51 protein-coding genes and 1 pseudogene are annotated in these 49,766 nt (G+C 73.3%); 33 read left to right on the top strand and 19 right to left on the bottom strand.

Annotated elements, in window-relative coordinates; all coding sequences use genetic code 11:
- Nucleotides 1–89 precede the first annotated feature (89 nt).
- The 4 genes from Dsi01nite_RS36025 (at nucleotide 90) to Dsi01nite_RS36040 (ending at nucleotide 3,243) form a co-directional block, all read left to right on the top strand.
- Nucleotides 90–479 (top strand): BlaI/MecI/CopY family transcriptional regulator, encoded by a 390-nt coding sequence (locus tag Dsi01nite_RS36025; protein ID WP_239136415.1) that lies wholly within the window; start codon nucleotides 90–92, stop codon nucleotides 477–479.
- Between the two features lie 51 nt (nucleotides 480–530).
- A complete protein-coding gene (locus Dsi01nite_RS36030; RefSeq protein WP_203850841.1) occupies nucleotides 531–1,055 on the top strand; it encodes a hypothetical protein in 525 nt (174 codons plus the stop codon).
- Between the two features lie 63 nt (nucleotides 1,056–1,118).
- Nucleotides 1,119–2,342 (top strand): glycoside hydrolase family 3 N-terminal domain-containing protein, encoded by a 1,224-nt coding sequence (locus tag Dsi01nite_RS36035; protein ID WP_203850842.1) that lies wholly within the window; start codon nucleotides 1,119–1,121, stop codon nucleotides 2,340–2,342.
- A gap of 112 nt (nucleotides 2,343–2,454) precedes the next feature.
- The gene (locus tag Dsi01nite_RS36040; RefSeq protein WP_203850843.1) at nucleotides 2,455–3,243 is read left to right on the top strand and encodes a DUF4184 family protein; all 789 of its coding nucleotides are present in this window, start codon (nucleotides 2,455–2,457) and stop codon (nucleotides 3,241–3,243) included.
- On the opposite strand, the gene Dsi01nite_RS36045 is transcribed toward Dsi01nite_RS36040, so the two are convergent.
- Nucleotides 3,216–3,962 (bottom strand): class I SAM-dependent methyltransferase, encoded by a 747-nt coding sequence (locus tag Dsi01nite_RS36045; protein WP_203850844.1) that lies wholly within the window; start codon nucleotides 3,960–3,962, stop codon nucleotides 3,216–3,218. The two genes, Dsi01nite_RS36040 and Dsi01nite_RS36045, sit on opposite strands and share 28 nt — an antisense overlap.
- Before the next feature lie 143 nt (nucleotides 3,963–4,105).
- On the opposite strand from Dsi01nite_RS36045, the gene Dsi01nite_RS36050 reads away from it, so the two are divergent.
- The gene (locus Dsi01nite_RS36050) at nucleotides 4,106–5,497 is read left to right on the top strand and encodes a sensor histidine kinase (protein WP_203850845.1); all 1,392 of its coding nucleotides are present in this window, start codon (nucleotides 4,106–4,108) and stop codon (nucleotides 5,495–5,497) included.
- 6 nt (nucleotides 5,498–5,503) lie between these two features.
- Here the strand turns inward: Dsi01nite_RS36050 and Dsi01nite_RS36055 are convergent, their stop codons facing one another.
- Nucleotides 5,504–6,166 carry a response regulator gene (locus Dsi01nite_RS36055; protein WP_203850846.1) on the bottom strand — a complete coding sequence of 221 codons (663 nt, stop codon included), beginning with the start codon at nucleotides 6,164–6,166 and terminating at the stop codon, nucleotides 5,504–5,506.
- Entirely contained in the window at nucleotides 6,163–7,341 is a 1,179-nt protein-coding gene (locus Dsi01nite_RS36060; RefSeq protein WP_203850847.1) for a sensor histidine kinase, read from the bottom strand. The genes Dsi01nite_RS36055 and Dsi01nite_RS36060 overlap by 4 nt, the downstream gene beginning before the upstream one ends.
- A gap of 172 nt (nucleotides 7,342–7,513) precedes the next feature.
- On the opposite strand from Dsi01nite_RS36060, the gene Dsi01nite_RS36065 reads away from it, so the two are divergent.
- The 12 genes from Dsi01nite_RS36065 (at nucleotide 7,514) to Dsi01nite_RS36120 (ending at nucleotide 20,848) form a co-directional block, all read left to right on the top strand.
- A complete protein-coding gene (locus tag Dsi01nite_RS36065) occupies nucleotides 7,514–8,254 on the top strand; it encodes an ABC transporter ATP-binding protein (protein ID WP_203850848.1) in 741 nt (246 codons plus the stop codon).
- Nucleotides 8,251–9,297, top strand: coding sequence for an ABC-2 membrane transporter-related protein (locus tag Dsi01nite_RS36070; RefSeq protein ID WP_203850849.1), 1,047 nt, complete (start codon nucleotides 8,251–8,253; stop codon nucleotides 9,295–9,297). Before Dsi01nite_RS36065 ends, Dsi01nite_RS36070 begins: the two co-directional genes overlap by 4 nt.
- Before the next feature lie 51 nt (nucleotides 9,298–9,348).
- The gene (locus Dsi01nite_RS36075; protein ID WP_239136416.1) at nucleotides 9,349–9,738 is read left to right on the top strand and encodes a BlaI/MecI/CopY family transcriptional regulator; all 390 of its coding nucleotides are present in this window, start codon (nucleotides 9,349–9,351) and stop codon (nucleotides 9,736–9,738) included.
- A 68-nt stretch (nucleotides 9,739–9,806) separates the two neighbouring features.
- Complete coding sequence (locus Dsi01nite_RS36080; protein ID WP_203850850.1) at nucleotides 9,807–11,318, top strand: hypothetical protein; 1,512 nt, start codon at nucleotides 9,807–9,809, stop codon at nucleotides 11,316–11,318.
- A gap of 21 nt (nucleotides 11,319–11,339) precedes the next feature.
- Nucleotides 11,340–11,777, top strand: coding sequence for a hypothetical protein (locus tag Dsi01nite_RS36085; RefSeq protein WP_203850851.1), 438 nt, complete (start codon nucleotides 11,340–11,342; stop codon nucleotides 11,775–11,777).
- Nucleotides 11,774–12,778: an FHA domain-containing protein gene (locus Dsi01nite_RS36090; protein WP_203850852.1), complete on the top strand. Its 1,005-nt coding sequence runs from the start codon at nucleotides 11,774–11,776 to the stop codon at nucleotides 12,776–12,778. The genes Dsi01nite_RS36085 and Dsi01nite_RS36090 overlap by 4 nt, the downstream gene beginning before the upstream one ends.
- Nucleotides 12,775–13,584, top strand: coding sequence for a protein kinase domain-containing protein (locus Dsi01nite_RS36095; RefSeq protein ID WP_239136417.1), 810 nt, complete (start codon nucleotides 12,775–12,777; stop codon nucleotides 13,582–13,584). Before Dsi01nite_RS36090 ends, Dsi01nite_RS36095 begins: the two co-directional genes overlap by 4 nt.
- A gap of 49 nt (nucleotides 13,585–13,633) precedes the next feature.
- Nucleotides 13,634–15,586, top strand: a complete 1,953-nt coding sequence (locus Dsi01nite_RS36100; RefSeq protein ID WP_203850853.1) for a cation:proton antiporter domain-containing protein — start codon at nucleotides 13,634–13,636, stop codon at nucleotides 15,584–15,586.
- A 46-nt stretch (nucleotides 15,587–15,632) separates the two neighbouring features.
- Nucleotides 15,633–17,411 carry a serine/threonine protein kinase gene (locus Dsi01nite_RS36105; RefSeq protein WP_203850854.1) on the top strand — a complete coding sequence of 593 codons (1,779 nt, stop codon included), beginning with the start codon at nucleotides 15,633–15,635 and terminating at the stop codon, nucleotides 17,409–17,411.
- A 92-nt stretch (nucleotides 17,412–17,503) separates the two neighbouring features.
- The gene (locus Dsi01nite_RS36110) at nucleotides 17,504–18,031 is read left to right on the top strand and encodes a PadR family transcriptional regulator (RefSeq protein ID WP_203850855.1); all 528 of its coding nucleotides are present in this window, start codon (nucleotides 17,504–17,506) and stop codon (nucleotides 18,029–18,031) included.
- Nucleotides 18,024–18,701, top strand: a complete 678-nt coding sequence (locus tag Dsi01nite_RS36115) for an ABC transporter ATP-binding protein (RefSeq protein ID WP_203850856.1) — start codon at nucleotides 18,024–18,026, stop codon at nucleotides 18,699–18,701. Before Dsi01nite_RS36110 ends, Dsi01nite_RS36115 begins: the two co-directional genes overlap by 8 nt.
- Nucleotides 18,698–20,848, top strand: coding sequence for an FtsX-like permease family protein (locus Dsi01nite_RS36120; RefSeq protein ID WP_203850857.1), 2,151 nt, complete (start codon nucleotides 18,698–18,700; stop codon nucleotides 20,846–20,848). The genes Dsi01nite_RS36115 and Dsi01nite_RS36120 overlap by 4 nt, the downstream gene beginning before the upstream one ends.
- Nucleotides 20,849–20,851: 3 nt before the next feature.
- Here Dsi01nite_RS36120 and Dsi01nite_RS36125 read toward each other — a convergent pair whose 3' ends face one another.
- On the bottom strand, nucleotides 20,852–21,376 hold the full coding sequence (locus tag Dsi01nite_RS36125; protein ID WP_203850858.1) for an NUDIX domain-containing protein: 525 nt from the start codon (nucleotides 21,374–21,376) through the stop codon (nucleotides 20,852–20,854).
- 41 nt (nucleotides 21,377–21,417) lie between these two features.
- Here Dsi01nite_RS36125 and Dsi01nite_RS36130 point away from each other — a divergent pair, with 41 nt between their 5' ends.
- From Dsi01nite_RS36130 to Dsi01nite_RS36140, 3 genes are all read left to right on the top strand, one after another.
- Nucleotides 21,418–22,176, top strand: coding sequence for a thioesterase family protein (locus Dsi01nite_RS36130; RefSeq protein ID WP_203850859.1), 759 nt, complete (start codon nucleotides 21,418–21,420; stop codon nucleotides 22,174–22,176).
- A gap of 64 nt (nucleotides 22,177–22,240) precedes the next feature.
- Nucleotides 22,241–22,870 carry a transcriptional repressor LexA gene (lexA, locus tag Dsi01nite_RS36135; protein ID WP_239136418.1) on the top strand — a complete coding sequence of 210 codons (630 nt, stop codon included), beginning with the start codon at nucleotides 22,241–22,243 and terminating at the stop codon, nucleotides 22,868–22,870.
- Nucleotides 22,871–22,990: 120 nt separating this feature from the next.
- Nucleotides 22,991–23,464 (top strand): alpha/beta fold hydrolase, encoded by a 474-nt coding sequence (locus Dsi01nite_RS36140; RefSeq protein WP_275423441.1) that lies wholly within the window; start codon nucleotides 22,991–22,993, stop codon nucleotides 23,462–23,464.
- Between the two features lie 71 nt (nucleotides 23,465–23,535).
- Here the strand turns inward: Dsi01nite_RS36140 and Dsi01nite_RS36145 are convergent, their stop codons facing one another.
- On the bottom strand, nucleotides 23,536–24,219 hold the full coding sequence (locus Dsi01nite_RS36145) for a Crp/Fnr family transcriptional regulator (RefSeq protein ID WP_203850861.1): 684 nt from the start codon (nucleotides 24,217–24,219) through the stop codon (nucleotides 23,536–23,538).
- Between the two features lie 187 nt (nucleotides 24,220–24,406).
- Between Dsi01nite_RS36145 and Dsi01nite_RS36150 the strand changes: the two genes are divergently transcribed.
- Nucleotides 24,407–24,997, top strand: coding sequence for a dihydrofolate reductase family protein (locus tag Dsi01nite_RS36150; RefSeq protein ID WP_239136420.1), 591 nt, complete (start codon nucleotides 24,407–24,409; stop codon nucleotides 24,995–24,997).
- Here Dsi01nite_RS36150 and Dsi01nite_RS36155 read toward each other — a convergent pair.
- The 3 genes from Dsi01nite_RS36155 to Dsi01nite_RS36165 are packed head-to-tail and all read right to left on the bottom strand — an operon-like array spanning nucleotide 24,973 to nucleotide 26,911.
- Nucleotides 24,973–25,785 carry a hypothetical protein gene (locus tag Dsi01nite_RS36155; RefSeq protein ID WP_203850862.1) on the bottom strand — a complete coding sequence of 271 codons (813 nt, stop codon included), beginning with the start codon at nucleotides 25,783–25,785 and terminating at the stop codon, nucleotides 24,973–24,975. The two genes, Dsi01nite_RS36150 and Dsi01nite_RS36155, sit on opposite strands and share 25 nt — an antisense overlap.
- Before the next feature lie 33 nt (nucleotides 25,786–25,818).
- A complete protein-coding gene (locus tag Dsi01nite_RS36160; protein WP_203850863.1) occupies nucleotides 25,819–26,337 on the bottom strand; it encodes a hypothetical protein in 519 nt (172 codons plus the stop codon).
- A gap of 1 nt (nucleotide 26,338) precedes the next feature.
- Complete coding sequence (locus Dsi01nite_RS36165; RefSeq protein WP_203850864.1) at nucleotides 26,339–26,911, bottom strand: hypothetical protein; 573 nt, start codon at nucleotides 26,909–26,911, stop codon at nucleotides 26,339–26,341.
- 179 nt (nucleotides 26,912–27,090) lie between these two features.
- On the opposite strand from Dsi01nite_RS36165, the gene Dsi01nite_RS36170 reads away from it, so the two are divergent.
- Nucleotides 27,091–29,442: an ATP-binding protein gene (locus Dsi01nite_RS36170; RefSeq protein WP_203850865.1), complete on the top strand. Its 2,352-nt coding sequence runs from the start codon at nucleotides 27,091–27,093 to the stop codon at nucleotides 29,440–29,442.
- Nucleotides 29,443–29,460: 18 nt separating this feature from the next.
- Here the strand turns inward: Dsi01nite_RS36170 and Dsi01nite_RS36175 are convergent, their stop codons facing one another.
- Nucleotides 29,461–31,308: a zinc metalloprotease gene (locus Dsi01nite_RS36175; protein WP_203850866.1), complete on the bottom strand. Its 1,848-nt coding sequence runs from the start codon at nucleotides 31,306–31,308 to the stop codon at nucleotides 29,461–29,463.
- Between the two features lie 376 nt (nucleotides 31,309–31,684).
- On the opposite strand from Dsi01nite_RS36175, the gene Dsi01nite_RS36180 reads away from it, so the two are divergent.
- The 3 genes from Dsi01nite_RS36180 to Dsi01nite_RS36190 are packed head-to-tail and all read left to right on the top strand — an operon-like array spanning nucleotide 31,685 to nucleotide 34,983.
- A complete protein-coding gene (locus Dsi01nite_RS36180) occupies nucleotides 31,685–32,563 on the top strand; it encodes a hypothetical protein (RefSeq protein WP_203850867.1) in 879 nt (292 codons plus the stop codon).
- Between the two features lie 22 nt (nucleotides 32,564–32,585).
- A complete protein-coding gene (locus tag Dsi01nite_RS36185) occupies nucleotides 32,586–33,527 on the top strand; it encodes a GIY-YIG nuclease family protein (protein ID WP_203850868.1) in 942 nt (313 codons plus the stop codon).
- The gene (locus Dsi01nite_RS36190; RefSeq protein WP_239136421.1) at nucleotides 33,520–34,983 is read left to right on the top strand and encodes a phenylacetate--CoA ligase family protein; all 1,464 of its coding nucleotides are present in this window, start codon (nucleotides 33,520–33,522) and stop codon (nucleotides 34,981–34,983) included. The genes Dsi01nite_RS36185 and Dsi01nite_RS36190 overlap by 8 nt, the downstream gene beginning before the upstream one ends.
- Here Dsi01nite_RS36190 and Dsi01nite_RS36195 read toward each other — a convergent pair.
- The 4 genes and pseudogenes from Dsi01nite_RS36195 to Dsi01nite_RS36210 form a co-directional block, all read right to left on the bottom strand.
- Nucleotides 34,962–35,477 (bottom strand): hypothetical protein, encoded by a 516-nt coding sequence (locus tag Dsi01nite_RS36195; protein WP_203850870.1) that lies wholly within the window; start codon nucleotides 35,475–35,477, stop codon nucleotides 34,962–34,964. The genes Dsi01nite_RS36190 and Dsi01nite_RS36195 overlap by 22 nt on opposite strands.
- Nucleotides 35,478–35,515: 38 nt before the next feature.
- On the bottom strand, nucleotides 35,516–36,145 hold the full coding sequence (locus Dsi01nite_RS36200; protein WP_203850871.1) for a hypothetical protein: 630 nt from the start codon (nucleotides 36,143–36,145) through the stop codon (nucleotides 35,516–35,518).
- 11 nt (nucleotides 36,146–36,156) lie between these two features.
- Entirely contained in the window at nucleotides 36,157–36,414 is a 258-nt protein-coding gene (locus Dsi01nite_RS36205; RefSeq protein ID WP_203850872.1) for a PspC domain-containing protein, read from the bottom strand.
- Between the two features lie 94 nt (nucleotides 36,415–36,508).
- Nucleotides 36,509–36,840 (bottom strand): annotated as a pseudogene (locus tag Dsi01nite_RS36210) (VOC family protein); the annotation flags it as partial.
- A gap of 35 nt (nucleotides 36,841–36,875) precedes the next feature.
- On the opposite strand from Dsi01nite_RS36210, the gene Dsi01nite_RS36215 reads away from it, so the two are divergent.
- Nucleotides 36,876–37,355 (top strand): molybdenum cofactor biosysynthesis protein, encoded by a 480-nt coding sequence (locus tag Dsi01nite_RS36215; RefSeq protein ID WP_203850873.1) that lies wholly within the window; start codon nucleotides 36,876–36,878, stop codon nucleotides 37,353–37,355.
- Nucleotides 37,356–37,417: 62 nt separating this feature from the next.
- Here the strand turns inward: Dsi01nite_RS36215 and Dsi01nite_RS36220 are convergent, their stop codons facing one another.
- From Dsi01nite_RS36220 to Dsi01nite_RS36235, 4 genes are all read right to left on the bottom strand, one after another.
- Entirely contained in the window at nucleotides 37,418–38,461 is a 1,044-nt protein-coding gene (locus tag Dsi01nite_RS36220; RefSeq protein ID WP_203850874.1) for a PLP-dependent cysteine synthase family protein, read from the bottom strand.
- 79 nt (nucleotides 38,462–38,540) lie between these two features.
- The gene (locus Dsi01nite_RS36225) at nucleotides 38,541–40,157 is read right to left on the bottom strand and encodes a methyl-accepting chemotaxis protein (protein ID WP_203850875.1); all 1,617 of its coding nucleotides are present in this window, start codon (nucleotides 40,155–40,157) and stop codon (nucleotides 38,541–38,543) included.
- 22 nt (nucleotides 40,158–40,179) lie between these two features.
- A complete protein-coding gene (locus Dsi01nite_RS36230) occupies nucleotides 40,180–40,659 on the bottom strand; it encodes a nucleotide triphosphate diphosphatase NUDT15 (RefSeq protein ID WP_203850876.1) in 480 nt (159 codons plus the stop codon).
- A gap of 44 nt (nucleotides 40,660–40,703) precedes the next feature.
- Nucleotides 40,704–41,693, bottom strand: coding sequence for a hypothetical protein (locus tag Dsi01nite_RS36235; protein ID WP_203850877.1), 990 nt, complete (start codon nucleotides 41,691–41,693; stop codon nucleotides 40,704–40,706).
- A gap of 80 nt (nucleotides 41,694–41,773) precedes the next feature.
- Between Dsi01nite_RS36235 and Dsi01nite_RS36240 the strand changes: the two genes are divergently transcribed.
- Genes Dsi01nite_RS36240 through Dsi01nite_RS36260 form a run of 5 tightly spaced genes read left to right on the top strand, consistent with a single transcriptional unit; the run spans nucleotide 41,774 to nucleotide 45,916 of the window.
- Nucleotides 41,774–42,976: a D-alanyl-D-alanine carboxypeptidase family protein gene (locus tag Dsi01nite_RS36240; RefSeq protein ID WP_203850878.1), complete on the top strand. Its 1,203-nt coding sequence runs from the start codon at nucleotides 41,774–41,776 to the stop codon at nucleotides 42,974–42,976.
- Nucleotides 42,977–42,991: 15 nt separating this feature from the next.
- Entirely contained in the window at nucleotides 42,992–43,852 is an 861-nt protein-coding gene (locus tag Dsi01nite_RS36245; protein ID WP_203850879.1) for a DUF4262 domain-containing protein, read from the top strand.
- A 16-nt stretch (nucleotides 43,853–43,868) separates the two neighbouring features.
- The gene (locus Dsi01nite_RS36250) at nucleotides 43,869–44,762 is read left to right on the top strand and encodes an aldo/keto reductase (RefSeq protein WP_203850880.1); all 894 of its coding nucleotides are present in this window, start codon (nucleotides 43,869–43,871) and stop codon (nucleotides 44,760–44,762) included.
- Nucleotides 44,763–44,765: 3 nt separating this feature from the next.
- On the top strand, nucleotides 44,766–45,422 hold the full coding sequence (locus Dsi01nite_RS36255; RefSeq protein WP_203850881.1) for a hypothetical protein: 657 nt from the start codon (nucleotides 44,766–44,768) through the stop codon (nucleotides 45,420–45,422).
- The gene (locus Dsi01nite_RS36260) at nucleotides 45,398–45,916 is read left to right on the top strand and encodes a hypothetical protein (RefSeq protein ID WP_203850882.1); all 519 of its coding nucleotides are present in this window, start codon (nucleotides 45,398–45,400) and stop codon (nucleotides 45,914–45,916) included. Before Dsi01nite_RS36255 ends, Dsi01nite_RS36260 begins: the two co-directional genes overlap by 25 nt.
- 16 nt (nucleotides 45,917–45,932) lie before the next feature.
- On the opposite strand, the gene Dsi01nite_RS36265 is transcribed toward Dsi01nite_RS36260, so the two are convergent.
- Nucleotides 45,933–46,616 carry a response regulator gene (locus tag Dsi01nite_RS36265; RefSeq protein WP_275423440.1) on the bottom strand — a complete coding sequence of 228 codons (684 nt, stop codon included), beginning with the start codon at nucleotides 46,614–46,616 and terminating at the stop codon, nucleotides 45,933–45,935.
- Nucleotides 46,613–47,980 carry a sensor histidine kinase gene (locus tag Dsi01nite_RS36270; RefSeq protein ID WP_203850883.1) on the bottom strand — a complete coding sequence of 456 codons (1,368 nt, stop codon included), beginning with the start codon at nucleotides 47,978–47,980 and terminating at the stop codon, nucleotides 46,613–46,615. The genes Dsi01nite_RS36265 and Dsi01nite_RS36270 overlap by 4 nt, the downstream gene beginning before the upstream one ends.
- Before the next feature lie 144 nt (nucleotides 47,981–48,124).
- Between Dsi01nite_RS36270 and Dsi01nite_RS36275 the strand changes: the two genes are divergently transcribed.
- Nucleotides 48,125–48,673 carry a hypothetical protein gene (locus Dsi01nite_RS36275; RefSeq protein ID WP_203850884.1) on the top strand — a complete coding sequence of 183 codons (549 nt, stop codon included), beginning with the start codon at nucleotides 48,125–48,127 and terminating at the stop codon, nucleotides 48,671–48,673.
- The gene (locus Dsi01nite_RS36280) at nucleotides 48,670–49,749 is read left to right on the top strand and encodes a peptidoglycan-binding protein (protein ID WP_203850885.1); all 1,080 of its coding nucleotides are present in this window, start codon (nucleotides 48,670–48,672) and stop codon (nucleotides 49,747–49,749) included. The genes Dsi01nite_RS36275 and Dsi01nite_RS36280 overlap by 4 nt, the downstream gene beginning before the upstream one ends.
- The last annotated feature ends 17 nt before the right edge of the window (nucleotides 49,750–49,766 follow it).

A 49,766-nucleotide genomic window follows, 5' to 3' on the forward strand; every position in this document is an offset into this window, starting at 1 on the left:
AAGTGAGGACGCATGACCGGTCGAGTCTGCCATGCCTGGAGAGCGGCGGGAGCGGCGACGGCCGCCCGCCGGTCGATAGAGTCATGCCGGTGAGCACAACCCCGCCCGCGGGCGACCGGCGGCGCAGGCCCGGACAGCTCGAGGCTGAGGTGATCACCGTGCTCGGGACCGCCCCGGCGCCGCTGACCCCGGGCGAGGTCCGTGACCTGCTGGACCCCACCGGCGCGCTGTCCTACAGCGCCGTGGTGACGACGCTGACCCGGCTGCACGAGAAGGGTTCCGTCACGCGGCACCGTGACGGCCGGGCGTTCCGCTACGGTGCGCTCAGCGACGCGGCCGGCCTGGTCGCGGAGCGGATGAGCCGGCTGCTCGCCGACGAACCCGACCGGGCCTCGGTGCTGCGCCGGTTCGTCGGCACGCTCGACGACCGCGACGAGGAGATCCTCCGCGCGCTGCTGCGGGAGCACCCGGAGGGCTAAGCTCTGTTACTTCTACGTCGTGTAGAAGGTAGCGGGGGGAGGTGCCTGGCGATGGTGCTGGACGATGTCCTGCTCGCACTGCTGGGCGGCCGCGACAGCAGCGCGTGGGAGCTCATGCAGCGCCACGACGAGATCTTCGGCAGCGCCCACCGGATGGACATCGTCCGGGTGATGGCGGCCGTGACCCGGCTGGAGCGCTCCGGTTTCCTGCGCATCGACGCCGCCGTCCCCGCGCGGATGGCCAGCGGCAACCGGCGCACCTGCTCGCTGACCGCCGCCGGCCGGCAGCGGCAGCGGGCCTGGCTGTGCGACCTGGCCCCGGACATCAGCACCGAGGACGTGTACGTGCGGGGGATGCTGGCCGTCGAGACCGCCGACGAGACCACGTTCGACACGTTCATCCGCAACGGCCTCGCCGTGACCCGGGCCCGCATGCAGGTGCTCGCCGACGACGCGGCCGGCGCGGCGCCGGTGACCCGCGCGAAGGACGCCTTCGAGCGCGAGACCGTCCGGGCCCTCGCCCTGTGGCTGCACCAGCTGCCCGATCACCGTTACCCCCGGTCCGCCGCCGGTTGACGGACGCGGTCCGGGTAACCTCCACCCGGTCAGCACAGCGCAACCCCTTGGACGGAGCGGCCCATGGCTCGCCTGCATGGCCGTTTCGGCCCGTTACCCCGGTGGGTCGTCGCCGTCGGTGCCGTGGTGCTCATCGCCGTGGCGGCGGTCTGGTATGTCACGGCCGGTAGCGGTACACCCGCCGAGAACGCCAGGACGTCCGGCCCTTCGACGGGTGCCAGCGCCGCCGGGTCCCCGTCGCCGAGCGCCGACTGCGCCACGACGCTCGTGGCGAAGCTGACCCTGGAGCAGCAGGTCGGGCAGCTGGTCATGATCGGCACCCCGATCGAGACGCCGCTCAACGCGGTGCCGGCGATCCAGCGGTACCAGCTGGGCGGCATCTTCCTCGCCGGCCGCAGCACGGCATCCGCGGCGTCGCTCAAGGAGGCGATCGGGCAGCTGCAGGCGGCCGCCCCGACCACCGGTCTCGGCCTGCAGATCGGCATCGACCAGGAGGGTGGCCAGGTCCAGACGCTCAAGGGCGCCGACTTCCCGGCCATCCCGACCGCGGTCAACCAGGGCAAACTGGACGACGCGACCCTGGCCGCCAACACCGCGGAATGGGCCGGCCGGCTCAAGGCCATCGGCGTGACCATCGACCTGGCCCCGGTCGCCGACGTGGTCCCGGCCGACGTCGGCAAGGCCAACCCGCCGATCGGCGGCTTCGACCGGCAGTACGGCTCGACCCCGGAGCCGGTGGCCGCCGACGTGGCGACGGTCGTGACGGCGATGCAGGGCGCCGGGGTGCTCACCACGCTGAAGCACTTCCCGGGCCTGGGCCGGGTCCGGGTCAACACCGACAAGGCCACCGGCGCCCGCGACGACGTCACCACCGCCGACGACCCGGCGCTGCAGCCGTTCGTCAAGGGCATCGAGGCCGGGTCGGCAGCGGTCATGATCTCCTCGGCGACGTATCCGAAGCTGGACGCCGCCAACGTCGCCGCCTTCTCCGCGCCGATCGTGACCGGGCTGCTGCGGCAGAAGCTCGGCTTCGACGGGCTGGTGCTGTCCGACGACCTGGGCGCGGCCGTCGCGGTCAACTCGGTGCCCCTCGGCCAGCGTGCGGTGCGGTTCATCACGGCCGGCGGCGACGTCGCGCTGTCGGTGCGACTGTCCGACGCCGGACCGTGGACCGACGCGCTCATCGCGGCCGCGAAGGCCGACCCGGCGTTCGCCGCCCGGGTGGTCGAGTCCGCGACCCGGGTCGTGCGCGCCAAGGTCCGCGCGGGCCTCGCCCGCTGCGCGTGATCCACTAGCGCGTGCCGTAGCGGCGGCGCAGGCCGTCTGGGACGTGCCGTAGCGGCGGCGCAGGCCGTAGGGGGCGTGCCGTAGCGGCGGCGCAGGCCGTAGGGTCGGGATCATGCCGGCCACGTTCCCCTCGCACGCCGCGGCCGTGCTGCCGCTGAAGCTGTGGCAGCCGACCTGGTTCGACGGCGTCGCGCTGGTCATCGGATCCGCGGCGCCCGACCTGCCCTACGCGCTAGGGGTCAGCAGCCGGCCGCCGTACACCTACGGCCACACCTGGTGGGGCGTGCTCGCCTCGGTGCCCGCCACGATGGTCGCGACCCGGCTGGTGCGCCGGGCGGCCCCGGAGGTCGCCGCGCACCTGCCCGGCCTCGGGCCGCTCGCCGCCGGCGACTACGGCGTGCTCGGCGGCGTGCGGCACCCGTGGTGGGTCACCGCGAGCTCGGCGCTCATCGGCGCCGTCAGTCACGTCGCCTGGGACCACGGCACGCACGCCTCGGTGCACGGCACCAAGATAGGTCTGCCCGGCCTGGCCCGGGAGGTGCTGCCCGGGGTGCCGGCGTGGATGCCGCTGCACCTGGCCTCCAGCGCCGCCGGTGCGGCCGGCTGGCTCGCGTTGTCCGCCCGCGTCGGCCGCCGCCGGCGGCTCGTGGCCTGGCACGGACCGGCGCCGGAGATCCGGCGCCGGCCCGTGGTGTTCTGGGGGACGGCCGCGGCGACCGCGGCGGCGGGCGTCGCCGCCGCGGTGCTCACGCCGCAGCCACGGGAGCGGATCGTGCGGTTCCTGCCCCCGCTGCCCCGGCCGGCGGTGCTGTCCGGACGGCTGCTCGGCATCACCGCGGCGGCCATGATCGCCGCCGCGGCGGTCCACCGGCGTCAGGCGGCCCGGCGGCGGGCCACGTAGACGACGTTGACGGCGTAGCGGTCGGCGCCGGGCAGCACGCTCGCCGCCGAGTCGACGCCCCGGGCGATGCGGTCCAGCCCGCGCCGCTCGTACCAACCCTGCGTCAGCATCGAAAACCCGCGCCGTTCGACGATCTCGAAGCCGTGCCGGTCCAGCAGCCGGTCGATGTCGTCGTGGGACAGCTCGGCGAACCAGCGCTGGCCCCGCAGCCGGCGCGCCCGCAGGTGCCGCAACGAGCGGGCGTTGCCGTGGTTCTCGATGACCAGCAGGCCGGCGTCGGGGTCGGGCAGCACCCGCGCGGCGAACGCGAGGGCCCGGTTGCGGACCGCGTCGTCGACGTTGAGCAGCAGCCGGAACATGGTGACCAGGGCCGGCCCGTCCGACGGCGAGGGCGTGGGCACGGGGCCGTCCGCCGCGACCGCGTGCAGCCGGGCCAGCGTGCCGACCTCGGCGGCCTTGGCCAGCATGTCGGCGGAGGTGTCGTAGCCGTGCGCGGTCCGGACCAGGCCGTGCAGGCTGCGGATGGCCCGGCCGGTGCCGCAGGCGAAGTCGTGCTGGACGGGCCGGACGGTCGGGAACGCCCGGCGGACCAGGGCGCGCAGGTAGGCCCGCTGCCGTTCGTTGATCCGGGACGCGTAGCTGCCGGGTGCGTAGGTGACGTGCTCGTACTTGTCGACCGCGCCGGTGTCCTGGAACACCCGCGCGTAGTTCGTGTCCAAAGCTGATCCCCGTTCGTCGTGCCGCCGTCCTTATACCTACAACGGGTAGGTAGTGGTGCGGATACGGTACGTAGTTGTTCCTCGCTGATCGTGTACCGCGGTTCTTCAGCACGGTTTCAGGTCGGCCCGGCTAGGTTTCTGATATGACCAGCTGGCGCCGCCTCCCACGCCGCCTCTCGGCGCGGCTCGGGGTGCGAATGCGCTCAGCGCTCGCCGCGGCGGCGGTCGTCGCGATCGCCGCCCTGGTCAGCGGTGCGGTCCTGGTGGTGGCGTCCCGGCTCATCCTCACCGACAACGTGGACCAGTCGACCGGGCAACGCGCCGCGCAGGTCGCGGCAGCGCTCGGCGACGCCGACGGCGCCGGGCTCGCCGCCACCCTGCGGCCATCGGCCCGCGACCGGACCGTCGTGCAGGTCGTCGACGGCACCGGCAGGGTCGTCTCCGCGTCCGCCGCGGTCGGCGGGGCCGAACCGATCTCGCCGCTGCGACCTGCGGCCGGGCAGACGGCCCGCGAGGAGCGCCGCCTCGAGATCGCCCACAACGAGCGCTTCCGGATCGTCGCCGTCGGCGTCGCGACTCCCGATGGACCGCGCACCGTCCTGGTCGCGCAGTCCCTCGACGAGGTCAACGACGGCACCGAAGCGATCCTCGGTGCGCTCGCCGTCGGGATGCCGCTCCTCACCCTGGTGGTCGGCGCCGCCACGTTCCTGTTCGTCGGGCGGACCCTCCGGCCGGTCGACGCGATGCGCCGGCAGGCCGACACCATCACCGCCCGGAACCTGCACACCCGCCTCCCCGTGCCCGCCACCGCGGATGAGATCGCCGCCCTCGCCACGACGATGAACACCATGCTCGACCGGATCGAGGCGGCCACCGAGGCGCAGCGCCGGTTCGTCGCCGACGCCAGTCACGAGCTGCGCAGCCCGCTGTCGACCATCCACGCCGGCCTCGACCTGCTCGGCTCGACGGACCTGCCGCCGTCGGCGGGCACCCACGTCACGCGCATGCGCCACGAGAGCGCCCGCATGGCCCGGCTCATCGCCGACCTGCTGCTGCTCGCCCGCGTCGACGAGTCCGGCCCGCAGCTGCGCCGCGAGGACGTCGACCTCGACGACATCGTCTACGCCGAACGCGATCGCCTCGTCGCCGGTCACCCCGACCTGCACGTCGAGACGCACATCGTCCCCGTCCGGGTCCACGGCGATCCGCACCACCTGCAGCGGGTCCTGCGCAACCTGCTCGACAACGCGGCCCGGCACTGCCACGGCAACGTCACGATCAGCCTCACCGCCGCCGGCGGCACCGCCGAGCTCACCGTCGCCGACGACGGTCCCGGCATCCCCGCCGCCGACCGGGAACGCGTCTTCGGCCGGTTCGTGCGCCTCGACGACGCCCGCTCCCGCCAGAGCGGCGGCACCGGCCTCGGCCTGCCGATCGCCCGTGACGTCGTCACCGCCCACGGGGGCACCCTCACCGTCGACGACGGCCCGCGCGGCGGCGCGCTCCTGCGCATCCGGTTGCCCGTCTCGGAGTGACGCGGCTCAGCTGGCAGGGCGGACGAGCCCGGCGTCGTAGGCGGCAATGACGAGCTGGGCCCGGTCACGGGCGCCGAGCTTCATCAGCAGCCGCCCGACATGGGTCTTCGCCGTCGACAGCGTGATGTGCAGATCTCCGGCGATCTCCTGGTTGGACCGGCCGCGGCCGACGAGGGTGAGCACCTCCCGCTCCCGTTCGGTCGTGTCGGCCAGCGCGGCGGCCCGTGGCACGCCGGTGCCCGGCCGCCGGGTGAACTCCTCGATGAGCCGGCGGGTCACCCCGGGCGCGAGCAACGACTCCCCGGCGGCCACGACCCGGATTCCGGTCAGCAGGTCGCTCGGCCTGGTGTCCTTGAGCAGGAAACCGCTCGCGCCCGCATGCAGCGCGGCGAACACGTACTCGTCGGCGTCGAACGTGGTCAGGATCAGCACCCGCACGGCCGCAGTCGCGGGGTCGGCGCAGATCTGCCGGGTGGCCTCGATGCCGTCCAGATCCGGCATGCGGATGTCCATGAGCACCACGTCGGGGCGCTCCTGACCGGCGAGCGTGACCGCCTCGGTGCCGGTCGCGGCCTCACCGACCGAGACGAGATCGGCGGCGGTGTCGACGAGGAGCCGGAAGCTGCCGCGGACCAGTGCCTGGTCGTCGGCGACGAGGACCCGGATCATGCGGCCGCCTTGAGCGTGAGCGGGAACGTGGCGCGCACCGTGAAGCCGCGGTCCGGTGCCGGGCCGGCGGTGAACGTCCCGCCGTACATGTCGACGCGTTCACGCATGCCGTCGATGCCGTGCCCGCCGGACGCCGCCGGCGCACCCGGGCCGCCGTCGGCGATCTCGAGGGTGAGCGCGTCGGGCCGGAAGCCGACGGTCACCCGGCAGCGGTCGGTGGCGGCATGCCGCAACACGTTGGTGACGGCCTCCTGGATGATGCGATACGCGACCAGGTCGAGCCCGGTGGGCAGCTCCGGGCGGGCACCGGTCGTCTGCAGGTCCACGACGAGGCCGGCGTCGGCGGTGCGCCGCACCAGCTCGTCCAGGTCGTCGAGGCCCGGGCCCGACGCGGGGAGCGGGCCGGCGCGCAGGACGCCGAGCATCGAGCGCATCTCGCGCAGGGCGTCCCGGCTGGTCTCCTCGATCGACAGCAGGGCTCGACCGGCCTCGTCCGGCCGTTCGGCCGCGACATGGTTGGCGACGCCGGCCTGCACCGCGATCAGGCTCAACGTGTGCGCGACGACGTCGTGCAACTCCCGCGCGATCCGCAACCGTTCCTCACTCATCGCGCGGCGGGCCTCCGCGAGCCGGGCCTGCGCCTCCCGCGCCTCCTGCTCGCGCAACCCGGCGGTGTGCAACGCCTGCTGGCGCACCGCATAGCCGATCGTCCAGGCCACCGTGAGGAGCAGGAGGATCTCGGTGAGCATCGCGACGCGGTTCGGGCCGGGACGGGCCCAGACCGCGTCGAGGAGGCCGGCGAGCCCGACCATGGCCGCGGCCACCGAACCGACGAGGAGCCAGATCGCCTCCCGGCGCGCAATCCGTTGTGGCACTGCATACATCACGAACGCGACCGCGACCCATGGCGCGGGGAACGAACCGGATCCGGTGGCGAGGACCGCCACGGCGACGGTGAGCGCGAGGGCGGTCCGCGGCCTGCCGCGCCGCATCGCGCCACCGGCGACCGCGGCGGCGAACACCACCGCGTCGACCCATCTCGACCCGTGCGGGCCGGCGGACTGCCACGCCACGACCGTGGCCACCGCGACCAGGGCCGCAGCGGTCAGCCCGTCGGCCACGGCCCGCTGCGCCGGCCCGAGGCGACCGGACCACGGTGGTCGGGGCAGCTGCATGGACAAACCGTAGCGGCCCGGCCGGCGTGCCGCGTCAGACCACAGCACGACGCCGGAGGTGTACCTGGGTCTGACAACGCGCCCCGGTGCCGCTGTGCCCAGGCATGACGACACCCGCGCCCGGCGTCGCCAGGATCGTCATCACCGCAACCGACACGAGGAAGGACGAACGATGAGCACTGTCGTGGAGGCCCGTGGCCTGGGCAAACGATATGGGGACAGGTGGGCGCTCGCGCAATGCACGCTGTCGATCCCGGCCGGCCGAGTGGTCGGCCTCGTCGGGCCGAACGGGGCCGGCAAGAGCACCCTGCTGAACCTGGCGGTCGGTCTGCTGGCGCCGACGGCCGGCACCGTCGAGGTCCTCGGTCGCCGGCCCGGGACCGACCGGGCCCACCTGGCGAAGGTCGGCTTCGTCGCGCAGGACGCACCGCTCTACGCGACGCTGACGGTCGCCGAACACCTCAAGCTCGGCGCGCGACTCAACCCCGGCTGGGACGTCGGCTATGCCGAACGGCGGGTCGACCGGCTCGGCCTGGACCGGGGCCTGCGCGCCGGGCGGCTGTCCGGTGGGCAGCGCGCTCAGCTCGCCCTCACCTTGGCCGTCGGCAAGCGTCCCGACCTGCTGGTCCTGGACGAGCCGGCGGCGAGTCTCGACCCCCTCGCCCGGCACGAGTTCCTGCAGGACCTGACCGAAGCGGTCGCGGACCGGGAAATGAGCGTGGTGCTGTCCTCGCACGTCGTGGCGGACCTGGCCCGCACCTGCGACTACCTGATCGTGCTGAGCACCGCCCGGGTGCAGGCGGCCGGCCCGGTCGCGGCGTTGCTCGCCGAGCACGCGCCGCTGAGCCTGGAGGACCTGGTCCTCACCTACCTGAGCCGGGGACGGCACGACGACGCGGAGGCGGCACGATGACCTGGTTGACCTGGCGGCAGATCCGCTCGCAGGTGTGGGCCGCGGCCGTCGTGCTCGCGGTGGTGGCCGTCGCGCTCGCCCTGACCGGCGCGCGGCTTTCCGACCTGTACACGGCCAGTGGACTCGGCACGTGCGCCGCCGACGACTGCGGGCGGGCCCAGGCCCTGTTCGCCGCCGGTGTCCAGGCCGGCGACCTGCGCCCGTTCCTCTATTTCGCCGGCATCGCGCTGATGTACCTCACCCCGGCCGCCATCGGCATGTTCTGGGGTGCCCCGCTGATCGCCCGGGAGTTGGAGGCCGGGACGCTGCGGCTGGCCTGGACGCAGACCGTCACCCGGTCCCGCTGGCTGCTCGTGCGGCTCGGGCTGCCCGCCCTGGCGGCGGTGCTGACGACCGCGTTGCTGAGCCTCGCGGTCACCTGGTGGGCCGGCCCGCTCGACCGGGCCGGCGGCCGGCCCGGTCACGACCAGGGTCTGGACCTGCCGAACCGGTTCGCGCCGCTGCTCTTCGGCGCCCGCGACGCCGTCCCCGCCGGCCATGCCGCCTTCGGCTTCGTCCTCGGCGTCGCGGTGGGCCTGCTGATGCGGCGCGCTGTGGCGGCGATGGCGGTGACCCTCGCCATCCTGGCGGCGGTGCAGGTGCTCGTGCCGGCGGTCGTGCGCGAGCACTATCGCGAACCGCTGTCCACCACGACACCGCTCACGGTGTCCGGCCGGCCGCACCTGGTGCGGGTGGACGACCGGGGCATGGAGGTGTCGATGCCGGTGGACCTCCCCGGAGCGTGGATCACCTCGGTGCGGACGGTCGACTCGGCGGGCCGCCCGTACGCCGGACCGGTGCCGGAGGCCTGCACCTCACCGGCGTTCCCACCGGCGGAGTGTGACGCGGCCGTCGATCGGCTCCGGCTCGGCCAGCTGGTGACGTATCAGCCGGCCGGCAGATACTGGACGTTCCAGTGGGTGGAGACGGTGGGCTATCTGCTCCTGGCCCTGGGTCTGACCATGCTCTGCGCCGCCCGGATCCGTCGGCTGAGATTGTCGTGACCCGCCGCCCGGTCCCCTGACAAGCGGGGGAGCGGCGGATATCGTCTGGCCGTGAATGAACGGCAGCCGCGGCGGGCGTGGGGTTCCCTCGAGTCGGACATCATGGCGTTGCTGTGGGCGGCGACTGAGCCGCTGACACCCGGGCAGGTGCAGACCGCGCTGGCGGAGCGCCACGGCGGTGACCGCACGGTCCTGGCGTACAACACGGTGCTGACGATCCTGACCCGGATGCACGACAAGGGCCTGCTGCAGCGGCAGCCGTCCGGTCGCGCGCACGCCTACCGGCCGACCCACGACGCCGCGACGGCGGCCGCCACGCAGATGCGGGCGGTGCTCGACGGGCCGGGGGACCGGCGGGCGGTGCTGCGGCATTTCGCCGACCGGCTGGACGCCTCCGACGTGGAGGTCCTGCGAGCGCTGCTGGAACGCACCGACGGGTGAGGTGATCTCCGCCCCCACAGGTTTGCGCCGGTGTGCTACCTCTATGGCACACAAATCGGGGGATTGAAATGGATGCTGGCGATCTCACGCCGGAACTGCTGGGCGCGGCCGTCTGGGACGACGCGATGGTGGCCGCGGCCGGGATCCCGGTGCACGATGTGCCGTTCGTGACCGTCGGCGGCGGGATGGGCTCGTTCGTGACCGCCGACTACCTGCGCATCGCGGGTGTCCCGGCGTCCGACATCCGGGTGCTGTCCAACATCGATCACCCCTGGCAGACGTACCAGTACCTGACCCGCGTCTCGCAGATCCCGGAGCCCGAGCGGATCCGGTCGGACTCATCGTCGCGGCCGGACAACATCTGGGGCTTCCCGTCCTACGCGCTGAGCGAGGCGTGGCGGGACCGGACGCTGCGGCCGCTGGTGCACATCCTCGGTGAGCCCATCTTCGCCGACTACTGGACCCCGCAGGCGGGCACGGTCTTCGCGAGCCTGCGCCGGGAGTCCGCGCGCATCGGCTACGACGCGATGCTCGTCAAGGGCGTGGTGCGGATGGTGCGCCGGCGCGCCGCGGGCGGCTACTTCACCGTCCTGACCCCGCCGGCGGGCTCCAGTGCCACGAAGCGGGTGGTGTACCGGTCGCGCTTCGTCCACCTCGCCGTCGGCTACCCGGGCCTGCGGTTCCTGCCCGACCTGCAGGAGTTCCGGACCCGGCACAGCGACTACGAACACGTGGTCAACGCCTACGAGCCGCACGAGCACGTCTACGAGTTCCTCAAGACCAAACCCGGCACGGTGCTGATCCGCGGCGGCGGGATCGTCTCGTCGCGGGTCCTGCAACGCCTGATCGACGACCGGGAGCGGCTCGGGCTGCAGACGCAGATCGTGCACGTGTTCCGCACGTTCGTCACCGGCGCGCACGGGCCGCACTGGTGGGCCCGGCGCAAGGGCGGCGACGGGTTCGCCTACCAGGGCTTCAACTACCCGAAGTCGGTCTGGGGAGGGCAGCTCAAGGCACGCATGCGCCGCCTGGAAGGGCAGGAGCGGGCCAAGCAGTACGCCGAGATGGGCGGCACCAACACCCCGAAGCGGCGGCGCTGGCAGAAGCAGCTGCGCCAGGGCCGGCAGGGCGGCTGGTACCGCGCGATGCAGGGCGTCGCCCAGAAGGTCTGGCCCGACACCGACGGCACGCTGGTCAGCCTCATCAACGGCGACAACGGCACCGTCGAGGTCCGCGCCGACTACATCATCGACTGCACCGGGCTGGAGGCCGACATCGCCGAGCACCGCGTCCTGGCCGACCTGCTGGAGCACGGCGGGGCGGGCCGCAACCCGCTGGGCCGCCTCGAGGTCGAACGGCACTTCGAGGTCAAGGGCACCGCCAGCGGCGACGGGGCGCTGTACGCGTCCGGGGCGACCACGCTCGGCGGCTACTTCCCCGGCGTCGACACGTTCCTCGGCCTGCAGATCGCCGCCCAGGAGATCACCGACGACCTGGCCAGGCGCGGCTTCGGCCGCAGGATCGGCCCGATCCGGTCCACGACGCAGTGGGTCCGCTGGGCGCTCGGCCGTCCGGTCTAGGTCTCGGAAAGGAGACAGACGATGGTGCCCGTGTTGCTGGGTCGCATCCAGACCCGGATATTCCTGCTCGCCGTGGTCGGGTCGGTGATCACCGCCCTGATCACTCCCGTGCTGCCGGGCGGCGGACCGCTCGCCGACCGGTACCGGACCGCGTTCGTCGTGCTCGGCGCCGTCGCCGTCCTCGGCGTCGCCTGGGAGCTGCTGTATCACCTGCTCATGCAGTTCCGCTGGGAGAAGGACTGGCCGTCGCTGTTCGGACTGCTCACCGGCGTGCCCGAGGCGGTCGTGCTGTGGCTGCTGCTGCGCGCCGGGGCGGTGCCGGGGGTCGAGACCGCCCCGCCGGTGGCGGCGTTCGTGCTGCAGTTCGCCGCCGTGTGGACGGCGGTCTGGCTGGCGGCGAACGGCCCGATGCGGGTGCCGTTCCTGCGCTGGCGGTTCCGGGGCGGACGGCTGACATGAGCGAACCCGTCGTGCAACCCCTGCCGGGCGCCGGTCTCGTCATGCGGGCCGGCCGGCTGTTCGCGGTGTGCGAACCGGCCGGGTCGGAGGAACTGCTGGCGCTCGTCGCGCGGGTCGCCGCGGACGGCGGCGACGGCGAGGAACTGACCCGGCACGCGGCCGCGCTGCTGCCCGCCGGCGAGCTCAGCTGCGCCGTCGGTGGCCCGGCGGCCGGCGGCGGCGTCGCGGTGTTCGTCTGCGGGCACGGCGCCGCCGAGGTGGACGGCCGGGTCCGGATGTCCGGCCCGGAGCCGGTGCGGCACGTCGTCGCCGGACCCGTCGGCACGCTGCGGCTGGCGCTGCCCGGTGCCGGGACACCGCACCCCCTGGCCAGCCTCGACGCCGGGGTCGTCGGCGCCGCCGGGCTGACCATCCGCTTCTCCAGGCCCCCGCAAACCCAAGCGCCGAAACCGGCGGCGTTCCAGTCGGTCCTGCTGCTGCCCGGGCACGCGCCGGCACCGCCGCCCGACGCGGCGGCCGCCGCCACCCAGCCGCTGGTCGAGGGCGTGGACTGCAAGAACGGGCACTTCAACGACCCGGCGGTGCGGTTCTGCCAGCTGTGTGGCATCGCCATGCTGCAGGTGACGCACGTGACCCGGCTCGGGCCGCGGCCACCGCTGGGGATCCTGCTGCTCGACAACGGCATGACACTGCGCGCCGACGCCGACTACGTGGTCGGGCGGGAGCCGGAGCGCGACGCCGACGTCGCCGCCGGGCAGGCCCGGCCGCTGCGCATCGCCGACTCGCACGGCGGCATCTCCCGGCGGCACCTGCGGATCCGGCTGACCGGCTGGCACGTCCAGGTGCTGGATCTCGGCTCGGCCAACGGCACCTTCGTGCAGGAGCCGGGCGCGCCGGAGGCCACACCGGTCCCGCCGGCGCAGCCGGTGCCGATCCGACCCGGCGCCAAAGTCATTTTCGGCCGCCGCTGGCTGCGGTACGAGTCGCACCGCAACCCGTGACCACAGAAGGGACCGGCGTGCAGGGTATCGCCGACTACGAATTCGTCAGGCCGCTCGGCTCGGGCAACCACGGGCAGTACTTCCTGGCCCGCCGCCCGCCCCGGCTGCCGGTCGACGTCGAGCACGTGGCCGTCAAGGTGCTGTCCGCCGAGTCGACCGAGGTCGCGTTCCGCCGGGCCGTGCGGGAGCTGACCGCGTTCAGCGCCGTGCAGTCGCCGTACCTGGTGTCCCCGTACGACGCGGGCCAGCAGGACGGCAAATTCTTCTACTCGATGGAGTACCTGCCGGCCGGGTCCCTGGCCAACCCGGCGACCCCGCCGAAACCCGCCGATGCGATCCGCGCCGTCGCCGACGCGGCCCGCGCCGCGGCGGCCCTGCACGAGGCGGGCCTCGTCCACCGCGACATCAAACCCGGCAACGTCCTGCTGAGCTCGGCGGGCGGCAGGCTGTCGGATCTCGGACTGGCGCAGGTGTTCACCGAGGGCGTCACGATCACCGGGATGGGCGCGCTCGACTCGGTGGAGTACGTCGACCCGGCGGTGCTGACGGGCGGCCGGTTCGTCCCCGCCGCCGACGTGTGGTCCCTCGGCGTCATGCTGCACCGGGTGGTGAGCGGCACCGGCGTGCACGGCGACCTGCCCGCCGCCGACGGGCTGCTGGCCCTGCGCCGGGTGCTGTCGGAGGCACCGCGGATCGACCCGTCGCTGCCGGCTCCCGTCGCGGACCTCGTCGGTGACTGCCTCGGCCCCGCCGGGCAGCGCCCCACCGCGGCAACCTTCGCGGCCCGCGCCGACGCCTTCGTATGAGCACGGCCGTGAGCGCGGCCATGTGCGCACCAGACAACCGGGGGTCGGCATGACGGCACATCAGCTCGGTCAGCTCCTGCTCGCGCTCGCGGGTGTCATCACGCTCGCGCGGCTGCTCGGCGCGGCGGCCCGCAGGCTCGGCCAGCCGCCGGTCATCGGCGAGATCCTGGCCGGGGTGCTGGTCGGGCCGACCCTGTTCGGCACACTGATCAGCGACCGGCTGTTCCCCGTCGACATCCGCACCGCCCTCGCCGGGCTCGCCAACGTCGGCCTGGTCCTGTTCATGTTCATCGTCGGCTACGACCTGGACTTCGACTCGGTGAAGGGGCGGCGCAAGGCGGCGGTCTCCGTCTCGATCGGCTCGGTGCTGCTGCCCCTCGGGCTCGGCGTCCTGCTGGCGCTGTGGCTCGCCCGCCACCACGACGTGGCGGACGTGGCGCCGTTCGCGTTGTTCATCGGCGCGGCGATGTCGGTGACCGCGTTCCCGGTCCTGGCCCGCATCCTCACCGACCGGGGCATGCTGCGGACCGAGGTCGGCGGGCTCGCGCTGGCCAGCGGAGCCGTCGACGACGTCATCGCCTGGACGCTGCTCGCCGGGGTCGTCGCGATCGGCGCCGGCGGCGGTGACGTGCCGTGGCAGACGCTGCTCGCCGTGCCGTACGCACTCGTCATGTTCCTGCTCGTCCGGCCGCAGCTGCGGCGGCTCGTCGAGGCCCGGACGCGGGCCGGGCGGCTCACCCCCGGCATCCTCGCGGTCATGCTGGTCGGGCTGCTGCTGTCGTGCTGGTGCACCGAGGCGATCGGCGTCCACGCCATCTTCGGCGCGTTCGTGTTCGGCGCGATCATGCCACGCGCCGGCGGCGAGCTGCTGCGGCACGAGACCCTGGAACGGCTCGAACAGGTCAGTGTCCTGCTCCTGCTGCCGGTCTTCTTCGTCATCGCCGGTCTCCGCGTCGATCTGTCCACGTTGGACAGCACGGGGTTGCTCGACCTCGCCCTGATCCTGGTCGTCGCGATCACCGGGAAGTTCGCCGGCGCGTATCTCGGCGCCCGGCTCAACCGCATCCCGGCGCGCCGGGCGGGGGCCCTCGCGGCGCTGATGAACACCCGGGGGCTCACCGAGATCGTCATCCTCACCGTCGGGGTCCAGCTGGGCATCCTCGACGACACGCTGTTCTCGCTGATGGTCGTGATGGCGCTCGTCACCACCGTGATGGCCGGGCCGCTGCTGTCCCTCATCTACCCCAAGTCCCTCGTGGCACGGGACATCGCGGAGCTGGAACGGGCGGCGCTGGGCGTGCCGGACGCCTACCGGGTGCTGGCCGTCGTCCCGGCCGGGGCGTCGGCGCGGCCGATGGTGGACCTGGCGACCGCGGTGGCGGCGCGGCACGACCCGGCCGAGGTGGTGCTGAGCCGCATCGTGCCGTTTCCGGCGGCCCGCGTCGAGGTCGGCGCCGGGCTCTCCGGCGACCTGCTGGCGATGACGGCGGCGATGAAAGAACTCGCCGACCTCGCCGAGCCCGTCCGGCGGCAGGGGCCGTCGGCGGCGGTGTTCGCCCGGTTCAGCGCCGACCCGGCCGCCGACATCCTGGCCCAGGCCGACACGACCCGCGCCGACGTCGTCTTCGTCGCGGCCGGACAGGAGGGCCTCGCGGCGCTGCGCGCGAGTCTGGTGACCGTGCTCGCGCCGCCACCCGACGGCTGGGACACCGTGCTGGTCAGGGCGGACGGCGACGACGGCGAGGCGGTCCTGCGCCTCGGCGCCGCCATCGCCGCCACCCAGGGCGCCGAACTGATCGTCGACGCCGGGGCACGCCCGGGCCGGCGCCTCGCCGCCGCTGTGCGCGAACTCGGCGGCACCGTCCTCGGCCCGGCCGTCCCGCCGGCGGCCCTGGTCATCGGCACCGTCGCGGCGGCGGACGCGCACCTCGTCGTCCGGGCCGCCCATCCGGCGGTGCGGGACGACCGGGACGCGCGGGTACCGACAACCACGCCCGCATGATGCACAATCTTCCCGGCCGACAGATGCATACGGGGGGACGAAACCGATGACGGGCAACGAGCTGCCAGGATCGCCGCTACGGCCCGGGGACCCGAGGCAGCTCGGCCGGTACACCATGATCAGCCGGCTCGGCGAGGGCGGCATGGGCAGCGTCTACCTGGCGCAGACCCCGGACGGCGGGCTCGTCGCGGTCAAGGTGATCCGCGGCGACCTGGCCCACGACGACCAGTTCCGGCGCCGGTTCCGCAGCGAGGTCAACCGCGCCCGGCAGGTCCCGCCGTTCTGCACCGCCGAGGTCCTCGACGCCGACCCCGATCACGAGCTGCCGTATCTGGTCGTCGAGTTCGTCGACGGGCCGAGCCTGTCGGACGTCGTGCGCCAGCGGGGCCCGTTGACGACGTCGAACCTGCACGGTCTCGCGATCGGCGTCGCGACCGCGCTCACCGCGATCCACGGCGCCGGGGTCATCCACCGTGACCTGAAGCCCAACAACGTCCTGCTCGCGGCCGGCAGCCCGAAGGTCATCGACTTCGGCATCGCCCATTCGCCGTCGGCGACGACCGGGCTCACCCGCACCGACCAGGTGGTCGGCACCGTCGCGTACATGGCACCGGAGCGGTTCGGCCCGGTCGACGGCCCGCCCGTCACCCCGGCGGTGGACATCTTCTCCTGGGGCGCCGTCATCGCCTACGCCGCCACCGGCCGCAACCCGTTCGGGTCGGACGCCGGGCCGATCATCGCCACCCGGATCCTGACCCAGCCGCCGGACCTGACCGGGCTGTCCGGGCTGCTGCGCGAGCTGGTCGAGCAGGCCCTGGCCAAGGACCCCGCGGACCGGCCGACCGCCCGCGGGCTGCTCGACCGGCTGCTGGTCGCCGGGCCTTCCCAGCCCAGCGCGGTGGCGGCCGCGTTCGCCCGCCAACCGGCCCTCCTGGTCGCCGCCGAGGAGGCCGTCCAGGCAACGGACCTGCAGACCTCCCCGTCGCTGGGCACCACGGACGGGCAACCACCCGCGGCGCCGCGCGACCCGGACGCGACGACGAGGTTCGTGGACGACGCGCAGTTCGCGGTGCCTGCGGCGGCGGCCCCGGCGGTCCCGGTGGCCGCATCAGGTGGCGGGCGGTGGGGACGGGCCGTCGTCGCGGTGGTGGCGGTCGCCGCGATCATCACGTCGCTCACCGTCGCCGGTCTCGTCTACGGCGTCATCCCGCTGCCGTCCCGCGGCGCACCGTCGGCGTCGCCCACCACCTCCGCGAGCCCGACCGCCCCAGGCTCGCCGGGCGCGAGCGGCAAGGTGTTCATCGCCGACCCGCTCACCGCCGTCGGTATGTGGCAGGCCCGCGACGACAAGGAGAACCGGGCGACCTGCCGGTTCGACAACGCGCTCGTGGTCACCAAACAGAGCGCCGGGCCCTACCGGTGCCCGGGCGTGCAGGACGAGCTGACCGACTTCAGCGTGACCGTCGACGTTCGGCTGCTGACCGCGGGCAGCTGCGCCGGGATCTGGTTGCGCTTCTCCACCACGGGCTACGTCCTGCGGGTCTGCGCCGACGGCGCCTCCCTGGCGACGCACGACGCTGCGACCATCACGCCGGTGCGCACGTTGCCGTCCGTCGGCCCGGTCGCGCTGAACACCGTGACCAGGATCGGCATCACGGCCCAGGGGACGAACGTGACGTTCACCCGCGACGGCCGGGACGCCGGGACCTGGAACGAGGCACGGTTCCGGAGAGGCCGCGTCGTGCTCGGCATCCTCCAGGCCGACCAGACCAGCGAGCCGCCGCCGTTCGCCGTCTCGTTCGCCAACCTCGAGATCCGCACCTGACAGTTCGGACCGCTCCTTGAGGGGGATCGGTCTCGCTGTATCTACGCTGAGGGTATATACGCGGCGTATACGCTCAGCGTATGGTGGTCTCCATGAGCGTTCCCCTCACGTTGCTCGGGCTCCTGGAACGGGAGCCGAGCCACGGCTATGACCTCAAGCGCGACTACGACACCTTCTTCGGCCGCGGCAAGCCGCTGTCGTTCGGTCAGGTCTATGCGACGCTGAGCCGCCTCGCCCGCGACGGCAAGGTCGTGATCAGCGACGTCGAGCCCGGCGAAGGCCCCGACCGGAAGCGGTATGTCATCACCGACGCCGGCGCGACCGAGGTCGACGCGTGGCTCACCGAACCGGTCGAGCCGGAGCCGCACCTGCAGACCGTCCTGTTCGCCAAGGTCGTGCTGTCGCTGATGCTCGGCCGCTCCGCCGAGGACTACCTCGACCTGCAACGCAACGCGCACCTGCGTCGCATGCAGGCGCTCACCGACATCAAGCGCGCCGGCAACCTCGTCGACGCGATGCTCGCCGACCACGGGCTGTTCCACCTCGAGGCCGACCTGCACTGGATCGAGACGACGGTGGCCCGCCTCGACGCACTCACCAAGGAGGTCCGCGATGCTTGAGGCCCGCGACGTGAAGCTCGCCTTCGGGCAGACCCCGGCGCTGCGCGGCGCCACTCTGGCCGTCGCCGAGGGCGAGATCGTCGCCGTGATGGGGCCCAGCGGCTCCGGCAAGTCGACCCTCCTGCACTGCCTCGCCGGCATCCTCGTGCCGGATGAGGGCGAGATCATGTTCGACGGCACCCGCGTCGACCAGCTCGACGAGACCCGCCGCAGCACCCTGCGCCGCGACCGGTTCGGCTTCGTGTTCCAGTTCGGCCAGCTGGTGCCGGAGCTCACCGCCGAGGACAACGTCGCCCTGCCGCTGCTGCTCGGCGGCGCCCGCCGAGCCGCCGCCGTCGCGGAGGCCCGGCCCTGGTTCGCCAAGCTCGGCCTCGACGGGCTGGAGCAGCGCCGCTCCGGCGAACTGTCCGGCGGTGAGGCGCAGCGCGTCGCTCTCGCCCGCGCGCTCGTCGCCAAGCCCCGCGTCCTGTTCGCCGACGAGCCCACCGGCTCCCTCGACTCGCTCACCGGCGAGCAGGTCATGGACCTCATGGTCGACTCCGCCCGCGCCCAGGGCACCACCGTCGTCCTCGTCACCCACGAGGCAAGGGTCGCCGCGTACGCCGACCGCCAGGTCATCGTCCGCGACGGCCGGGTGCACGCCCTCGCCGCCGCCCGGGGCGCGTCATGATCCGGTTCGGGGTGCGGCTCACCCTCGCCGGCGGCCGCGAGGCGCTCGTGCGGCTCGTGGTCATGGCCGGCGCCGTCGCACTCGGCGTGTGGCTGCTGGTGAGCACCCTGGCCGCCGTCAACGCGGTGGACGGCCAGTTCGGCCGGTTCGCGGCGCTCCGCCCGATGCCCTCCGCCGACGGTCCGCTGTGGTGGGCCGAACGCTACGACTACTTCGACGGCCAGTCCATCGTGCGGATCGAAGTCGCCGCGACCTCGGCCGGCGCACCGGTCCCGGGGGGCCTGCCGCGGCTGCCCGCAGCGGGGGAGTACTACGTCTCGCCGGCCCTCGCGGACCTGATCGCGCAGCACCCGGCGGACCAGCTCGGCGCCCGCTTCCCGGGGCGGCAGGCCGGCCTCATCGGCGACGTGGCGCTGCCCTCACCCGGCAGCCTCACCGTCATCGTCGGCAGCACGCCGGAGTTCGTCTCGCAGCTGTACCACGCCCAACGCGTCTCGGGCTTCCGGACCGAGGCATCCGGCATCCCCCTCGCCGCGCTCGACCTGATCCTGTCCGTCGTCGCCGGCGGGCTGCTCTTCCCGGTGCTCATCTTCATCGGCACCGCGACCCGGCTCACCGCCGCCCGGCGCGAGCAACGCTTCGCCGCGATGCGCCTCATCGGTGGCACCCCGCGGCAGATCTCGGTCGTCGCCGCGGTCGAGTCGACCGTCGCCGCGCTGTTCGGCACCCTCATCGGGTTCGGGCTGTACGTCGCCTTCCGCGTGCAGCTCGCCGGGATCCCGTTCACCGGCATGCCCTTCCACCTTTCCGACGTGACCCTCGGCGCGCCGATGGCCGCCGCGGTCGCGGTCGGCGTGCCCGTCGGCGCGGCCGTCGCGTCCCTGGTGGCGCTGCGCCGGGTCCGCATCTCACCGCTCGGCGTGGTGCGCCGGGTCACGCCGAAACCACCGCGCTGGTATCGGCTGATCCCGCTCCTGCTCGGCATCGCCGAACTCACCTTCTTCATCGGCCGGGTGCCGAGCCACTCCACTGCCCAGGTCGCGGTGTTCCTGCCCGGGATGCTGCTCATCATGGTGGGCCTGGTGTCCGCCGGACCGTGGCTGACGATGATCGGTGCCCGCCTGCTCGCCCGCCGGGCGCAGCGGCCCGCGACCCTCATCGCCGCCCGCCGCCTCGCCGACAACCCCGGCGCCGCCTTCCGCGCGATCAGCGGCGTCGTCGTCGGCCTGTTCGTCACCACGGTGTCCGCCGGCATCATCCAGACGATCGTCGCCGAGCGCGGCGCGTACGTCGACGCGCTCGCCGTCTCGACGATGGTCAACCGGTTCGAACGGTACCCCGACACCATCCCGGCCCCGGTCATCGCGTCGCTGGCCGCCGACCCCGCGGTCCGCACCGTGACGGTCGTCCGGAACAACCCCGTCGCCGACGCCGGCTACGCCGGTGTCGTGTCGTGCGCCGACCTCGCCCGGTCCCCCGAGTTCGGCCGCTGCGCCGACGGGGCCACGGTGGCGTGGGTGGAGGAGGGCTTCATGCAGTACCGCGAGACACACGGCGCCGGCGTCGTCTGGCCGGCCGCGCCGCTGACCGAGGCACAACTCGCCGCCCAGCCGGTCATCTCGATCGTCCTCAGCACCGACGGGTCCACCGCGGGTCTCGAACGCCTCCGCACGGCGCTGCAACTGGCGTTCCCCGACCTGCGGATTCTGCCGGCCACCGAATGGGACCGCGCCAACGACCAGAACTCGCAGCTGGCCGGCTTCGAACAGCTCGCCGCCGTGATCATCTTCGCCAGCCTGCCGATCGCCGGTTGCAGCCTCGCGGTCAGCGTCATCGCCGGTCTCACCGACCGCAAACGGCCCTTCAGCCTGCTGCGGCTCACGGGGGTACAGCTGGGCGTGCTGCGCCGCGTGGTTGCTCTGGAGAGCGCGGTGCCGCTGCTGGCCGCCGCCGTTCTCGCGGTCGCCGCCGGCCTCCTCGGCGCGCAACTGTTCCTCACCGCGCAGATGCAGTACACCCTGCACCCGCCCGGCCTCACCTACGGCGCGATCGTGGTCGGTGGGCTGCTGCTGTCACTGGGCATCATCGCCGCGACGTTCCCGCTGCTGCGCCGCATCACCGGACCGGAGACCGCCCGCAGTGAATGACGGTCAGGCCAGTCGCGCCTCGGCGAGGACGCGGGCCATGATGCGGACCGAACCGTCCGCGTAGTCCCAAACCTCGTCGAGGGCGGCGGCCGCCGGCACGATCCGGCGGTGCGGCACCTCGAACCTCGGCTCCCACGGGTCGACGAGGACCTCCGCCCGCCAGAACGACCGGACCAGGACCAGGCCAAGCTCGGGCCCGGCGACGCACTCGGACCGGGAGAAGCCGAGCAGGCCGGCCGCGGTGACCCGGACACAGGCCTCCTCGCGCAGCTCGCGGCAGAGGGTCTCCAGGTCGGTCTCATCGCCCTCGGGACGGCCGCCGGGCGGGCCGAAGTGGCCTCCGTGGTGGCTGACCAGCACGAGGTCGGCGCCGGCGACACAGACGCCGCTGGCGCCGTGGGCCCTGCCTTCCGGTCGCTCACCCGGCGGGTGCCAGGACAGCAGCCAGTCCTGGTGGTTGCCACGGGCGGCGAGCGGTGTGCCGTCGGGCGCGGGCACGGCCTGCCCGACGGGAATCAGGTCCACCATCACCGCAGGCTATCGGGTGCGCGTCGACCTACGATGTCCCGATGGCGTTCTACCTTCCGCTCGGCGACGGCCGGTTCGAGTCCACCGAACACACCCGCGGGCCGTGGGACGCCGGGTCGCAGCACGCCGGACCGCCGGCGGCGCTGCTCGGGCGGGCCGTGGAGTCGGTGGCGCCACCGGGGATGCGGGTGGTGCGGCTGACGTACGAGATCGCGCGACCGGTGCCGATCGCGACGCTCGAGGTGACCGCCCGGGTGACCCGGCAGGGCCGCAGCGTCGCGCTGGTCGAGGCCGCGATCGACCCGTTCATGCGCTGCTCGGCCCTGCTCATCCGGGCCGGCGAGGACCTGGTGCCGGCCGCCACCCCGCCCGTCACGGTCCACCTGGACGGGGCCACCGCCAAACCCCTGTACCCGACGGCGCACGACGTCGGCTACCACACCGCGATGGAGTTCCGCTTCTCCGAGGGCTCCTTCCTGGAACGCGGACCCGCGACCGCCTGGCTGCGCATGCGGGAGTCCCTTGTGGACGGTGAGGAGCCGGGCCCGCTGAGCCGGGTGCTGGTCGCCGCCGACTCGGGCAACGGCATCAGCAACGAACTGGAGCTCAGCCGGTTCCTGTTCGTCAACGCCGACCTGACCGTGCACCTGCTGCGGCACCCGGTCGGCGAGTGGGTGTGCCTGCGCTCCGCGACGTCCATCGACGCCGCGGGCATCGGCCTGGCCGACACGGCCCTGCACGACCAGCACGGCCCGATCGGCCGCTCCGCACAGAGCCTGTTCGTCGCCCCCCGCCGCTGACCGCGGGGTCAACTGATCGATGGAACTTCGTACAAATGATCGAATCTTGCCGTATGGTGATCACATGGCGGACAGTGATCTCAGCGATCGGCAGCAGCACGTCCTGTCGGTGATCCGCGGCTGGGTCGAGGAGCGCGGATATCCGCCGACGGTGCGCGAGATCGGCGCCGCGGTCGGGCTCGGGTCGACCTCGTCGGTGTCGCATCACCTCAAGTCCTTGGAGCGGCTCGGATATCTGCGCCGCGACGGGCGGTGGCCGAGGGCGATGGACGCCCGCGACGCCGACACCGCGGCCGGGCCCACGGTGGTCCACCGCGACGCCGGGGTCAGCGTGCCGGTGCTCGGCGCGATCGCCGCCGGTCAGCCGATCCTCGCCGAGGAGCAGTCGGACGACGAGCTGACCCTGCCGTCCTCGCTCGTCGGGCACGGCAGCCTGTTCGCCCTGCGCGTCAAGGGTGACTCGATGATCGAGGCGGCCATCTGCGACGGCGACTTCGTCGTGGTGCGCCGCCAGCCGGTCGCCGAAAACGGTGACATCGTCGCCGCGATGATCGACGGCGAGGCGACCGTGAAGGTCTACCGGCGCCGCGACGGCCACGTCGACCTGGTGCCCCGCAACCCGTCCTACGACGTCATCCCCGGTGACGAGGCCGTCATCCTCGGCCGGGTCGTCAGCGTGCTGCGCCGCCTCTGACCGTCGCGGCGCGCGTTTCAGCGTGCTGCGCTGTCTCCGACCGTCGCGGCGAGCGTCTCTCCAGCGTGCTGCGCTGTCTCCGACCGTTGCGGCGGGCGTCTCTCCAGGGAGACGCCGGACCTGCCGGCCTCCGCGACACCGCAACCGGGGCCGTGGCTCACCGCCTACGGCGCCGTGGTCGGCGGCACCGATCCGGCCGACACCGTGCTCGTCGGGCACAGCATCGGCGGCGTCAACGTGTTGCGCCTGCTGGAGACGCACGACCCGGACCGGGACGGCAGGTTCGCCGGTGCCGTGCTGGTGGCCACGCCGGCGCGGGACGTCGGCTACGAGGCGCTGGAGGAGTTCTTCGCCGCACCGCTCGACTGGCCCAGGATCCGGCGCGCCGCCACCTCGATCCGGGTGCTCACGGCGGTCGACGACCCGGTGCTGGCACCGGACCCGATCGAGCACGTCCGGACCTTCGCCACCGAGCTCGGTGCCACGGCGACGGTGACCGCCGGCGGCGCCCACTTCGGCGCCACCCCGGACGACCACATCGAGCTCCCCGAGGTCGTCCACCTGATCCGCGACTGCCTCACCGGACCGCGATAGCGCCGCGCCGGCCGTGGCGGATCCCGGTCCATCCGAGCCCAGCCTTGCGGGCCCGGTGCTGGTCGCGAGCTTCAGGCGGCCTGCGGCATCGAGTCGGAAGAGCCCGCCCGGCGGCGCAGTGCCTCCAGATCCAGGACGGTGACCGACCGGCGGCCGGTGCGGATCCAACCCTGCCGCCGCCACACCGTGAACGTCTTCGCGATGGCCTCGCGCGACGCGCCGACCCAGTGCGCCAGGTCGTCCTGGGACAGCATCGGTCCGATGTGGACGCTGCCCCCGTGCGGCCGGCCGAAGCGGTCCGCGAGCTCGACGATCCGGGCCGCGAGCCGGTCCGCCGCGCTGTGCACGCTCAGCTCGACCCGGGTCCGGTCCGCGTCACGCAGGCGGCGGGTCACCTCCTGCGTCAGCACCAGACCCACCCGCCGGTGCGCGTCGAGGTACCCGTCCAGCGCCGCCATCGGCATCAACGCCGCCGTGACGTCGCCGAGCGCCTCGACGGTGCCGGACCGCGGCCGCCGGTCGATGGCCGACAGGTCGCCGATCAGCGCGCCCGGCCCGCAGATGGCGAGCATCACCGTGTCGCCGTCGGCGGTGTGCAGCGAGACCTTCACGTGCCCGGTGAGCAGCAGCGCCACCCAGTCCGGCGGGTCGCCCTGCCGGCACAGCACCGCACCGCCGCGCCAGGACCGCCGGAAACTCCGCCCGCTGAACGCCTGCCGCTCGGCCACCGTCAGGTGACCCCAGAATCCCGTCACGACCGCATCCCCCTTCCGACGCCGTGTTCGTTGGAACCAGATTCCAACGGCCACCACCCAGCCCCAACCTCGTTGGAAAGATCCGCGGATGCGTTCCAACCTGGGTCGAAGTTCCTCGGGTGTGGTTGTCGATCGGGGGCGGTGCCGTTCGTAGCACTGTTGAGAGCCCGGCACGTACACCGACCGCATGGAGGACAGCATGACCGCCACCTACACGTTCGACGTCTTTTCCAGCCTCGACGGCTACGGCACGGCGACCGGCAACTGGACCGGCTACTGGGGCAAACAGGGTCCCGAGCTGCTCGCGCACCGCCTCGCCCTGTACACCGAGGAGCAGCGCATGGTCTTCGGGGCAGACACGTATCGGGCGTTCTCCCGGATGCTGGCCGAGAGCACCGAGGAGTCCGAGGTCCGCGACCCCTGGGTCACCCGGATGGTCAGCTTCCCGGCCACGGTGGTGTCGAGCACGCTGCACGGGCCGCTCGACTGGCCGGACGCGACGATCGCCGGCGGGGACGGCGCGGACGTCGTCGCCCGGCTGAAGAAGGAGTCCGATGTGCCGTTGCGGTCGCACGGCAGCCTGTCGTTGAACCGGGCGCTGATGGCCGCCGGCCTGGTCGACTTCGTGCAGGTGACGGTGTTTCCGGTGATCACCGGTCAGACCGGCACGGAGCCCATCTTCCAGGGCGCGGCGGACTTCGACCTGGAGCTGATCGAGAGCCGGACCCTCGACGGGCGCACCCAGGAGCTGATCTACCGGCCCACCCTGCACGTCTGAGGTACGCATGACCACTGCGGAGACTGGAAGACCGCATCGGCCCAGCCTCCGAAGCGGAAGGCGGAAGATCCCTGCAGCTGGATGTCGAACCTCAGCTCCAGCTCCACCACGAGCGGCCTGCCCGGCACGACCTCGAAGACGATCTCGGGGAGGTTGAACGTGCCCGGCAGCGTCCGCTCGCCGGACTCGAAGGCGGACTCGAACGACAGCAACGTGTCCCACCAGTGCGCCTGGCCGATCATCGGACCGCCGGCCACGGAGATCTTCTGGTTGGCGTGCAGCAAGCACTTGGACCAGGTGTCACCGAAGCCGAGCGGCCCGTTCGCGCCGGTGGAGCCCCAGACCTGGCCCCACAGGTTCACCGGGGGAGCCGACCGGTACCACCCCGGCCTTGGCAGGCGGTCGCTGCCGATGCCGAACACCGCGGTCACGCCGGTGCTGCCGAACCACAGGTCTCCGTGGTCCCAGTGCAGCTGCCCCCGGAAGTGCAGTCCGTCGGACCGGTCGGAGACGCTCAGCCCGAACAGGTGCCCGGGCCACCACCAGTGGCTCTCGCCCCACCACCACATGCCGATGTCGGCCGCGGCGTCCGCCACCGGCGCGATGTCGAACGAGACAAGGGAGTCGTCCGCCTCCCTTGCGGGGAGCGGCTGATAGCAGCGGTGGTCCCGCATGATCCGTGCCCTGGCCCGGGCGCCGGCCGCGGCGACGCCGGCTCGCGCGTCTCCGAGGGGGGCGAGATCGTCGTTGACGACCGTGTAGCTGTCGGACACCTGGGTCTCTGTCACGGCGGAACCGTCCTGTCGTCCCGTATCAAATGTCTACAACGACGCCCTCGCCTCGGCGGTCATCAGGATCTCCTCGTCGGCCAGGCGCAGCCCGACCATTCCCAGCAGGCTGGCGGGGACGCCGATCAGGGCGAAGACAAACAGCCCGCGCAGGATCGTGCCGCCGCCGTCGGACTCGTCCATCGCGGCGAGGACGAACCGGGTGAGCACGACCATGCCGCTGCCCACGGCCAGGCAGGTGATGATGAGCAGCAGCCGGCCGAGCCGGTCGCGCCAGCCGCGGCGACGTGCGCCGCGCCAGAGGTACCGGCCGATGGTCATCACCGTGGTGCCGACGACGAAGACGGCGAACCCGTCGAGCATGGGTCCGAGGTCCTCGCGGGCGTGCGGCCCGGCGCCCAGGTCGCTGAGCTGCGGTGTCCTGTCGGCGAGGCCGAGGACGGTCAGGACCGCCCAGGCGAAGCCGCCGACCATCACCACGATGCCGACGATGATGAGGAGCAACCCGGCAAGCAGCATGAGCGGGTTCGCCGGGTGTCGGGTGGCGGGCATGTCACTCGGTCGCGGTGACGAGGACGCCGACGAGGGCGCCCACCGCGGTGCCGACGGCCGTCCCGCCGGGACTCCCGGTGAGCAGGGTGCCGATCACGCCCCCGACGGCGGCGTACTCGGCCACCGTGGCCGCCTGGTCGTTCTGGTCGTCTTCGATGAGGTCCTTCCCGATCTTGCCGAACTTGCCAATTTTGCCGATCTTGCCGCCGGCGACGGCTGGCGGCGCCGCGACCACCTGCTGGTCGGCCAGGAGGAAACTGCCGAACGCGTCGCGCAGGGCGTCGAGAATGCCGTTGGCGTCGGGGCCGAACCGGGGCGCGTCGGCGGGCTCGGCGACGAGCAGCTCGCCGGCCTTGATGCAGGTGTCCTGGGCGGGCATCGTGCCGATGCGCACCGCGACCTCCACGGGACCGCCGCCGGTGAAGTCCGCGCCCGGCTGCCAGCCCACCCGCACCGAGTCGTTGGTGGCGGGCACGGCGAACGTGAGGTGCCGCTGATCCGAGGCCTCGTCCGAACCAGCTACGACCTGGAACGCGCCGCCGTCATGCCGTTCGAGGGTGATTGTGGCGTCCATCCGTCACTCCTTCAGGGACTCGACCGGCGGCTCGCCGGTCGGACACCATCGTGGGCAGCGGGCCGGCCGGCTTGACGGTTCCGAACGGAACTGGACACGCGCCGGAATCGGCTTTACACCGTCGGAGGGCGCTGCCACCCTGGAGTGCGGCCCACGCTTCGATGGCGGGAGGTGGCGTGGTGGCAGCGCTTCCGAAGCCGGATGTCGCGGAGGGTCCGGTCAGGGACCTCGTCGACGCGCTGCACGAGCTGCATCACCGCGCCGGCTGGCCCAGTCTGCGGCGGATCGCCAAGGAAGTCGGTTGCAGCCATACCACCGTGTGGGCGGCGTTCGCGGAGCCGAAGGTTCCCCGCTGGGGGCTGCTGGAGCTCATTGTCGAGAGCCTCGACGGCGATACCGCCGCCTTCCACCGATTATGGTTGGCGGCCAGCTCCGCTGACCCACCCCCCGCGACCGCGCCGGCCGTGACGCCACCGGCCGTGACGCCACCGGCCGTGACGCCACCGGCCGTGACCACGCCGGGTGCGACGCCGCCGCGGCAGCTGATCGCCGACGTCTCCGGCTTTGTCTGCCGGCGTGCCGAGATCGCCGCGCTCGACGCGTCGCTTGCCGGAAACGGGTCAGCGGTGACGGTGGTGGCGATCTCCGGCACGGCCGGCGTGGGCAAGACGGCCCTGGCGGTGCACTGGGCGCACCAGGCGGCGGACCGGTTCCCGGACGGGCATCTGTACCTGAACCTGCGTGGGTTCGACCCCACCGGCCAGCCGCTGACGACCAGCCAGGCGGTGCGCGCGCTGCTGGACGCGTTCGACGTGCCACCGCAGCGGATCCCGGCCACCATCGACGGGCAGCTGGCCCTGTACCGGAGCATCCTGTCCGGGCGGCGCATGCTGCTGGTGCTCGACAACGCCCGCAGCGCCGAGCAGGTCCGGCCGCTGCTGCCCGGCACGGCCAGCTGCAGCACGGTCGTGACCAGCCGCAACGACCTGTTCGGCCTGGTCGTCGGGGAGGGCGCGCATCCGCTGGTCCTGGACCTGATGCCGGCCGCGGACGCCCGGGATCTGATCGCCGGGAGGATCGGCGCCGGCCGGGTCGCGGCCGAGCCGGCGGCCGTGGACCTGATCGTCGAGCGATGCGCGCGATTGCCGCTCGCGCTGGCAGTGGTGGCGGCGCGAGCCGCGACGCATCCCCGGTTCGGTCTCGCGGCGGTCGCGGACGAGCTGTCCGTGGCCCGCGGCGGACTGGACTCCTTCGGCAGTGAGGATCTGACCACCGACCTGCGGGCCGTGATCTCCTGGTCGTACGTGCAGCTGAGCCCCGACGGCGCGGGGCTGTTCAGGTTGCTCGGAGGGCATCCGGGGCCGGATCTCACGGTGCCGGCGACGGCGAGCACGGCCGGGTCGGGCGCCGGACCGGCCCGCCGGCTGCTGTCCGAGCTGGCGGCCACGAATCTGGTCACGGAGCACCTGCCGGGCCGGTACCATCTGCACGATCTCCTGCGCTCCTACGCCTCGGAGCTGGCCGAGGCCGGCGACCCGCAGGAGCGGCGCGCCGCCGTCGTGCGGATGCTCGACCACTATCTGCACACGGCGCACCGGGCCGCGCTGATCCTCAACCCGTACCGGCATCCCATCGCGCTGGAGCCGGCCGCGCCCGGCGTCACCCCGGAGTCCCTCGCCGGCTACGCACAGGCGCTCGCGTGGCTCACCGCGGAGCGGCCGGTGCTGCTGGCCGCGGTGCGTCTCGCCGCGGACGCCGGCCTCGACCGCCACGCCTGGCAGCTGGCCTGGACCATGACCACCTTCCTGGACCGGCGCGGACACTGGCACGACTGGCTGGCACTGAGCCGGGCCGCGGTCGAGGCGGCCGACCGGCTGCCGGACCCGCAAGGCCAGGCATACGCGCATCGCGGGCTGGGCCTCGCGCATTTCCGGCTCAACCAGTACGAGCCGGCGCAGGCGGAGCTGTCCACGGCGGCCGGCCTGTTCGCGGCGCGCGGCGACGCAAGCGGCCAGGCGCACGCCGAACTGGACCTGTCCTGGACGTGTGAGCGGGCGGGCCGCCACCGGGACGCGCTCGCGCACGCCCGCCGCTCGCTCGACCTGCACAGCGCCGCCGACGACCTGCCGGGCCAGGCCAGGGCGCTGAACTCGATCGGCTGGTTCGCCGCGCTGCTGCACGACCACACCACGGCGCTCGCCTACTGCCGGCGCGCCCACGCGCTGTTCCAGCAGCTCGGCGACCCCGTGGGCCAGGCGGCCACGCTGGACAGCATCGGCTACGCGAACCACCAGCTGGGCGACCACGCGGAGGCGGCCGGCTGCTACCGGCGCGCGGTCGCGATGTTCCGCGAGGCGGGGGACCGCTACCACGAGGCGCAGTCGCTGGCCAACCTGGGCGACGCGCTGCTCGCCGCGGCGGACACCGGCGGCGCGCACCACGAATGGCGGACCGCCCTGCGGATCCTGGACGAGCTGGGCCACCCCGACGCGCAGCGGGTGCGGCACCGCCTCGCCGTGCCGGTCAGCTGACCGGCACGGCGGACATGGTCATCCGTTGCCCTGGTAGCGGCGGGCCAGGCGGGCCGTGCTCTGCGCCGTCTGGGGATCGAAGTTGCCCAGCGCGGCCGCGTCCAGGCCGCCCAGCAGCGCCGCGGCCCGTCCGGGGTCGGCCGGCCGCTGCGCGAACGCGCCGTTGCGGACCCGGACGAAGTGGCGTCCGGCGTTGATGCCGGCAGCGCGGGCGATGGCGGTGGCCACCGGGTCGGCGGGACCGTTGACGGCGCTGCGGCGTTCGTACACCGCCATCAGGTCGTCCTCGGCCCGGGTGAGGCAGTCGCTGCCGCCGAGGGCGAAGTACGTGCCGACGTCGGGCCGGGACAGGACCAACGCGTCGTGCTCGTCGCCCACGTCCTTCGGGTACCCGATGCGGATCCGCAGCACCTCGCCGACGACGAGCTGGTCCGTGTCCGGCGGCCCCGCCGTCGGCCGGCTCAGCAGCGGCAGCACCTGATACGTGCCGGGCTCGGCGAAGGCGAAGCCGCCGGAGCCGAACGTGAGGTTGACGTTGTTGCTCAGCGTGCCGCCGGGCGCGAGGGTGACCTCCGTCGACTCGTCCTCCAGCTCGCACGCCTGCATCAGCGGCACGAACGGGCTGGCGTCGGCGAAGGACCGGTCATCGGTCGTGCCGGTGACCCGCCGGATCAGCAGCTCCAGTCCGCCGGTCTTCGGATCCAACGGATTGGACGGGAACTGCACCGCGGTGTCGCCGACGTTCTGCAGCGTGACGCCGAGCAGGACCGGCTGGCCGTAGGCGAACAGCGGCCCGTTCTGCGGCGGCACCAGCGCCAGCCGCATCCCCGTCTGCGGCACCTCCGGCAGGTACGGCACGTAGCCGCCGCCGGTGTCCCGCCAGTACCGCACCGAGTGGAACGCGGCGTCGCCGGGGCGGACCGCGCCGCGCGGGCCGTGCCGCAGGAACTCCAGCTCGTCCGCGTCGAACGTGTACGCGAACCTGGTCCAGTAGTCCTCGACGTGCCCGCCCCGCAGGTACCGCTGCGGGTAGTTCATGAACGACGTGGAGTCGGCCCGGCCGACGGCGCGCTCGAACCGGTGCGCCAGGTTCAGCGCGTGACCCAGCTCGTGCACGGCCGTGCGCAGGATCTGCCGGTCCTCGTCGTCGTCCTTGACCAGCTCGCGGATGGTGTCGACGAACACCGCCGAGCCCTGCCGCGGCAGCGGCCAGGTCTGGTCGAACATGATGCCGGCGAGCGACGGCCGGCTGCACCGGGACAGCAGCAGCAGGTGCAGCTTCCAGGCGGGCACCAGCCCGGCCGGCCCGCTGAGGTCGGTCATCAGGTCGTTGAGGACCGAGAAGATGGTCGAGTAGTCCCACGGCTCAGGGGGAGCGGGGACGGGGGACGGCGCCGCGGTGACGGTGGTGGCGAAGCCGGCCGAGCGCAGGCAGCTCCCGAGGTCCATGGGTGCACCCTGGAAGTCCACCGGTGCGGGCGCCCGCACACCCGACTCGAGGTCGACCTCGACGCCGAGGTCGCGCACGTCGTCGCCCTGCCGCGCCACGGTGCCCGGGTAGTCCGCCGGCGGTAGGCCGTTGAGTGAGTGGTCCAGGTGCAGCGTCACCGCCAGCTGCTCCGGGTGCGCCGGCACCGCGGCGACGGCGATCGTCCCGGTCGCGGTGGCGCCCGGCACGTCCTGCCACTGCGCCGGCCAACGCCCGTGCGGCGCGTCGACCTTCACGCCCGGCGCGGTCCGCACCGACGCGAGGTAGGTCAGACCACGCGACACGTCGGCGCTCAGTACACCGCTGCCACCCAGGTCGACCCTCAGCACGATGGAGAGTTCTTCGGTGCCGCCAACGTAGCGGCCATCAGTCTTCATCAGGTGACTGTGCGCCGCGCCGGGACCGGGTTGACGAACTCTGACAGATCCCAACAGCCCTTGTCCGGTGCCCGACATGCGCTGGTGAGGTCGGCGGAAAACCTTCCCGGAGACGCGTGCAAGGTTGTGGGGCCCGTGGGCGTACTGATGGGGGGAGGTTACGTATGGACGGCGGGGCCGCCCGAGCGCGGCGCCCCACCGGCGAGGACACCGCCCTGCGGGTCGCCGTCCAGGTCATCTCCGTCACGACCCGGCGCGACGATCAGCACGCTGCCCGTCAAGGGGTACGTGGCCGGCGCCTGCAGCTGGTCGACCGACAGCCGCTACGTGGTGACCGAGATGCGGCCCCCGATGAGCCATCCTTGATCATTATCCGGTGACGACATTGGCGGAGCGGTATCAGGCCGGGGAGCGCCGGCAGGTCTGGGACGAACTGGTCGCCCTGGGCCCGGCGGCCTACGACGACCGGTGGCACGCGGATGCGACGGCGGTGGCGGAGGCGACCATGCAGCGGGTCGCGGCGAACATCGCCACCGTCGTCGAGCGCCTCAACCGGATGGACTACCGCTTCGCCGTGCAGTACCTGCGGAACCAGCGGGCCGAGGAGGTGCGCTCCGGCGCCTACGAGCGGCGCCGTGCGAGGATGGTCGCCCTCGGCCTCGACCCCTCCCTGATCAAGGAACCGGTGGTGGAGGACGACCTGAACCAGTTCCACTACCGGTGGCAGCCACGCCAGGGCGCCCGCGGTGAGGGGATCGAGCGCGCGGAACGCATCTGCGGCCCGCTGCCGATCTCCCTGCGCGCCATGTGGAGCATCGTCGGCGACGTCGCGCTGCTGGGGTCGTTCCGATCGTGGGTGCCGTCGGCGTTCGTGTTCGAGGACGAGATTCCGTGGCCGGCGCCCGGCCGCCACTCCGCGCCGCTGGATCTCAGCGACGAAGAGGCGATCTTCGCCTACTGCGTCCCCGGCACCGACGAGATCGGCAGCAGGTACCGCGACGCCGCCGGGCGGTTCGGGGTGACCGTCGGCGCCGACGAGATCCACGGCGCCGGATACTCCGGTGGCGTCCACCAGGTCCGGATACCGGACGCCGTCGCCGACCCGGTCGTCGACGGGGTGTGGGGCCACGAGGGCATCCGGCTGGTCGAGTACCTGCGGCTGTGCTTCGAGTGGGGCGGCTTCCCCGGCTTCGCCGAAGAGGACGACGTTCCCGCGGAGATTGCCGTCCTGCGGGAGGGGCTGCTGGCCATCTGACGCGGTCCGTAGAATGCCGCGGGTGAGCACGCCTCGAACGGCGGTGGGCAGCCTGCCGAACCTGCCCGGCGTGTACCGGTTCCGCGACGAGCGCGGACGGGTGCTGTACGTCGGCCGGGCCACCGCGCTGCGGTCCCGGGTCGGCTCCTACTGGACGAACCTGAAGGGCCGGCGGCACCTCAGCCGGATGGTGCCGCAGATCGTGCAGGTCGAGGCGGTCGTGTGCGACTCCGTCCACGAGGCCGCCTGGCTGGAGCGCAACCTGCTGGAACGCGCCAAGCCGCGCTGGAACCGGGTCCGTGGTGGCCTCGAGGTGCCGATCTACCTGCGGATCGACCGCAAGGGCGGGGTGCCGCGGCTGGTGGTCGACTACGGGCCGTTCGGCGCCGACCGGCCCGACGACGTGTTCGGACCGTACCTCGGCGGGACGCAGGCGCGGCTGGCCCTCGCCGGGCTGGGGCGGGTGCTGCCGCTCGGATACACCGATGAGCGGCTGACCGGCGCCGCCCGGGACATGGCCCGCATCCGGGGTGTCGACGCGACCGACCGCGACGCGTTCCTGGCCACCACGATCGCCGCGCTGCGGCGCGAGCCGGACGCGGTCGAGGCCGTGCGCGAGCAGTTGATCCAGCACCGGGACCGGGCGTCGGCCGGCCTCGCGTTCGAGTTCGCCGAGAAGATCCAGCAGGAGATCGAGGCGATCGACTGGCTCGTCGCGGAGCAGAAGGCGACCGTCATCACCGATCCCGACAGCGACGTGTACGGCTGGGCCGACGACCTTCTGGTCCGCTTCGAGATCCGGGGCGGGCGGCTGTCCACCTGGACGCAGCGCACCTGCCGGCAGGCCAACGCGAAGCGGTTCCTGGAGCAGACCCCGGACGGGTGGCGGCCGTTCGCGGACCGCAGCGCCGAACTCGCCAGCCGGTTGCGCGACGCACACGAACGGAGTGTCCACAGTGGATGAAAAGGTACTCGAAGGACTGCGCGACTTCTACGCCGCGCCGCTGCTCGGTGCACCGGGCGACGGTGCCGGGGCGGCGCTGCGGCTCTTCCATGACGTCGCCGCGACCGTGCCCGCGTATCAGGCGTTCCTGCGCGAACACGGGGTCGACCCGGCGGCGGTCGACTTCTCCCGGCTGCCGCTGCTGACGAAGGCCGACTACCACCGCAGATATCCGCTGCCGGAGCTGTGCCGCGGCGGGACCCTCGACGGCGCCGAGACGGTCGCGGTGTCGTCCGGGTCCTCCGGGCAGCCGACCGTGTGGCCGCGGTCGGTGCTGGACGAACTGGTCGTCGCCCGCCGGTTCGAGCAGGCCCTGGTCGGCAGCTTCCACGCCGACCGGCGGCGGACCCTGGTCGTGGTCTGCTTCGCGCTGGGCTCCTGGGTCGGCGGGATGTACACCGCCGCCGCGTGCCGCCACCTGGCCGCGAAGGGCCACCCGATCACCGTGGCGACACCCGGCAACAACGTCGATGAGATCCTGCGGGTCGTGCAGGAGCTCGGGCCGCACTTCGAGCAGGTGGTCCTGGCCGGCTACCCGCCGTTCGTGAAGAACGTCGTGGACGCCGGCCGGCAGCGCGGCGTGGACTGGCCCGGCTACTCGATTCGGCTCCTGCTCGCCGGTGAGGTGTTCAGCGAGGAGTGGCGCACGCTCGTCGGTGCCCGCGCCGGGATGACCGACCCGCTGTCGGACTCCGTCTCGCTCTACGGCACCGCCGACGCCGGGGTCCTCGGCACCGAGACGCCGCTGAGCGTCGCGATCCGGCGCTTCCTCGCCGGCCGCCCCGACGTGGCCCGCGAGCTGTTCGGCGACCCGCGGCTGCCGACGCTCGTGCAGTACGACCCGGAGACCCGGTACTTCGAGACCCACGACGGGACGCTGCTGTTCACCGGCGACGGCGGGATCCCGCTGATCCGCTACCACATCGCGGATGAGGGCGGGCTGATCACGCACGACGCCCTGCTGGCGTTCTGCCGCGACCACGGCTTCGACCCGACCGCCGGTCTCGACGGCCCGGCCGCCCCGCACCTGCCGTTCGTCTGGGTCTTCGGCCGCTCGCTGTTCACGGTCTCCTACTTCGGCGCCAACATCTACCCGGAGAACGTGACGGTGGCGCTGGAACGCGACGGCATCAGCGACTGGGTGACGGGCAAGTTCGTCCTGCAGGTCGTCTCGGACAGCGACGAGGAACGCCACCTGTCCATCGTGGCCGAGCTCGCGCCCGGCGTCACCGAGGAACCCGCCCACGCACCGCTGCTGGCCGGCGCGATCCGGGCGGAGCTGGTGCGGCTCAACAGCGAGTTCGCCAACTACGTGCCGGCCGGATATCAGACACCACGGGTGCGGCTGCGGGCCACCGGCGACCCCGACTGGTTCCCGCCGCAGGCCAAGCACCGCTACACGCGGCCCGGCCCCTGAACGCGGTGCTGGATGCTCCACAGCAGCAGATCGGCGTCGCCGGCCAGGGAGTTGAACCGGATGTTGCGGCCCTTGCGGACCACCACGACGGCCCGCAGCCCGGAGCCCAGCCACACGGCCAGGTCGCCGCTGCGGGTGACGCCGATCTCGCGCACCCCGGCAACCTGATCCCACGGCACGAACCGGTCGCCGCGCGAGGTGTGGTGCAGCAGCCCGTCGTCGCTCACGTCGAACCGCTCGCCCGGCCGCAGCGCGCTCTGCGCCAACCGCACCAGGCCGAAGATCAGCGCCACCAGCCCGATGCCGAGCACGAGGCCGGGCAGCGGACTGAACCCGCCCTTCCCGGCGGCGGCGACGTACGCGACGCTGACCGTCACCCCGATCCAGGTGACCACGGCGCCGGCCGCGGTGAACCCGATGCCCTGCCGCAGCCGCCGACCGGTGTCGACCTGGAAGGTGCGCGCGATCCGCTCGTGCTCCACGACACCTCGCATCGTCACCGACGTCGATGCGTCGAAGGTACCATCCGGGGTCAGAGGCGCACGACCACCATGTCCCACTGGCCGTTCTGGTCCTCCCACGAGGCGAGGACCGTCCCGCGTGGGGCGCGCGCCTCCTCGTCGGCGCCGAAGTAGGTGATCCCCGTGGTGCCGTCGCCGCAGCACCAGCGCAGGTGCGCGCGCAGCTCCTCGTCGACCCCGGCCTCAGCGAGCGCCTCGTCCCACTCCTCGTCGGCGTCGTCGTCGAACTCGAAGAGGTCCTTCGGGCCGTCGCCGACCTGGGTGGCGGCCCGCATCGCGTCGAAGAGCGTGCCGTCGGAGGCGAGCCGGATGTATCCGACGCGCCAGCCGTCCGGCGGCGGCAGCGGCAGGTCGCGGCCCTCGACGGGCTCATACGCCGGCGGCACGTCGAACAGGGACCCCGCCGCGTCGATGCGCAGCGGCCCCTCGTCATGCATCCCCAGGTGCATGTTGACCAGCACCTTGTCGCCGCGCAACACCGCCGGGTCGAGCCAGTCGGGGAGCCGGTCCAGCTCGGCCTCACGGATGAAGTTGCCCCACGCGAAGGTGGCGTAGGTCGCGTCCGCCGGGTAACTCGACAGCGGAGCGCCGAGCAGGACCTCGAACGCGGGCGCCAGCCGGGCGCGCCATTGCTCAGACATGCCCGCCGATCTTAGTCAGCGCTCTGCGCCCACACCGACGAGGGTGGCGCCACGGTCACCGGCTCGGCCGGCATGATGATCCAGAGGATCGGGTACACCAGGATCTGGCTGCCCGGGATCAGCAGCAGCACCAGGATGAACAGCAACCTCGCCGGCCACGGGTCGATGCCGAAGCGCCGTCCGAGCCCGGCACACACCCCGCCGAGCACCCGGCCCTGCGCCGGCCGGACCAGGCCCTGTTGTCGCATCGACTGGTACACGGTCTCCATTGTCTCGCTCCTTCACGCTTGTTCGTTGTGCTTCAAGCGTGCGGCAGCGGGACCCCCGCCGGCATCAGGGAACGCCCCTGAGTCAGCCCGGAGCGAGGAGACAGAACTCGTTGCCCTCCGGGTCGGCCATCACGGTCCACGGGACGCCGCCCTGCCCCCGCAGCCGCGCGACGAGGTCCGCCTGGTGGGCCACCGAGGTGGTGGCGAGGTCGACGTGCACCCGGTTCTTCACCGTCTTGGGTTCCGTCGAGGCGACGAGGTCGATGCAGACGGCGACGGGATCGGGGTGGACGAACCCCGGCGGCCCGAGGTTGGTCACGCCGGGCCCCTCGCTGGAGAGCTCCCAGCCCAGCGCGGAAGCCCAGAACCCGCCCAGCGCGCTGTCGTTCCGGCCTTCATGTTGATCTGTACCAGCCGCGTCGCCATGCCGGCGATGCTACGGCGGTGGCAGACTTCCTTGGGTGCCCGAGATCGTGGAGTTGCTGGCCTCGCCGTCGCACCGGTACGTGGGGCGACCCGCCGACGGCCCGTTGCCGGCGCCGGTGGGGGAGCTCGTCGAGGAGATCCGGATCAGGGCCGGCCTCGGCATCGTCGGCGACCGGTACTTCGGCAAACCCGCGCACCGGGAGGCCAGCGTGACCGTCATCACGCGCGAGTCGTTGCCGGCCGGGGCGGGCCTCGCCGCGGTGCGCCGCAACATCCTGGTCGCCGGGATCGCCGTCGACGACCTCGTGGGCGCGGTGCTGATCCTGGACTCCGGCGATGGCCCGGTCCGGCTGCGGGTCCGGCGGGCGGCGCACCCGTGCGCGTGGATGGACGTGACCGTCGGCCCGGGCGCGTGGAAGGCGTTGCGCGGCAAGGGCGGCGTGCGCTGCGAACCGCTCGACGACGGCGTCCTGCGCCTCGGCCCGGTGACCGCGACCGTCACGGCCGCCGCGTGACCGGGACCGTCACGGCCGCCGCGGGAGCACGGCGGGCGCGGCCGCCGCGGGAGCGTGAGCCCTCACGGCCACCGCGTGACCTCGATGCCCTTGGCGTGCAGCCACTCGTCGTTGTAGTACGTGTCCCGGTACGGTTCATCGCCGTCGCAGATCAGGGTCGCGACCGTGCCGTGTTCGCCGCGTGCCCGCATCCGGGACACCAGATGCATGGCGCCCCACAGGTTCGCGCCCGTCGACGGGCCGGCCCGCCAGCCGTGCTCGTCGGCCAGGTGGCGCATCGCGGCCACGCTCGCCCCGTCGGCGACCGGGATCACCAGGTCGATGACGGCCGGCAGGAACCCGGGCTCGGTGCGCGGCCGGCCGATACCCTCGATGCGCGACGGCATGCCGGTCGCGTATCCGGGATCCCCGGTGACCCAGCCCGGGAAGTACGCGGAGTGCTCGGGATCGACGACGGCGAGCCGGGTCGGCAACCCGTGGAAGCGCGCGTGCCGGCCGATCGCCGCCGAGGTGGCGCCCGTGCCCGCGCCGGTCACGACCCAGTCGGGCGGCGTCCCGGTCGCCGCGGTGACCTGCCGGACCAGCGTCGCGGCCAGCCCGGAGGGGTCGCGCCAGTCCTCGGACCGCGCCGCCCACGCGAAGTGGTCCAGCAGGTGCGTGCCGGGCTCCTGCGCCAGCCGGCGCGCCTCCTCGTAGATGCCCAGCGGCGGGTCGAACGGGTGGCAACGGCCGCCGTACGCCGAGATCCTGGCGCGCTTCGCCGGTGCGGTGCGACCGGGAACGACCGCGACGAACGGCAGCCCGAGCAGTCCGGCGAGCCGGGCGGCGGCGACCGCGCCGTTGCCGGCGGTGGCGTCGATGAGCGTGGTCCCCGCGCCGATCCAGCCGCTCGCGATCGCGTGCTCGAACGACCGGCGGACCGTGCCGTCCTTCACGCTGCCCGTCGGCCCGTGCGAGTGGTCCTGCAGCAGCAGCGAGATGCCCCACTCCGGCGGCAACGGATAGTGCCGTAGGGGAGGACCGGCAACAGGCGCCCGCAGCGCGGCGAGCGCGTCCACGGCCCAGCGCCGCTCCCGCGCGGCCGCCGGCAGATCGTCGTGCATCATGGCAGTCTGCCACGGGTCACACCCGGAACCGGCCGACCAGGCGGTGCCCGCGAGCATGTCCGGCCGGCACCCGAGGCCCTCACACCCGGAACTGGCCGACCAGGTCGCGCAGTTCGTGGCTCATCGCCGACAGCTCGTGCGCGGCGGTGCGGGTGTCCTGGACGCCGCCGGTGGTGCTCTGCGCCGCGGCGGAGATCCCGGCGATGTTCGCGGCGATGTCGGCGGAGCTCGCGGCCGCCTGGGTGATGTTGCGGCTGATCTCGTCGGTGGTCGCGGTCTGCTCCTCCACGGCGGCGGCGATCGTGTTCTGGTAGTCGCCGAGCCGGCCGGTGATCTCGACGATCTGGTTGATCGCGTCGGTCGCGGCCGCGGTGTCCTGCTGGATGCTCTGCACCTTCGCGGTGATGTCCTCGGTGGCGCGGCCGGTCTCCTGCGCCAGCTGCTTGACCTCGCCGGCGACCACGGCGAAGCCCTTGCCCGCCTCGCCGGCGCGGGCGGCCTCGATCGTCGCGTTGAGGGCGAGGAGGTTCGTCTGCCCGGCGATCGCGGTGATCGCCTTGACCACGTCGCCGATCTCCCGGCTGGACGAGGCGAGCCGGCCGATCAGGTCGAAGGTCGCCTGGGTCAGCTCGTTGGTCTGGCCGCCGATCCTGGCCGCCTCGGCCGCGGTCCCGGCGATCTGCTGGATCGAGACGCTCATCTGTTCCGCGCCGTTGGCCACGGTACGGACCGTGCCCGACACCTCGTCCGCCGAGGCAACGATCAGCCCGGACCGGTCCGACGTCTGTTGGGCGCCGGTCATGATGCTGGTCGACGTGTCGGTGAGCCGGGCGCTGGCCTCGGCGACGGTCGCCGCCGACCCGCCGATGGCGCGGACCGTGTCACCGATCTTCGCGACGAACGTGTTGAACGACCGGCTGACCGACGTGAACTCGTCGTCGCCGCCGGCGTCGAGGCGGCGGGTCAGGTCCCCGTCGCCGTCGGCGATGTCGGCGAGCCGGTCGCCGATGGCGCGCAGCGGCCGGATGATGGACAGCGACAGCGCGACGGCCAGCAGGATCGACAACAGCAGCGCCGCGATGCCGGCGACGGTCGCGGTCCGGCTCGTCGTGCTCGCCGAGTGCTGCGCGCCGCGTTGCGCGGCGGCGGACTTCTGCCGGGCGACGGCGAGCAGGTCGTCGACGCCGTCGCTGATCGTCTGGTACACGTCCAGGGCCGCACCGGCGACGATGTCGTTGGCCTCGGCCGTCCGCGCCGGGGTGCCGGCCCGGTAGGCGGCGATGACCCGGTGGTCGAGGTCGAGGAACTCGGTGAACGCGGCCCGGATCGCGCGCACGTCGGCCTGCTGGCCGGCGGTCAGCGGCAGCGCCGCCATGGCGTCGACCTCGGCGCTGAAGCTGTCCATCGCCGCGAGGAACGCCGCGCGGGACACCGCCGTGTCCGCGGTCGCGTCGGCGGCGCCCCGGATGATGTCGAAGGCGTAGCCGGCCTGCCAGCCCAGCACGTCGGTGCTGCGGAACTTCAGCTGCTGCGCCGCGTCGAGCTCGGCCTGTGCGGCGGACAGGCTGGACGCGGTCGTGCGGGTGCCGTCGGCGGAGGACAACGCCGCCAACCAGATGGCCACCACGCACAGGGAGACGATCAGGAACCCGACCGCCAGCCGCGTCGCGACCCGGGTCCGCCGGAGCATGTTCATGTCGTCGAGCCTCCTGAACGGGCTACGCCATCGGGCACTCCTGAGCCTCATCGGCTCCGCCCGGCGGCACGGCAGGAAAACCCGCGGACTTCCGGATCGGGTCGAACAGCGGCGAGCGCACCAGCTGCCGCCACGGCAGGAAGAGGGGCTCGGGCAGGGCGTCGAAGTCGTACCATCCCAAACTCGCGCACTTGTCGGGCTCGAGGATCGCCGGCTCGCCGGACACGTGGTCGCTGAGCATCCAGACGGTGACGTAGTGGCGGTCCTCGTCGGCGAAGATGTCGTTGGTGACGGCGCCGAACCGGACATTGGTGATCTGGACGCCGGTCTCCTCGGCGACCTCGCGGACCGCGGTGTCCTCGAACGACTCGCCGAACTCGAGGTGGCCGCCGGGGACCGACCACGTGCCGGCGCCGTGCGCGCCCTGCCGCCGCGCCATCAGGAACCGTCCGTCGCGGAAGACGAACACCCCGATCCCGACCTTGACGTCCCCGTTTTCCACGGCGGCCATGGTACCGGTGAGCTACAGCGGCGAGATCCTCGGCGTCAGTCCGTGGCGCGGCGTTCGAGCGGACACTGGTACCAGAGGAAATCCGGCAACGGCGGGGTCTCGAACTGCCGTCCGTCGGCCCGCACGGCCACGACCGCGTCCGGCTCGCTGAGCGCGGCGGTCTGGATCCAGCCGCCGTTGCGGGCCCGGCCCGTCCGGATCAGTTCGTCGTGCAGCCCGCTCGGCGCCCACTGCGCCTCGAACGCCTCGACCAGGCCTTCGGTCGTGTCGGCGAACTCGTACCGCACTGCGTACGGCCGGTCGCGGTGCCACCACTCGACCCGGTTCACCGGGCGTCGCAGGGTCTGCTCGACCCGGCCGCCCGGGTTCTCCTCCTCGGCCAGGCGCAGCCGGATCTCGAGGATCTCGGTCTGGTCGCGCACATGGATCCCGGCGGCCAGCCCACCGTCGTCGTCGCGATACGCGTAGCTCTCCACGTGGTCCGCCGGCCACGACCGGGCGGCGATGTACAGCGCGTCGAGGAGATCCTCCTCGGCGGCGGTGAGCGGCTGATCGACCCCCGGCTCCCATTCGTAGCCGAACCACTCGTCGCTGCGCAGCTCGGCCGGCAACGGATCCGGCGCGACGGTCGATCTCGGCCGTCCCCACCGCCTGTCGGCCCGCTGCTTCCAGGCGGTGCTGGCCGTCCCGAACGCGGCGCCGGCGAGGGCTCCGACGCCCAGCCAGCGGGCGCGCCCCTCACCGAACACCGTCGCCGCCACCCCGAACCCGACGAGCAGCAGCACGCCCACCAGCAGCATCCACGGCTTCGGCGTCATATCGACCGGCGCCCGGTCCTCAGCGGTAGCGGGCTGCCGCTCCGGGCGCGACCCCAGCAGGTCGCGCAGGCCGTAGACCAGGCCGACCGCGAAGAACGCCGCCCCGCCGCCGCCCACCCAGCGCGCGACGCCGTCGCCGGTCACCGCCAGCCAGGTCCCGGCCGCGATGAACCCCAGCATGACCGCGACGAAAGCCCATGGTTTCACCGGCAGATCATGCCGGACCGCCGAGCCCCGCCGCTCGCCCGTTTCCATCGGGCCGACCACCGGCGGCTACGCTCCCCGCCATGGGAGTGACGGGACTGGTGGCCGCGGTGCTGAGCGCGGGGCTGATGGCGTGGCCGGCGCCGGTGGTGAGCCCGTCCACTGCGGCACCGGCGCCGGTGCCGTGCCCGTACGCCACCATCGCCACGATCCCGCCGACGCCGCCGTCGCCCGAACGCGATCCGGCCGCGCCCGTGGTCGGCGGCGGCCAGCTCGGCACGACCGGCCTGGCCGTCGCCCCGGGAACCCCGGCGCCGCCGACGCTGTCAGCGATGTCGTGGATCGTCGCCGACCTCGACACCGGCGAGGTCCTCGGCGCCTGCGCGCCGCACCTGCGCCGCCGGCCCGCCAGCGTGCAGAAGCTGCTGCTCGCCGCGACCGCGCTGCCGAAACTCGACCCGGCGCTGGTCGTCGAGGCCACCCCGGAGGACCTCGCGTTGCCGAAGGACAGCTCGGCCGTCGGCATGATCGTCGGCGGGAAGTACCCCGTGTCGACGCTGTGGCTCGGGCTGCTGCTCCAGTCGGGCAACGACACCGCCAACGCCCTCGCCCGCGTGGCCGGCGGCGACGGCGGGGTCGCCGCGACGGTCGCGGCCATGAACGCCGAGGCGCGCCGGCTCGGCGCCGACGACACCCACGCCGTCACCCCGTCCGGCCTGGACGCCCCGGACCAGCTCACCAGCGCCTACGACCTGGCGCTCATCGCCCGCGCCGACTTCGCCCGGCCCGACTTCGTCACCTACGACACCACCCTGGTCTTCCAGTGGCCGGCGCAGCCGCCGAAGGACCCGAAGGGCTTCCAGATCCAGAACGAGAACAAGCTGCTGACCGAGTACCAGGGCGGGCTGGGCGGCAAGACCGGCTTCACCGACGAGGCCCGGCACACGTACGTCGGCGCCGCGCAACGCAACGGCCGGCGGCTCGTGGTCACCATCATGGGCGCCGAGATCGTGCCCGCCCGCGCCTGGAAGCAGAGCACGATGCTGTTCGACTGGGGGTTCGCGCTGCCCGCCGCCACGTCCGTCGGCCACCTCGTGACGCCGGAGGAGGCGGCCGCGCTGCACAGCCCGCCCCCGCCGACCGCACCCGTCCAGTCCGCCGCACCGGCCGCGCATCGGGCCGGCGGCTACTCGATCTGGCCGACCGTGCTCGCGGTCGGCGCGGTAGCCCTCACCGCCGTCACGGTCGGAGTGATCACGGTCCTGCGCCGCCGCCGGCGCTCCTGACGCTATCCTCGCGACGTGGATGATCAACCCTGCGGCTGCCTGATCTGCACCGGCACGCTCCCCGGCCGGGACGCGAAGCTGCTGTCCACCGTCGCGGGGCAGGGCTGGTCCGCGCTCCGGGTCCCCGGCGCCGTCGACTTCGCGTACACCGTCGGGCTCTGGCACACGTTCCGCCTGCCGGAGCTGGCCATGTTCGGCCTCGAAGGCGACGACATGCAGGGCTGGCTCAACAGCTGCGCCGAGCACGTGCGGGCCAACGGGCTGCCCGCCGCCGAGGTCCCGTTCACCGGTGTCATCGACGGGTTCCCCACCCAGCTGCGGCCCGTCGACGAGTCGTGGCGGGACGCGTTCTTCGGCACCGCGCACCGGTTCTACCGCGGCCGGCCCGTGCCGTTCCAGCAGCTGGTGTGGCCCGACTCGGCCGGCCGCTGGCCGTGGGACGAGCAGGCCACGGCGAGCAGCCGCACCCGGCAGGCGTTCACCTGGCTCCCCGTCGACCGGCACCCCGCCGGCGGCTGGCGGCTGCTCGGCGAGTTCGGCGACGACTTCCCGCTGCCGGCCGAGGCCGACAGCTGGGCGCTCACCACCCGCGCCGTTCTCGACGGCACCCGCGCGCCGGCGCTGGTGCTGTTCGACGACGAGGTGTTCGACGTGCTCGACGATCGCGGCCACGACGCCGACGACCTGTGCGTCACCCACCTCGGCTCGCTCGTGCACCGGCATCCGTCCCTGGGCGGGCTCGGCGACCTCCGCGACGGGTGGGCGGCCACCGGTACCCCCGCCGGCGGCTGGCACCACACGGAGCTGACGGCGGAGCAGCGCGACGCGAGCGTCGCCGGCTGGGAACGCGGGCAGGAAACCCGGGTCATCGGCTGAGGCCTACGATCGGGCGATGGCACTTGATCGGCTGGACCTCGGCGTGCCCGTGCGCCGCATCGGGCTCGGGCTCGCCGCCGTCGGGCGGCCCGGCTACATCAACCTGGGGCGGCAACGGGACCTGCCGGAGGACCGGTCGGTGGCGTCGATGCGGGCGCGCAGCCACGAACTGCTGGACTTCGCGTACGCGGCCGGGGTCCGCTACATCGACGTGGCCCGCTCCTACGGTCTCGCTGAGGAGTTCCTGGCCGGCTGGCTCGGTGACCGGCGCGACATCGTCGTCGGCTCCAAGTGGGGGTACACCTACACGGCCGGGTGGCGCATCGACGCGCCGGTGCACGAGGCCAAGGACCACGGCGTCGCCACGTACGACCGGCAGGTCAGCGAGACCCTGGCGCTGTTCGGGGACCGGCTCGACCTGTACCAGATCCATTCCGTGACACCGGACAGCACCGCGCTGACCGACCGGGCCCTGCACCACCGGCTCGCGGACCTGGCCGCCCGCGGCGTCACCGTCGGGCTGTCCACCAGCGGGCCGCGCCAGGCCGACGCCATCCGGGCCGCGCTGCGCGTCGAGGTCGCCGGCGAGCCGCTGTTCCGCAGCGTCCAGGCGACCTGGAACCCCCTCGAGCCGTCGGCCGGGCCCGCGCTCGCCGAGGCACACGCCGACGGGCGCACCGTCATCGTCAAGGAAGCCATGGCCAACGGTCGCCTCGCCGACCGGGACGCGGACGCCATCGCGGCGGCGCTGGACCAGCCGTGGGCGGGCGTGGTGCTGTCCGGCGCGGCGACCACGTCGCAGCTCACCTCGAACCTGCGGGCCCTGTCCCTGGCCGACCTGGGCCCGCTGCCGTTGCCGGAGACTCCGGACGGATACTGGCGGCACCGCGGCACGCTGGCGTGGTCGTAGCCCATGCACGGTGCCGCGTACTGGCTGCAGTACGAACCGTTCGCGAACGGTGACGCCCACCTGGTCGAACGGGACCCGCGGGTCCATGACCTGTTCATCATGGCCAAGTTCCGGCTCGAGCTGGCCTTCCTAGGCCGGCGGTGGCTGCTGCCCCACTTCGGCCAGGACACGGACCTCGCACTGCGCGCACGTCTGGCTGAAACCGCCACCGCCGCCGTCGCCGGGATCACGCTGGGCAGCCTCCGCGGCGTGCCGAGCATCCTGTGCGACATCGACCTGCCCGCGGACTGGTTCCGCGGACCGGTCGACGGCCTGGTCGGCCTGCGGATCATCACGGCCGGCGTGGACGCCCTCGGCGTCGTCGGCCGGGAACTCGGCCTCGGCCCGATCCCGATGCGGTCCCCGGGCCAGGACCGGCGCCGCGATCCCTATGCCGACGACATCTGGCTGTTCACCCCGGAGCCGGCGTTGGTCGCGGCGCAGCGGGCGGCCCGCGAGGCGTTCGACGCTGTGCCGCCGGGGCACGGCGTCCTGTGCGGCCGCCCGGGCGGCGCGAAGCCGCGGTGGACCGCTCGCGTTGTCTCGGCGCTGCGGGCCGAGCCCTTGTCCGACCCGGCCGGAGGGGAGGTCCACCTGTGGCAGATCCCACCACTGCCCTGACCTACGAGGTGGTCGGGGGTACCCCCAGACAGCGCAAGGCGGCGGGGAAGGACTGCGTGACGGTGCTGCACTGGCTGTCGCACTGGTCGGACCTGCTGACCTCGGCGTTCCGTCAGCCGCCGAGCCTGCGGTTCGACGTCGACGGCACGGGCGCCGCGGCGCAGGGCACGACGCTGACCGTCGGGCTCCGCGACCTGGCCGGCGGACCGGCCGCGCTGCTGCTCGCGGTGCTCACCGCCATCGACCGGGACCTGGCCCCGACCCAGCGCCGGGTGCCGGCGCTGGAAGTGTCACGCAACCGCCGCCGCACCGACATCGACGACCCGGACATCGCCTTCCTCAGCCACGACGAGCTGGTGCTCACCGTCAACCTCACCGGCACCGACCTGCACGCCGTCGACGACCGGCTCGGCGAGCTCCTCGACGGCGTCGCCGACCTCGCCGACGTGCACGGCGGCCCGACCACGGGGCGCTGGATCCTGCTCCCACCGTGAGGACGGCACCCGTGTGTCACCGGTCGTCGTGGCGCACCAGCCCGCACTCGTAGGCGAGGATCACCGCCTGGACCCGGTCGCGGAGGCCGAGCTTGGCGAAGATCCGGCCGATGTGGGTGCGCAGCGTCCCCGGCGCCAGCAGCAGGTCGTGGGTGATCTCGGGGTTGGACCGGCCACGGGCGATCAGGGTGAGGACCTCGAGCTCCCGGGCGGTGAGGACGGCCAGCCGATCGGACGGGTCCACCCGGGACGGCGCGCTGCCGACGTAGTGGTCGATGAGCCGGCGCGTCACGCTGGGCGCGGTGACGGACTCGCCGGACGCGACGGTGCGGACCGCGGCGAGGAGGTCCTCGGCGAGCGCGTCCTTGAGCAGGAAGCCGCTGGCTCCGGCCCGCAGCGCGGCGTACACGTACTCGTCCAGGTCGAAGGTCGTCAGGATGAGCACCCGGGCGTCGGCGCCGGGCAGGGCACGGACGCGCCGGGTCGCCTCGACGCCGTCCATGCCGGGCATGCGGATGTCCATCAGGACCACGTCGGGCCGGACGCTGTCGACCACCCGCACCGCGGCCTCGCCGGTCCCGGCCTCACCGACCACGGCGATGTCGTCGGTCTCGTCGAAGATGACCCGGAACGCCGTGCGCATCAGCGTCTGGTCGTCCACGAGCACCACGCGGATCCGCCGGGCGGGGTCGTCGCTCACCGGACGGCCGCCGTGCTGTCGGGGACCCGGCCCGGCTGCGACGACACGGGGAGGCGGGCCCGCACGGCGAACCCCCCGCCCGGCTCCGGCCCGACGGTCAGCGCCCCGCCGAGCAGGTGGACACGCTCGGCGATGCCCCGCAGCCCGTTGCCGTCCTCCCGGCGCGGGCCGGCGGGGCGGCCGGCGCCGTCGTCGACGACCTCGATCTCGACCCGGTCCGGGCGGATCGTCACGGTCACGCCGGCCTCGGCGCCCGGCGCGGCGTGCTTGAGCGTGTTGGTGAGCGCTTCCTGCACGATCCGGTAGGTGGACAGGTCCACCCCGGCGGGCACGTCCTCCGGCGGCCCGGTGACCGCCAGGTGCACCGGCACGCCGGCCGCCCGGACCCGCTCGACCAGGCCGGGCAGCTCGGCGATGCCGACCTGCGGGGCGAGGCCGTGCCCGGCGTCCGGCGCGGGCCCGAACGCGCCGACCAGCCGCCGCATCTCGGCCAGAGACTCGCGGCCGACCGTGATGACCTCGCGCATCGCCTGCGTGGTGCGCTCCGGGTGCCGGTGCTGGGCGGCCAGCGCCGCCTGCGCCTGCGCGACGACGACGGAGAGGCTGTGCGCCACCACGTCGTGCAGGTCCCGGCCGATCCTGGCCCGCTCGGTGGCCGTCGCCAGCGCGATCCGATGGCGCTGATCCCGCTCCAGGTCCGCGGCGCGCTGTTCGAGGGTCTCCAGATGGGCCTGCCGGGCGCGGGAGGCGGTGCCGAGCGCGTAGGCGAGCGCCAGGACCAGCAGCATCGTCAGCCCCGGCTCGATGACCTTGTGCTGGATGTCCGCGACGGAGAGCTCGAAGCTGGGCACGGCCTTGCCGGGGGACGTCGGCTTCCTGACCCCGGGGCCGGCGGAGAGGCCGAGCTGGTTGACGACGCCGACGACGATGACGGCGAGCATCAGCCCGCCCAGCGCCGCCGCGGACAGCCGCCGGGACCGGCTGCGGCTGGCCAGGGTGTACAGCGTGACCGGCACGGCGAGGTCGATGAGCAGGAAGAACTGGATCTGCGGTCCCTGCGGGTCGCGGGTCAGCGCGTGCGCCGCCGCGCCGAGGCTGGTCAGGGCCAGCGCCACCAGCGGCCACCGGTGCTGCAGGAGCAGGCCCACGACCATCACGGCGGTCCAGGCCCACCAGGTGGCGAGCAGCCGGCCGGCGGCCTGCGGGTCGTTCGTCGTGTCGGTGAGCAGCGCGCCGTCCACCTGCCACTCGACCGGTTTCAGCACCGGGTTGGACAGCACCGTCAGGAACAGTGCCAGCACCGCGTCGAGGAGGTAGACCCGTCGAGCGAGCAGAAGACGGTACAGTTCGCCGGCCCGGTGCACGGAACCCAGCGTAGACAGCGGTGCTGCGGTGCGCATCGGACCGCGCTCGTACCCCTGGGTAGGAGCGGACTCCGATCAGCCGGCGGCAAAGATGGGATCGGGCTCAGACGACACCGGTGCCGCCCGGGCTCCAGCCTATGAGGCATGACGACAGTCCTTCTCCGGCACCGGATAGCGATCGTCCTGCTCGCCGCGGTCGGCATCCTCTCGGCCTGCGGCGGCGGCAAGGCCGACCCGGCCGCGTCCCAGACCGCGGCCGCGATGAGCGACGACCAGATCATGACCCTCGTCCGGCAGTACGGGCAGTGCATGCGCGACCACGGCGTCGCCCGCTTCCGGGACGGGACGCTCGAGGACGGGCGGCTCACCCGGGCCGGCGCGCCCGACGGGTCGGTCACGGAGGAACAGATGCGGGTCGCGACCGAGGCGTGCGAACACATCTCCGCCCAGCTGCCGGCCAGCGTCCTGGCGCCGGAGCCGCCGCCGTCCGCCGCGAAACTCGAGCAGATGACCAGGTTCTCCGAATGCGTCCGGCAGCACGGACTGCCGGACTGGCCGGACCCGGACAGCCGCGGCGCGTTCAAGGTCACCGACCCGACCGTGGTGAAGTCCGACAAGTTCCAGGCGGCCCAGGCCGCGTGCAAGGAGCACTACGACGGCGGGATCAAACTCAACGGCGGGTCGAAGAAGTGAGCACCGGCAGGGTGCTCGGCAGCGTCGTGGCGGTGGCCGCGGCCGGCACGGCGGTCGGGGCGGTCTGGTTCGCGGTGGCCGCGCAGCCGCAGGCCGCCGACGACGGCACGGTGGCGGTGGCGACGGGCACCGCCGAGGTCACCAGGGGCACGGTGTCCGAGCGGGTGCAGGTCAGCGGGGCGCTGGGCTTCGCTGGGTCCTACCCGGTGAACCGCCTCGGCGAGCCGGGCGTGCTGACCGCCGTGGCCGCGGCCGGCGCCACGGTCGGCCGCGGCGGCGAGCTCTACGCGGTGAACGGCCGGCCGGTGCGGCTGCTGTTCGGCGCCACACCCGCCTACCGGGACTTCGCCGGCGGCATGACGGACGGCGCCGACGTCCGGCAACTGGAGGAGAACCTGGTGGCGCTCGGCGCCGACCCCGGCCACCAGATCACCGTGGACCAGCACTTCTCGGCGGCCACCACGACCGCGATCCGCCGCGTGCAGACCATCTGGGGGCTGCCGGTCAGCGAGCGGACCGGCAGCCTGGCGCTGGGTCAGGTGGTGTTCCAGCCCGGCGCCCTGCGGGTCAGCCAGGTCCAGGGCGCCGTCGGCACCACGATCGAGCCGGACCGGCCGGTCCTGACCGCGACCTCCGCCACGCCCGCCGTCACCGCCCAGGTCACCCTGGAGCGGCGGCCACTGATCCACGTCGGTGACCTGGTCACGGTCACCGTCGCCGGCGTGCCGCCGTTCCCCGGGACCATCACGGAGATCGGCCGGGCGACCAGCGCCCCGACGAACGGGCCGGCCGGGCCGCCCATGGTGCCGGTGACGATCAGCGTCACCCTGCCGGCCGCCGCCGGCGACCTGGACGAGGCGCCGGTCGACATCGCCGTCACCCGGCAGACCCACGACGACGTTCTGCTGGTGCCGGTCGCCGCGCTGCTGGCCCGCCCCGGCGGCGGATACCAGGTGCGCCTGGACTCCGGCCAGTACGTGCCGGTCGAGCCCGGCCTGTTCGACAGCCTCAGCGGCACGGTCGAGGTGACCGGTGACCTGAGCGCCGGCCAGCGGGTGCAGGTGCCCGCCGCATGAGCGGCCAGCGCAGCGGC

The organism is Dactylosporangium siamense, assembly GCF_016862795.1.
Classification (GTDB): domain Bacteria; phylum Actinomycetota; class Actinomycetes; order Mycobacteriales; family Micromonosporaceae; genus Dactylosporangium; species Dactylosporangium siamense.

Excerpts from the sequence above, each read along its gene's own strand:
- Dsi01nite_RS36030 (WP_203850841.1), top strand. The coding sequence starts at position 531 with ATGGTGCTGGACGATGTCCTGCTCGCACTGCTGGGCGGCCGCGACAGC.
- Dsi01nite_RS36035 (WP_203850842.1), top strand. The coding sequence starts at position 1,119 with ATGGCTCGCCTGCATGGCCGTTTCGGCCCGTTACCCCGGTGGGTCGTC.
- Dsi01nite_RS36040 (WP_203850843.1), top strand. The coding sequence starts at position 2,455 with ATGCCGGCCACGTTCCCCTCGCACGCCGCGGCCGTGCTGCCGCTGAAG.
- Dsi01nite_RS36050 (WP_203850845.1), top strand. The coding sequence starts at position 4,106 with ATGACCAGCTGGCGCCGCCTCCCACGCCGCCTCTCGGCGCGGCTCGGG.
- Dsi01nite_RS36055 (WP_203850846.1), bottom strand. The coding sequence starts at position 6,166 with ATGATCCGGGTCCTCGTCGCCGACGACCAGGCACTGGTCCGCGGCAGC.
- Dsi01nite_RS36060 (WP_203850847.1), bottom strand. The coding sequence starts at position 7,341 with ATGCAGCTGCCCCGACCACCGTGGTCCGGTCGCCTCGGGCCGGCGCAG.
- Dsi01nite_RS36065 (WP_203850848.1), top strand. The coding sequence starts at position 7,514 with ATGAGCACTGTCGTGGAGGCCCGTGGCCTGGGCAAACGATATGGGGAC.
- Dsi01nite_RS36070 (WP_203850849.1), top strand. The coding sequence starts at position 8,251 with ATGACCTGGTTGACCTGGCGGCAGATCCGCTCGCAGGTGTGGGCCGCG.
- Dsi01nite_RS36080 (WP_203850850.1), top strand. The coding sequence starts at position 9,807 with ATGGATGCTGGCGATCTCACGCCGGAACTGCTGGGCGCGGCCGTCTGG.
- Dsi01nite_RS36085 (WP_203850851.1), top strand. The coding sequence starts at position 11,340 with ATGGTGCCCGTGTTGCTGGGTCGCATCCAGACCCGGATATTCCTGCTC.
- Dsi01nite_RS36090 (WP_203850852.1), top strand. The coding sequence starts at position 11,774 with ATGAGCGAACCCGTCGTGCAACCCCTGCCGGGCGCCGGTCTCGTCATG.
- Dsi01nite_RS36100 (WP_203850853.1), top strand. The coding sequence starts at position 13,634 with ATGACGGCACATCAGCTCGGTCAGCTCCTGCTCGCGCTCGCGGGTGTC.
- Dsi01nite_RS36105 (WP_203850854.1), top strand. The coding sequence starts at position 15,633 with ATGACGGGCAACGAGCTGCCAGGATCGCCGCTACGGCCCGGGGACCCG.
- Dsi01nite_RS36110 (WP_203850855.1), top strand. The coding sequence starts at position 17,504 with ATGAGCGTTCCCCTCACGTTGCTCGGGCTCCTGGAACGGGAGCCGAGC.
- Dsi01nite_RS36115 (WP_203850856.1), top strand. The coding sequence starts at position 18,024 with ATGCTTGAGGCCCGCGACGTGAAGCTCGCCTTCGGGCAGACCCCGGCG.
- Dsi01nite_RS36120 (WP_203850857.1), top strand. The coding sequence starts at position 18,698 with ATGATCCGGTTCGGGGTGCGGCTCACCCTCGCCGGCGGCCGCGAGGCG.
- Dsi01nite_RS36125 (WP_203850858.1), bottom strand. The coding sequence starts at position 21,376 with ATGGTGGACCTGATTCCCGTCGGGCAGGCCGTGCCCGCGCCCGACGGC.
- Dsi01nite_RS36130 (WP_203850859.1), top strand. The coding sequence starts at position 21,418 with ATGGCGTTCTACCTTCCGCTCGGCGACGGCCGGTTCGAGTCCACCGAA.
- lexA (WP_239136418.1), top strand. The coding sequence starts at position 22,241 with ATGGCGGACAGTGATCTCAGCGATCGGCAGCAGCACGTCCTGTCGGTG.
- Dsi01nite_RS36150 (WP_239136420.1), top strand. The coding sequence starts at position 24,407 with ATGGAGGACAGCATGACCGCCACCTACACGTTCGACGTCTTTTCCAGC.
- Dsi01nite_RS36160 (WP_203850863.1), bottom strand. The coding sequence starts at position 26,337 with ATGCCCGCCACCCGACACCCGGCGAACCCGCTCATGCTGCTTGCCGGG.
- Dsi01nite_RS36165 (WP_203850864.1), bottom strand. The coding sequence starts at position 26,911 with ATGGACGCCACAATCACCCTCGAACGGCATGACGGCGGCGCGTTCCAG.
- Dsi01nite_RS36175 (WP_203850866.1), bottom strand. The coding sequence starts at position 31,308 with ATGAAGACTGATGGCCGCTACGTTGGCGGCACCGAAGAACTCTCCATC.
- Dsi01nite_RS36195 (WP_203850870.1), bottom strand. The coding sequence starts at position 35,477 with ATGCGAGGTGTCGTGGAGCACGAGCGGATCGCGCGCACCTTCCAGGTC.
- Dsi01nite_RS36200 (WP_203850871.1), bottom strand. The coding sequence starts at position 36,145 with ATGTCTGAGCAATGGCGCGCCCGGCTGGCGCCCGCGTTCGAGGTCCTG.
- Dsi01nite_RS36205 (WP_203850872.1), bottom strand. The coding sequence starts at position 36,414 with ATGGAGACCGTGTACCAGTCGATGCGACAACAGGGCCTGGTCCGGCCG.
- Dsi01nite_RS36220 (WP_203850874.1), bottom strand. The coding sequence starts at position 38,461 with ATGATGCACGACGATCTGCCGGCGGCCGCGCGGGAGCGGCGCTGGGCC.
- Dsi01nite_RS36225 (WP_203850875.1), bottom strand. The coding sequence starts at position 40,157 with ATGAACATGCTCCGGCGGACCCGGGTCGCGACGCGGCTGGCGGTCGGG.
- Dsi01nite_RS36240 (WP_203850878.1), top strand. The coding sequence starts at position 41,774 with ATGGGAGTGACGGGACTGGTGGCCGCGGTGCTGAGCGCGGGGCTGATG.
- Dsi01nite_RS36250 (WP_203850880.1), top strand. The coding sequence starts at position 43,869 with ATGGCACTTGATCGGCTGGACCTCGGCGTGCCCGTGCGCCGCATCGGG.
- Dsi01nite_RS36255 (WP_203850881.1), top strand. The coding sequence starts at position 44,766 with ATGCACGGTGCCGCGTACTGGCTGCAGTACGAACCGTTCGCGAACGGT.
- Dsi01nite_RS36275 (WP_203850884.1), top strand. The coding sequence starts at position 48,125 with ATGACGACAGTCCTTCTCCGGCACCGGATAGCGATCGTCCTGCTCGCC.